This is a genomic window from uncultured Roseovarius sp., from assembly GCF_947259555.1.
Lineage (GTDB): Bacteria > Pseudomonadota > Alphaproteobacteria > Rhodobacterales > Rhodobacteraceae > Roseovarius.
This window is the reverse complement of sequence record NZ_CAMYMD010000109.1, coordinates 1-56,350: the sequence shown is the minus strand read 5'-3', so window position 1 is coordinate 56,350 and position 56,350 is coordinate 1. Positions and strand designations below refer to the sequence as shown.

The 56,350-nt window shown below is 63.4% G+C and carries 56 protein-coding genes (1 of these 56 cut by a window edge); 18 read left to right on the top strand and 38 right to left on the bottom strand.

From position 1 onward, the window contains the following. The 12 genes from Q0X85_RS19550 to Q0X85_RS19495 form a co-directional block, all read right to left on the bottom strand. Positions 1–684, bottom strand: partial view of a hypothetical protein gene (locus Q0X85_RS19550; RefSeq protein ID WP_297774786.1) — the 5' portion only. The gene continues 111 nt to the left of window position 1, outside the view; only the first 684 of its 795 coding nucleotides appear in the window; its start codon is at positions 682–684; its stop codon lies beyond the left edge, outside the window. Further along, positions 684–1,901: an NADH-quinone oxidoreductase subunit D gene (locus Q0X85_RS19545; protein WP_297774785.1), complete on the bottom strand. Its 1,218-nt coding sequence runs from the start codon at positions 1,899–1,901 to the stop codon at positions 684–686. Before Q0X85_RS19545 ends, Q0X85_RS19550 begins: the two co-directional genes overlap by 1 nt. Continuing rightward, positions 1,901–2,107, bottom strand: coding sequence for a hypothetical protein (locus Q0X85_RS19540; protein ID WP_297774784.1), 207 nt, complete (start codon positions 2,105–2,107; stop codon positions 1,901–1,903). The genes Q0X85_RS19545 and Q0X85_RS19540 overlap by 1 nt, the downstream gene beginning before the upstream one ends. After that, positions 2,104–2,709, bottom strand: coding sequence for an NADH-quinone oxidoreductase subunit C (locus Q0X85_RS19535; protein WP_297774783.1), 606 nt, complete (start codon positions 2,707–2,709; stop codon positions 2,104–2,106). Before Q0X85_RS19535 ends, Q0X85_RS19540 begins: the two co-directional genes overlap by 4 nt. Beyond that, positions 2,706–3,188 carry an NADH-quinone oxidoreductase subunit B gene (locus Q0X85_RS19530; RefSeq protein WP_297774822.1) on the bottom strand — a complete coding sequence of 161 codons (483 nt, stop codon included), beginning with the start codon at positions 3,186–3,188 and terminating at the stop codon, positions 2,706–2,708. The genes Q0X85_RS19535 and Q0X85_RS19530 overlap by 4 nt, the downstream gene beginning before the upstream one ends. A gap of 134 nt (positions 3,189–3,322) precedes the next feature. Continuing rightward, the gene (locus Q0X85_RS19525; protein ID WP_297774782.1) at positions 3,323–3,688 is read right to left on the bottom strand and encodes an NADH-quinone oxidoreductase subunit A; all 366 of its coding nucleotides are present in this window, start codon (positions 3,686–3,688) and stop codon (positions 3,323–3,325) included. A 220-nt stretch (positions 3,689–3,908) separates the two neighbouring features. Then, entirely contained in the window at positions 3,909–4,691 is a 783-nt protein-coding gene (locus Q0X85_RS19520) for a crotonase/enoyl-CoA hydratase family protein (protein WP_297774781.1), read from the bottom strand. Between the two features lie 53 nt (positions 4,692–4,744). After that, positions 4,745–5,611, bottom strand: a complete 867-nt coding sequence (locus Q0X85_RS19515; RefSeq protein WP_297774780.1) for a hydroxymethylglutaryl-CoA lyase — start codon at positions 5,609–5,611, stop codon at positions 4,745–4,747. 2 nt (positions 5,612–5,613) lie between these two features. Then, positions 5,614–6,270, bottom strand: coding sequence for a glutathione S-transferase family protein (locus Q0X85_RS19510; RefSeq protein WP_297774779.1), 657 nt, complete (start codon positions 6,268–6,270; stop codon positions 5,614–5,616). Continuing rightward, complete coding sequence (locus Q0X85_RS19505; protein ID WP_297774778.1) at positions 6,267–8,204, bottom strand: acetyl/propionyl/methylcrotonyl-CoA carboxylase subunit alpha; 1,938 nt, start codon at positions 8,202–8,204, stop codon at positions 6,267–6,269. The genes Q0X85_RS19510 and Q0X85_RS19505 overlap by 4 nt, the downstream gene beginning before the upstream one ends. Before the next feature lie 42 nt (positions 8,205–8,246). Continuing rightward, positions 8,247–8,765, bottom strand: a complete 519-nt coding sequence (locus tag Q0X85_RS19500) for a thermonuclease family protein (protein ID WP_297774777.1) — start codon at positions 8,763–8,765, stop codon at positions 8,247–8,249. A gap of 72 nt (positions 8,766–8,837) precedes the next feature. Further along, positions 8,838–10,442, bottom strand: a complete 1,605-nt coding sequence (locus Q0X85_RS19495; protein ID WP_297774776.1) for a carboxyl transferase domain-containing protein — start codon at positions 10,440–10,442, stop codon at positions 8,838–8,840. A 149-nt stretch (positions 10,443–10,591) separates the two neighbouring features. Here Q0X85_RS19495 and Q0X85_RS19490 point away from each other — a divergent pair, with 149 nt between their 5' ends. Then, a complete protein-coding gene (locus tag Q0X85_RS19490) occupies positions 10,592–11,200 on the top strand; it encodes an OmpW family outer membrane protein (RefSeq protein WP_297774775.1) in 609 nt (202 codons plus the stop codon). A 68-nt stretch (positions 11,201–11,268) separates the two neighbouring features. Here the strand turns inward: Q0X85_RS19490 and Q0X85_RS19485 are convergent, their stop codons facing one another. The 5 genes from Q0X85_RS19485 to Q0X85_RS19465 form a co-directional block, all read right to left on the bottom strand. Continuing rightward, positions 11,269–12,846, bottom strand: coding sequence for an AMP-binding protein (locus tag Q0X85_RS19485; RefSeq protein ID WP_297774774.1), 1,578 nt, complete (start codon positions 12,844–12,846; stop codon positions 11,269–11,271). After that, complete coding sequence (locus Q0X85_RS19480) at positions 12,843–13,133, bottom strand: hypothetical protein (RefSeq protein WP_297774772.1); 291 nt, start codon at positions 13,131–13,133, stop codon at positions 12,843–12,845. Before Q0X85_RS19480 ends, Q0X85_RS19485 begins: the two co-directional genes overlap by 4 nt. Before the next feature lie 4 nt (positions 13,134–13,137). After that, positions 13,138–13,629: a lysozyme inhibitor LprI family protein gene (locus tag Q0X85_RS19475; protein ID WP_297774771.1), complete on the bottom strand. Its 492-nt coding sequence runs from the start codon at positions 13,627–13,629 to the stop codon at positions 13,138–13,140. Beyond that, positions 13,629–13,964, bottom strand: a complete 336-nt coding sequence (locus Q0X85_RS19470) for a lysozyme inhibitor LprI family protein (protein ID WP_297774769.1) — start codon at positions 13,962–13,964, stop codon at positions 13,629–13,631. The genes Q0X85_RS19475 and Q0X85_RS19470 overlap by 1 nt, the downstream gene beginning before the upstream one ends. A 125-nt stretch (positions 13,965–14,089) precedes the next feature. Beyond that, complete coding sequence (locus Q0X85_RS19465; protein WP_297774768.1) at positions 14,090–15,253, bottom strand: isovaleryl-CoA dehydrogenase; 1,164 nt, start codon at positions 15,251–15,253, stop codon at positions 14,090–14,092. 332 nt (positions 15,254–15,585) lie between these two features. Here Q0X85_RS19465 and Q0X85_RS19460 point away from each other — a divergent pair, with 332 nt between their 5' ends. Together Q0X85_RS19460 and Q0X85_RS19455 are read left to right on the top strand one after the other, a co-directional pair. Beyond that, entirely contained in the window at positions 15,586–16,269 is a 684-nt protein-coding gene (locus Q0X85_RS19460; RefSeq protein ID WP_366130436.1) for a helix-turn-helix transcriptional regulator, read from the top strand. A 189-nt stretch (positions 16,270–16,458) separates the two neighbouring features. Then, positions 16,459–18,048, top strand: a complete 1,590-nt coding sequence (locus Q0X85_RS19455) for an ABC transporter substrate-binding protein (RefSeq protein ID WP_297774765.1) — start codon at positions 16,459–16,461, stop codon at positions 18,046–18,048. 13 nt (positions 18,049–18,061) lie between these two features. On the opposite strand, the gene Q0X85_RS19450 is transcribed toward Q0X85_RS19455, so the two are convergent. Next, positions 18,062–18,652 (bottom strand): lytic transglycosylase domain-containing protein, encoded by a 591-nt coding sequence (locus Q0X85_RS19450; RefSeq protein ID WP_297774764.1) that lies wholly within the window; start codon positions 18,650–18,652, stop codon positions 18,062–18,064. Positions 18,653–18,846: 194 nt separating this feature from the next. On the opposite strand from Q0X85_RS19450, the gene ssb reads away from it, so the two are divergent. The 6 genes from ssb to grxD all read left to right on the top strand — a co-directional run bounded on the left by ssb (position 18,847) and on the right by grxD (position 23,951). Beyond that, entirely contained in the window at positions 18,847–19,341 is a 495-nt protein-coding gene (gene ssb / locus Q0X85_RS19445) for a single-stranded DNA-binding protein (protein WP_297774762.1), read from the top strand. A gap of 102 nt (positions 19,342–19,443) precedes the next feature. Further along, positions 19,444–20,373 (top strand): GNAT family N-acetyltransferase, encoded by a 930-nt coding sequence (locus Q0X85_RS19440; RefSeq protein WP_297774760.1) that lies wholly within the window; start codon positions 19,444–19,446, stop codon positions 20,371–20,373. 84 nt (positions 20,374–20,457) lie between these two features. Further along, a complete protein-coding gene (typA, locus tag Q0X85_RS19435; protein ID WP_297774759.1) occupies positions 20,458–22,278 on the top strand; it encodes a translational GTPase TypA in 1,821 nt (606 codons plus the stop codon). Positions 22,279–22,405: 127 nt separating this feature from the next. Continuing rightward, on the top strand, positions 22,406–22,972 hold the full coding sequence (locus Q0X85_RS19430; RefSeq protein ID WP_297774757.1) for a hypothetical protein: 567 nt from the start codon (positions 22,406–22,408) through the stop codon (positions 22,970–22,972). A 136-nt stretch (positions 22,973–23,108) separates the two neighbouring features. Then, positions 23,109–23,345, top strand: a complete 237-nt coding sequence (locus Q0X85_RS19425) for a BolA/IbaG family iron-sulfur metabolism protein (RefSeq protein WP_297774755.1) — start codon at positions 23,109–23,111, stop codon at positions 23,343–23,345. Positions 23,346–23,588: 243 nt separating this feature from the next. After that, entirely contained in the window at positions 23,589–23,951 is a 363-nt protein-coding gene (gene grxD / locus Q0X85_RS19420; protein WP_297774820.1) for a Grx4 family monothiol glutaredoxin, read from the top strand. A 136-nt stretch (positions 23,952–24,087) separates the two neighbouring features. Here the strand turns inward: grxD and speB are convergent, their stop codons facing one another. Both speB and Q0X85_RS19410 read right to left on the bottom strand, forming a co-directional pair. Next, a complete protein-coding gene (gene speB, locus Q0X85_RS19415; RefSeq protein WP_297774754.1) occupies positions 24,088–25,050 on the bottom strand; it encodes an agmatinase in 963 nt (320 codons plus the stop codon). 10 nt (positions 25,051–25,060) lie between these two features. Beyond that, positions 25,061–26,224 carry a M20 aminoacylase family protein gene (locus tag Q0X85_RS19410; protein WP_297774752.1) on the bottom strand — a complete coding sequence of 388 codons (1,164 nt, stop codon included), beginning with the start codon at positions 26,222–26,224 and terminating at the stop codon, positions 25,061–25,063. A gap of 62 nt (positions 26,225–26,286) precedes the next feature. Between Q0X85_RS19410 and mazG the strand changes: the two genes are divergently transcribed. Beyond that, positions 26,287–27,102 (top strand): nucleoside triphosphate pyrophosphohydrolase, encoded by an 816-nt coding sequence (gene mazG / locus Q0X85_RS19405; protein WP_297774751.1) that lies wholly within the window; start codon positions 26,287–26,289, stop codon positions 27,100–27,102. Positions 27,103–27,167: 65 nt separating this feature from the next. Further along, on the top strand, positions 27,168–27,539 hold the full coding sequence (locus Q0X85_RS19400; protein WP_297774750.1) for a DUF2237 domain-containing protein: 372 nt from the start codon (positions 27,168–27,170) through the stop codon (positions 27,537–27,539). 223 nt (positions 27,540–27,762) lie between these two features. Here the strand turns inward: Q0X85_RS19400 and Q0X85_RS19395 are convergent, their stop codons facing one another. The 5 genes from Q0X85_RS19395 to hemA form a co-directional block, all read right to left on the bottom strand. Beyond that, a complete protein-coding gene (locus Q0X85_RS19395) occupies positions 27,763–29,022 on the bottom strand; it encodes a terminase family protein (protein ID WP_297774818.1) in 1,260 nt (419 codons plus the stop codon). 10 nt (positions 29,023–29,032) lie between these two features. Next, positions 29,033–29,383 carry a hypothetical protein gene (locus tag Q0X85_RS19390; protein ID WP_297774749.1) on the bottom strand — a complete coding sequence of 117 codons (351 nt, stop codon included), beginning with the start codon at positions 29,381–29,383 and terminating at the stop codon, positions 29,033–29,035. A 233-nt stretch (positions 29,384–29,616) separates the two neighbouring features. Then, positions 29,617–30,744: a flavodoxin-dependent (E)-4-hydroxy-3-methylbut-2-enyl-diphosphate synthase gene (gene ispG, locus Q0X85_RS19385; protein ID WP_297774747.1), complete on the bottom strand. Its 1,128-nt coding sequence runs from the start codon at positions 30,742–30,744 to the stop codon at positions 29,617–29,619. 79 nt (positions 30,745–30,823) lie between these two features. Beyond that, a complete protein-coding gene (locus Q0X85_RS19380; RefSeq protein ID WP_297774746.1) occupies positions 30,824–32,059 on the bottom strand; it encodes a helix-turn-helix domain-containing protein in 1,236 nt (411 codons plus the stop codon). Between the two features lie 115 nt (positions 32,060–32,174). Further along, complete coding sequence (hemA, locus tag Q0X85_RS19375) at positions 32,175–33,404, bottom strand: 5-aminolevulinate synthase (RefSeq protein ID WP_297774816.1); 1,230 nt, start codon at positions 33,402–33,404, stop codon at positions 32,175–32,177. A gap of 232 nt (positions 33,405–33,636) precedes the next feature. Here hemA and Q0X85_RS19370 point away from each other — a divergent pair, with 232 nt between their 5' ends. Beyond that, the gene (locus tag Q0X85_RS19370) at positions 33,637–35,034 is read left to right on the top strand and encodes a M20/M25/M40 family metallo-hydrolase (protein ID WP_297774744.1); all 1,398 of its coding nucleotides are present in this window, start codon (positions 33,637–33,639) and stop codon (positions 35,032–35,034) included. A gap of 296 nt (positions 35,035–35,330) precedes the next feature. Here Q0X85_RS19370 and Q0X85_RS19365 read toward each other — a convergent pair whose 3' ends face one another. After that, on the bottom strand, positions 35,331–36,527 hold the full coding sequence (locus tag Q0X85_RS19365) for a DegT/DnrJ/EryC1/StrS family aminotransferase (protein ID WP_297774743.1): 1,197 nt from the start codon (positions 36,525–36,527) through the stop codon (positions 35,331–35,333). A gap of 90 nt (positions 36,528–36,617) precedes the next feature. After that, positions 36,618–37,280, bottom strand: a complete 663-nt coding sequence (locus Q0X85_RS19360) for an HAD-IIIA family hydrolase (RefSeq protein ID WP_297774741.1) — start codon at positions 37,278–37,280, stop codon at positions 36,618–36,620. A gap of 151 nt (positions 37,281–37,431) precedes the next feature. On the opposite strand from Q0X85_RS19360, the gene glmU reads away from it, so the two are divergent. Next, positions 37,432–38,787 (top strand): bifunctional UDP-N-acetylglucosamine diphosphorylase/glucosamine-1-phosphate N-acetyltransferase GlmU, encoded by a 1,356-nt coding sequence (gene glmU / locus Q0X85_RS19355; RefSeq protein WP_297774739.1) that lies wholly within the window; start codon positions 37,432–37,434, stop codon positions 38,785–38,787. Next, the gene (gene glmS, locus Q0X85_RS19350; protein ID WP_297774737.1) at positions 38,787–40,610 is read left to right on the top strand and encodes a glutamine--fructose-6-phosphate transaminase (isomerizing); all 1,824 of its coding nucleotides are present in this window, start codon (positions 38,787–38,789) and stop codon (positions 40,608–40,610) included. The genes glmU and glmS overlap by 1 nt, the downstream gene beginning before the upstream one ends. A gap of 14 nt (positions 40,611–40,624) precedes the next feature. Here the strand turns inward: glmS and hflX are convergent, their stop codons facing one another. The 11 genes from hflX to Q0X85_RS19295 all read right to left on the bottom strand — a co-directional run bounded on the left by hflX (position 40,625) and on the right by Q0X85_RS19295 (position 52,756). Next, positions 40,625–41,899, bottom strand: coding sequence for a GTPase HflX (gene hflX, locus Q0X85_RS19345; protein ID WP_297774736.1), 1,275 nt, complete (start codon positions 41,897–41,899; stop codon positions 40,625–40,627). Then, complete coding sequence (hfq, locus tag Q0X85_RS19340) at positions 41,899–42,138, bottom strand: RNA chaperone Hfq (protein WP_008283145.1); 240 nt, start codon at positions 42,136–42,138, stop codon at positions 41,899–41,901. The genes hflX and hfq overlap by 1 nt, the downstream gene beginning before the upstream one ends. Positions 42,139–42,283: 145 nt before the next feature. Continuing rightward, positions 42,284–43,804, bottom strand: coding sequence for a potassium transporter TrkG (locus Q0X85_RS19335; protein WP_297774734.1), 1,521 nt, complete (start codon positions 43,802–43,804; stop codon positions 42,284–42,286). Between the two features lie 4 nt (positions 43,805–43,808). Then, positions 43,809–45,188 carry a Trk system potassium transporter TrkA gene (trkA, locus tag Q0X85_RS19330; protein ID WP_297774733.1) on the bottom strand — a complete coding sequence of 460 codons (1,380 nt, stop codon included), beginning with the start codon at positions 45,186–45,188 and terminating at the stop codon, positions 43,809–43,811. A gap of 77 nt (positions 45,189–45,265) precedes the next feature. Further along, on the bottom strand, positions 45,266–45,775 hold the full coding sequence (locus Q0X85_RS19325; protein WP_297774731.1) for a DUF2478 domain-containing protein: 510 nt from the start codon (positions 45,773–45,775) through the stop codon (positions 45,266–45,268). 17 nt (positions 45,776–45,792) lie between these two features. Further along, positions 45,793–47,460 (bottom strand): ribonuclease J, encoded by a 1,668-nt coding sequence (locus tag Q0X85_RS19320; protein WP_297774730.1) that lies wholly within the window; start codon positions 47,458–47,460, stop codon positions 45,793–45,795. A gap of 6 nt (positions 47,461–47,466) precedes the next feature. Further along, positions 47,467–48,237: a type III pantothenate kinase gene (locus tag Q0X85_RS19315; RefSeq protein WP_297774728.1), complete on the bottom strand. Its 771-nt coding sequence runs from the start codon at positions 48,235–48,237 to the stop codon at positions 47,467–47,469. Positions 48,238–48,252: 15 nt separating this feature from the next. Continuing rightward, positions 48,253–49,011, bottom strand: a complete 759-nt coding sequence (locus tag Q0X85_RS19310) for a biotin--[acetyl-CoA-carboxylase] ligase (protein ID WP_297774727.1) — start codon at positions 49,009–49,011, stop codon at positions 48,253–48,255. A gap of 39 nt (positions 49,012–49,050) precedes the next feature. Next, positions 49,051–50,451 carry an NADP-dependent phosphogluconate dehydrogenase gene (gene gndA, locus Q0X85_RS19305; protein ID WP_297774726.1) on the bottom strand — a complete coding sequence of 467 codons (1,401 nt, stop codon included), beginning with the start codon at positions 50,449–50,451 and terminating at the stop codon, positions 49,051–49,053. Positions 50,452–50,575: 124 nt separating this feature from the next. Next, positions 50,576–51,502 carry an ornithine carbamoyltransferase gene (gene argF / locus Q0X85_RS19300; RefSeq protein ID WP_297774725.1) on the bottom strand — a complete coding sequence of 309 codons (927 nt, stop codon included), beginning with the start codon at positions 51,500–51,502 and terminating at the stop codon, positions 50,576–50,578. A gap of 78 nt (positions 51,503–51,580) precedes the next feature. Beyond that, positions 51,581–52,756 (bottom strand): aspartate aminotransferase family protein, encoded by a 1,176-nt coding sequence (locus Q0X85_RS19295; protein WP_297774723.1) that lies wholly within the window; start codon positions 52,754–52,756, stop codon positions 51,581–51,583. Positions 52,757–53,072: 316 nt separating this feature from the next. Between Q0X85_RS19295 and Q0X85_RS19290 the strand changes: the two genes are divergently transcribed. The 4 genes from Q0X85_RS19290 to Q0X85_RS19275 all read left to right on the top strand — a co-directional run bounded on the left by Q0X85_RS19290 (position 53,073) and on the right by Q0X85_RS19275 (position 56,184). Continuing rightward, entirely contained in the window at positions 53,073–53,963 is an 891-nt protein-coding gene (locus Q0X85_RS19290; protein WP_297774721.1) for a DMT family transporter, read from the top strand. Positions 53,964–54,022: 59 nt separating this feature from the next. After that, positions 54,023–54,415: a hypothetical protein gene (locus Q0X85_RS19285; protein ID WP_297774719.1), complete on the top strand. Its 393-nt coding sequence runs from the start codon at positions 54,023–54,025 to the stop codon at positions 54,413–54,415. Further along, positions 54,412–55,362: a sterol desaturase family protein gene (locus Q0X85_RS19280; protein WP_297774718.1), complete on the top strand. Its 951-nt coding sequence runs from the start codon at positions 54,412–54,414 to the stop codon at positions 55,360–55,362. Before Q0X85_RS19285 ends, Q0X85_RS19280 begins: the two co-directional genes overlap by 4 nt. A 294-nt stretch (positions 55,363–55,656) precedes the next feature. Beyond that, the gene (locus Q0X85_RS19275) at positions 55,657–56,184 is read left to right on the top strand and encodes a TetR/AcrR family transcriptional regulator (protein WP_297774717.1); all 528 of its coding nucleotides are present in this window, start codon (positions 55,657–55,659) and stop codon (positions 56,182–56,184) included. The last annotated feature ends 166 nt before the right edge of the window (positions 56,185–56,350 follow it).

The window sequence follows — 56,350 nt, the reverse complement described above, 5'->3', positions numbered from 1 at the left end:
GAACCCCGCAGCAGGCAGTTGAACATCAGCCTCGGCCCGGCTCAGACGGCAGCCCGCCCCGGCCATGTAGGCAATGAAGTCGATACGCAATTGAGCAGGGGTCCGCGATGCTTGCAAGACCTCGGGCGCGCTGTTCATCATGCTCGCGGACAATCCCTTGAAACGCTCGCACAGGCTTTCTTCCAGAAACACGGCCTTTTCATCCGAAGACAGGCGAATTTCAGACATGCGCAGCATCTTGTCCATCAAGAGTTGCACCTCGGTCATCTCGACACCGACGCGGGGCAAAAGCAACTTGGCCTCTTCAATGGTCATCACACAGTTGTTGTCGGCAATCGCCGCAAAGAACCGCTCGCGCCCGGAATAATCGAGCCTGCCACCGCAGGCCCCGCCAAAGACCACGAGTTGCCCGTCAAGAATGCGCGCGCGCTCCTCGGTTATCAACTGTTCGGTGATCGCCTTGGTCTCAGCCTTGTCGACGAAACCCGCCTCCGGCATCACGCGGTCGGCCTCAAACGGCGACATCCGGCAGCCATGCTCGGCCATTACGCCGACAAAGGTCTCGATCCGCTCTGACGGAACGGGTTCGGCCTGCGCGGCACCGGCCAAAAAGACGGATGACAGGACACCAGCCAGCCAGCCTCCTGCTCGCGAGAGCGTAATACCGGACCAATCCGCGTTCATTACCGGTCGATCTCCCCAAAGACGACATCCATCGTGCCGATGATCGCCGCGATATCGGCCAGTTGGTGCCCCTTGGAGATATGGTCCATCGCCTGCAAATGCAGAAAGCCCGGCGCGCGCAGCTTGGCACGGTAGGGCCGGTTGGTGCCATCGGCCACCAGATACACACCGAATTCGCCCTTGGGGGCCTCAACCGCGCAATAGACCTCGCCCTCGGGCACGTGGAACCCTTCGGTATACAGCTTGAAGTGATGAATGAGCGCCTCCATCGAGCGCTTCATCTCGCCCCGTTTGGGCGGCGTCACCTTGCCCCGTGAGAGGATATCGCCTTGCCCCTCGGGGGCACGCAGCTTTTCGATGGCCTGATGCACGATCCGAAGGCTCTGGCGCATCTCCTCCATCCGCACGAGGTAGCGGTCATAACAGTCGCCATTCTTGCCCACCGGCACGAGGAAGTCGAACTCGTCATAGCATTCATAAGGCTGCGCGCGGCGCAGATCCCACGCCATGCCAGAGCCGCGCACCATCACGCCGCTAAAGCCCCAGTCAAGCGCCTCTTGCTGGCTGACCACACCGATATCGGCATTGCGCTGCTTGAAGATCCGGTTCTCTGTCAGCATGCCGTCGATATCGTCGAGAACACGTGGAAAGTCCTTGGCCCACTCCTCGATATCGTCGAGCAATTCCGGCGGCAGATCCTGATGCACGCCGCCGGGCCGGAAATACGCCGCATGGAGCCGCGCGCCACAGGCCCGCTCGTAGAACACCATCAGCTTTTCGCGCTCTTCAAACCCCCAGAGCGGCGGCGTGAGCGCGCCGACATCCATCGCCTGCGTGGTGACGTTCAGCAGGTGGTTCAAAATACGACCGATTTCGGAATAGAGCACCCGGATGAGGCTCGCGCGGCGCGGCACCTCGACGCCGGTCAGCTTTTCGATGGCCAGACACCAGGCATGTTCCTGGTTCATCGGCGCGACGTAATCGAGGCGGTCGAAATAGGGCAGGTTCTGCAGGTAGGTGCGGCTCTCCATCAGCTTTTCGGTGCCGCGATGCAGCAGGCCGATATGCGGGTCGCAACGCTCGACCAACTCGCCGTCCAACTCCAACACCAGACGCAAAACCCCATGCGCCGCAGGGTGTTGCGGGCCGAAGTTGAGGTTGAAATTGCGGATTTTCTGCTCGCCTGTGAGCGCGTCTTCGAATTTGGAGCCGTCCATTATCCACGTCCTCCGTCAAGCTTGTCGCGGAACGCAATGACCCACAGCAGGACAAGCGCCCCAAACGGGATGATCGACACGAGGCTCACCCAATTTGGAATGCCGAACTTGGGTAAGAGCTTCCAGAACGGGATGATGACCAACGCGGCAAAGATCAGCATGAAGATCACGCCACCACCGCCCATGCCATAGCCTCCACCCATCATTTCGTGCCCTCCTTCTCATCACCGGGAAGGATGTATTCAGCCCCTTCCCACGGCGACATGAAATCGAACTGCCGGTATTCCTGAACAAGGCTGATCGGCTCGTAGACGACACGCTTTTGCACCTCGTCATATCGCACCTCGGTATACCCCGTGGTCGGGAAATCCTTGCGCAGCGGATGCCCGCGAAATCCATAATCCGTGAGAATGCGGCGCAGATCCGCATGGCCCGAAAAAAGAATGCCGAACATATCAAAGACTTCGCGCTCAAACCAGTTCGCGGCCGGGAATATTCCGGTGATCGACGGCACCATGTCTTCTTCACGGGCTGCGGCGCGCAAGCGAATGCGGTGGTTCTGATACATGCTCAGCAAATGGTACACCACGTCAAACCGACGCGACCGCTCGGGATAGTCGACGCCGGTGATATCGACGAGTGTGGAAAACGCACAGTTCTGATCGGTTTTCAGAAATTCAATCAGACCGGCGATATTCGGCAGCGCCACATCGACATTGAGCTCGTCATGCGTGACATCCCAGCCCAGCACGCAATCGCCGCGCTTCAGCTCGATATATGCGCCCAGTTCCTTGAGTGCCTTGCTCATCTCACAATCGTCCCTGTCCGGCGGATTTTGCGCTGCAATTGCAGGATACCATAGACCAGCGCCTCGGCGGTCGGCGGGCAGCCTGGCACGTAGATGTCGACCGGGATGATCCGGTCACAGCCGCGCACCACGGAATAGCTGTAGTGATAATATCCCCCGCCATTGGCGCAGGACCCCATCGAGATCACGTAGCGCGGCTCCGGCATCTGGTCATAGACCTTGCGCAGCGCCGGGGCCATCTTGTTGGTCAGTGTTCCCGCCACGATCATCACATCGGACTGACGCGGGCTGGCGCGCGGCGCAAATCCGAACCGCTCCACGTCATAGCGCGGCATCGCGGTGTGCATCATCTCGACCGCGCAGCAGGCCAGACCAAAGGTCATCCAGTGCAGGCTGCCGGTGCGCGCCCAGTTGATGATATCCTCGGTGGATGTGACCAGAAAGCCCTTGTCCTGCAATTCGGCATTCAGCGCCTGCATCGCGGGCTCACGCGTCTCGCCCGGCTCGTAGGCTTCAACCGGGGCGAGGCTCGACGGCGAGGATTTCACGCGCGGGCTCTGCATACCCTGGCCCTGCCCCTGTGTTTCGGTCACGACCGCGTCGTCTTGATCGTTCACTCCCATTCCATCGCTCCCTTGCGCCATTCATAGGCGAATCCGGCAGTCAGGACGGCCAGAAACACCATCATCGACCAAAATGCCGCCATGCTCAGATCCTGAAAGGCGACTGCCCATGGAAATAGCATGGCAATCTCAAGGTCAAAGATGATGAAGAGGATCGACACCAGATAAAAGCGCACGTCGAACTTCATGCGTGCGTCGTCAAAGGCATTGAAGCCGCATTCATACGCACTGACTTTTTCCGGGTCCGGGCTGCGAACGGCCAGAACCACGGCCGCAAGGATCAGGACGAGGCCCAGCCCGATGGCGATTGCCAGCAAAATAAGGATGGGGAGATATTCCCTCAGCATCTCTTCCACGAGGTGGCTCCTTTCATGCGCGGGCGCGGGCGCATCAAGATGGCTGCATGTCTATGCCGGGTTTAAACCCGCCCCTTGGTGGGGTCAACCAAGAGCGCACGGGTTTGATGCGTAGCGAGGACGGAATCTGCCATTTAGTATGCGATAGTATGCTAAATGGTATCAAAATTGGACCGAAATTCTTACCACACATCCCCGCATTCCGGCATCCCAAGCCGACTCAGGCCCGCCAATGCGGCATCCGCTTGTCGAAAAACGCGGCAATCCCCTCTTGCGCCTCTTCTCCGGCCCAACATGCCGAGAGCGCCGCGATGGTGTGCCCGATCACTTCGTCATCTATTTTCGGTCCCAGGTCACGCAGGAGCGACTTTGCCTGCGCGACCGCACGAGGGGCGCAGTCCATATATGGGACAACCTCTTGCTCGATGGCTGTATCCAGCTCGCCCTCGGGCACCGCCTGCGCCAGCAGACCCAGCTCCTTTGCCTCCGTCGCATCAAACCGCCGTCCTGACATGAAGACGCGCCGCGCCCGTGCCTCGCCCATTCGAGCGGCCACGTAAGGCCCGATGGTCGCGGGGATCAGACCCAGCCGTGTCTCGGTCAGCGCGAATTGCGCGGCCTCCGTGCCAATCACCACATCACAGACGCTCATCAACCCGACACCGCCACCAAAGGCATTGCCCTGCACCCGGCCAATAAGCGGCTTCGGCAGGGTGTTGAGCGCCTGAAGCATATGCGCCAGCTTGGCCGCCTCGCGGCCTCTTACCTCCGGGTCCGCCTCGAACTGATCGCGCATCCATCCCAGATCGCCCCCGGCGCAGAATGTCTTGCCCCGTGCCGCCAGCACCACGACCCGAACGGAATCGTCAGCCCCCAGGTCCGTGGCCGCCTGATGCAACTCGGCGATCATCTGCGCCGACATCGCGTTGTGCTTCTCTGCCCGGTCCAGCCACAGTGTGGCCACGCCGCGCGCGTCCCTCTCGATGCTGATCGTCTCGGTCATGCCCTCTCCTTCTCGCACCAAATTTCTTCAAAAGAAATTTGCCAAAAATCTTTTCAAGATTTTTGCGCCGCACCCCGCATCGCCCGCGCCATATCCACCGCCTCGGACAATATATCGGGGTCGAGCCCGGTCTCGCATCCAAGCACCGTCAGACGCTCATGCACCTTCTCCGTCGCCACATTGCCCGCAGCACCAGGCGCATAGGGACAGCCTCCAAGACCACCGACCGCGGCATCAAACACCCGCAGGCCACGCGCCAACGCCACCTCGATATTGTCAAGCGCGCGCCCGGCCGTGTCGTGGAAATGCCCGGCCAGCCGCTCCGCCGGCAGCGCATCACAGACCGCCGCCAGCATCGCATCGACCGCCTCGGGCCTGCCCTGCCCGATGGTGTCGCCAAGGCTGATCTCGTAACATCCCATCTGCCACAGCGCCTCGGCCACGCGCACCACCGCCGCCGGGTCCACCGGCCCGTCATAGGGGCACTCGACCACGCAGGATACATAGCCGCGCACCCGCAGCCCCTCGGCCCCCGCAGCCTCCAGCACCGGGGCAAAGCGCGCAAGGCTCTCGTCGATCGTGGCGTTGATATTGGCCTTCGAGAACCCCTCCGACGCCGAGCCGAAAATTGCCACCTCATCGGCCCCGGCCTCGAGCGCATCCGACAGCCCCCGCATGTTCGGCGTCAGCGCGGCATAGCGCACGCCCTTCGCCCGGGTGATCCCGCGCAACACCTCGCCCGAGTCGGCCATCTGCGGGACCCACTTGGGGCTGACGAAACTCGCCACCTCGATGCGCGAGAACCCCGCTTCGCTCAGCAGGTTCACAAACGCGATCTTGTCGCGGGTGGCGATCCGCGCCGCCTCGTTCTGCAACCCGTCGCGGGGCCCGACCTCGAAGATTTCAACGCGCTCTGCCATGCTCATTCCTCCGGCACAGGATAAAACGCCTGCGCATAGATATCCTGCGCGCCGTCCCGCGCCTTGGCCCGTCCGTAGCCGGGCCGTGCGCGCAGCCGGTCCCAATAGGCCATGAGACGCGGATAGGCGTTCAGATCAACATAATAGCGCGCCAGCTCGAACCCGTAGGCAAACATGATATCCGCCGCCGAAAACCCCGACGGCAATAGATAATCGCCCTCCAGCCGCGCCTCCATCGCCGCCAGCGCCGCGCGCAGCCGGGCATTGAGCAGCTTAACCACCGTGGGCGACGGGCGCGCGGGCGGGCGCAGGAACACCTGATTGAGGTTGAGGTTTTCCAGCAGACAGCCCACCGTCTCCGACAGGCTCAGCATTTCCAGAAACCGCGCGCGCTCCGGATGGCCCGGCTCCGGCATCAGCCGCGCATCCGGGTAGCTCTCGCAGAGCATCTGCACGATCGCCGCGCTTTCCACCCAGACAGCACCGTGATGCTCCAGCACCGGCACGCGGCCCGCGGGCGACAGCGCGAGGAACTCAGGACTGCGCATCGAGCCGTCGCGGATCGAGTAATAGCGCAGCTCATACTCGAGCCCCAACTCCTCCAGCAGCCACAGCACCCGCAGCGAGCGCGCCAGCGGGACATGATGCAGGATAATCATACCTCCTCCTCCAGCCGTACCAGCGCCGCCCCCGCGCTGACCTGATCGCCTGTCGCGACCAGCACCTCGGCCACCACGCCGTCACGTGCAGCCAGTAGGCTGTGCTCCATCTTCATCGCCTCCAGCACGGCCAGCCGGTCGCCCTTGGTCACCGCCTGCCCGGCGCGCGCAAAGACCGCCTTGACCAGCCCCGGCATCGGCGCCTCGATGAGCGCCGCATCGCCGCCCGCCACGCTGTCCCGCGCCAACGGGTCGACCAGATCGAAGGCCAGCCCGTATCGCGCAAAGACAGTGATCCGCGTGCCGTCCACCGCCACCCCGGGCGCGGGCCGACCGTCCAGCCGCCACTGCCCGTCGACGCGCCGCGCCGCGACCCATGTCTCGCCCACCCGCAGATCGTGGGCGGTGCCCGACAGCGTGCGCAGCCGCACCGTCACCTCGTCCCCGTCCTGCACCAGCACCACGTTACGCTCCAACGGCTGCCAGAGGACAAAGCCCGCCGCCTCCGACGCCTCCTCCAACAGCCCCAACCCGGCCAAGGCCGCCAGCGCCGCCTCGCCCGGCCCGGCCAACGGGGCCACCACCAGCGTCTCGATATCCCGCGCGATCAGCCCGGTATCCACATCGCCGCGCGCAAACCCCTCATGCCGCGCGAGCGCACCGAGAAAGCCGAGATTGGTGACCGTCCCGGCCACCTCCGTGCCCTCCAGCGCCCGCACCAGCCGCCGCAGCGCCACGCCGCGGGTCGGGCCATGGGTGATCACCTTGGCGATCATCGGGTCATAGAACGGGCTGATCTCGTCGCCCGCCCGCACCCCGCTATCGGCGCGGCAACCTGCCGGAAAGGCCAGATGCGACAGCCGCCCGGTCGCAGGCAGGAACCCCTTGGGCACATCCTCGGCATAGAGCCGCGCCTCAAAGGCATGGCCGGTGATCTTCAGGTCCTCCTGACGCGCGGGCAGCGCCTCTCCAGCGGCCACGCGCAACTGCCATTCCACCAGATCGACACCTGTAATCGCCTCGGTCACCGGATGCTCGACCTGCAACCGCGTGTTCATCTCCATGAACCAGAACCGATCAGGGCGCAGCCCGTCCGAGCCATCGACGATGAACTCCACCGTGCCCGCCCCGCTATAGCCGATCGCCTCGGCAGCCCGTACCGCAGCCTGCCCCATCGCGGCGCGCATCTCAGGCGTCATGCCCGGTGCCGGGGCCTCCTCGATCACCTTCTGATGACGGCGCTGCAAGGAGCAGTCGCGCTCGAAAAGATGCACCGCGCGGGTGCCGTCGCCGAACACCTGCACCTCGATATGGCGCGGCTTCTCGACGAATTTCTCGATCAGCACGTCCGAATTGCCAAAGGCCGTGCGCGCCTCGCCGCGCGCACTCTCCAGCGCATCGGCAAAATCCTGTGGCCGCTCCACCAGCCGCATCCCCTTGCCGCCGCCGCCCGCCACGGCCTTGATCAGGACCGGATAGCCGATGGTGTCGGCCGCGCCTGCCAGATGCTCGGGGTCCTGATTGCTGCCGTGATAGCCCGGCACCACCGGCACGCCCGCCTCTTCCATCAGCGCCTTGGCGGCATCCTTGAGGCCCATTGCGCGAATGGCCTTGGCCGACGGCCCAATAAACACCAGCCCCGCCGCCTCCACCGCCTCGACGAAATCGGGGTTCTCGCTCAGAAACCCATAGCCGGGATGAATCGCCTCGGCCGCCGTCTCCAGCGCCGCCGTGATGATCGCCTCGCCCTTGAGATAGCTTTCGGCAGGGGCCGACCCGCCGATATGCACCGCGACATCCGCCATCGCCACATGCGCCGCGCCCCGGTCGGCGTCGGAATAGACCGCCACCACCTCGACCCCCATCGCCTGCGCACTCCGCATCACGCGACACGCGATCTCGCCCCGGTTGGCGATCAGGATACGTTCAAACATCGCTTGCGCCTCTCGCTTCTTCTTGGTTTCCATCAACACCCGTCACGCCGCGTTCCCCTGCAACGCATCACACCACCCTTTTCGACGGTCGCCATCGTAGGCGCGCGCATGTCCACGTTCGATCATCGTGCGTGCCACGGGCACGCCATCAGCCGCCAGAAAGATCAATGCGCGGTCATACCTGTCAGTGCCTTCACGCACCACGGTGATGTCCTCGGTCGTCAGGAGGAGCCACCGCAAGGCCCACTTTGCCCGCAACGCCATAGCAAACTCTGTAAAACACCTCGGGCTAAAGAGCTCGGGCGTGTCAAATCCGGTCAAGCGCCCGGAAAGAAATCCACGACCGGAACAATAGAGCCGGACCGTGTCGCCATCTGTCACATGAACAACACGGCAGCCAGTGACGGTGTTCTGCGTCTTGCTCGTGACGAACACATCCGACGTCAAAGGTAGCGCGATCAAGGCCATAGCGCACACAACGATAACGGCGCGAAGGTAAAAACGGGGATCGGCAATCTTGTCACGTACCGCACGCTTGCGTTGGTCCGGCGGCGTTCCCAAATCCCATTTCGGGTGCCGACGCGCACCTTTGTAAAAGCGAGTGACCTTTTTCCTCGACACGAAACCAAACCCTCACATCCGGAAGACGCCAAAGCGCGTCTCCTCCACCGGCGCATTCAGCGCCGCGCGCAAGGAGAGCGCCAGCACATCCCGGCTCTTGCGCGGGTCGATGCAGCCATCGTCCCACAGCCGGGCGCTGGCATAAAGCGGATGCGCCTGCCGCTCGAACATCTCCACCGTGGGCCGCTTGAACGCCTCTTCTTCTTCCGCTGACCACGTCTCACCGCGTTTCTCCATCGCGTCGCGCTTGACAGTGGCCAGAACCCCCGCCGCCTGCGCGCCGCCCATCACGGAAATCCGTGAATTGGGCCAGGTCCACAGGAATCGCGGTTGATAGGCGCGCCCCGCCATGCCGTAATTGCCCGCCCCAAACGAGCCGCCGACCAGCATGGTGATCTTCGGCACGCTTGTCGTCGCCACCGCCGTCACCATCTTGGCGCCGTGCCGCGCGATGCCTTCATTCTCGTATTTGCGCCCCACCATGAAGCCGGTGATATTCTGCAAGAACACCAGCGGGATACGGCGCTGACTGCACAGTTCGATGAAATGCGCGCCTTTCGAGGCGGCTTCGGAAAAGAGCACGCCGTTATTGGCCACAATCCCCACCGGGCAGCCCTTCACATGGGCGAACCCGCAGACCAGCGTCTCGCCGAACCGCGCCTTGAACTCGTCAAAGCGGCTGCCATCCACCAGCCGCGCGATCACCTCGCGGATGTCATAGGGCGTGCGCAGATCGGCAGGCACCACGCCGAGCAATTCCGCCGGATCATAGGCGGGCTCTTCGGGTGTCTGCCAGCCCCGGACGGGGGCAAGCCCATCGCCCAGATTGCCCACCGCCCGCCGGGCCAGCGCCAGCGCGTGCGCGTCATCCTCGGCCAGATAATCCGCCACGCCCGAGAGGCGCGTGTGCACATCGCCGCCGCCCAAATCCTCGGCGCTGACCACCTCGCCGGTCGCGGCCTTGACCAGTGGCGGCCCGGCGAGAAAGATCGTGCCCTGATCGCGCACGATGATGGTGACATCCGACATGGCGGGCACATAGGCCCCACCGGCGGTGCAGCTGCCCATCACCACGGCGATCTGCGCGATACCCTTGGCGCTCATCCGCGCCTGATTGTAGAAGATCCGCCCGAAATGATCGCGATCCGGGAACACCTCGTCCTGATTGGGCAGGTTCGCGCCGCCGCTATCCACCAGATAAATACACGGCAGATGGCATTCCTCGGCGATCTCCTGCGCGCGCAAATGCTTCTTGACGGTCATCGGGTAATAGGTGCCGCCCTTTACCGTCGCGTCGTTGCACACCACCATGCAGTCACGCCCCTGCACCCGTCCGACCCCGGCGATCACCCCTGCCCCCGGTGCCGCCCCGTCATAGAGACCATGCGCCGCCGTCGCCCCTACCTCAAGGAACGGGCTTCCCGGATCAAGCAGCGCGGCCACCCGGTCGCGCGGCAGCATCTTGCCGCGCGACAGATGTCGCTCGCGGGCGCGCTCACCGCCGCCCGCCGCCGCCTGTAAGGCCGCCTCCTCGACCAGACGCAGCGCCTCAAGATGGCCCGCCTCATTGGCCTTGAACGCCTCGGAGCCGGGCAGAATTGCCGATTTCAGTTGCATGACGCAAATCCTCGCATGACGGCGGGGCTAGGCCCGCCTGTTGCAATATCACCACAGCACGGGGCCGGCCGCACAACTTGACCCACATCAAGGTCGGACAGGCGATTCAGGCGCATACCCGCCGCTGTACGAACAAGAGTGGAAAGACCATGAAAAAGATTACAGCCCTCACCCTCGCTGCCTTGATGGCCTCGACCGCCGCTCCGGCGCTCGCACAGGAACAAGGCGACATGCTGCTTGGCCTCGGCCTTGGCTGGGTCGAGCCCGGCGATGGCAGCAACACGGCTGCCGGCCAGGTCGATGCCGACGGCGCCCTGAGCCCAACCGTCACCTTTGAATACTTCGTTGCCGACAACCTCGGGATCGAGTTGCTGGCCGCGTGGCCTTTCAAGCATGACATCAACCTCAACGGCACGAACGCGGGCGAGACCAAGCACCTGCCGCCCACCCTGTCGCTGCAATATTACTTCACCAATTCCAGCAGCATCACGCCCTTCGTCGGCGCGGGTATCAACTATACCTACTTCTTCGACGAAGAGGGCCAGGGGCCGCTCAACGGTGTCTCTGTCCAGCTTGACGACTCGTGGGGTCTTGCCCTGCATGCCGGTGCGGATTTCGCGATCAATGAAAAATCGGCCTTCCGCGCAGACGTGCGCTATATCGACATCGAAACCGAAGCCACGGTCGGCGGCGTCAATATCGGCAACGTCGATATCGACCCTTGGGTGTTCAACGTGGCCTACGTGATGAAGTTCTGAACCTCGCCAGAGGTCACGCATCAAAGGGCCGGGCATCGCACCGGCCCTTTTCATTGCGTGCACCGCATTCATTGCACCCCCTCCGCAGCCGCGCGCGCCTTGAGATCCTTACGGATCACCTTGCCCGTCACTGTCATCGGCAACGAATCCAGAAACTCTATTTCTCTTGGGTATGAATAACTTGCGAGGCGTTCCTTGACATGCGCCTGCAAGGTTTCAGCCAAGGACGCGGACGCCTCCCAGCCCTCGCGCACGACCACATAGGCCTTGACGAGCTCGGTGCGCAGGCTGTCGGGCTTGCCGACCACGCCCACGGTGGCCACCGCGTCATGCGTCAACAGACAATCCTCGATTTCGGCCGGGCCGATGCGGTAGCCTGCGGAGGTGATCACGTCATCCTCGCGTCCGACAAAGCGGATGAACCCGTCCTCGATCACGCCCCGGTCACCGGTCAGCAGCCAATCGCCCCGGAACTTCTCCGCCGTCTCGCGCGGTTTTCCGAAATATTCCAACATCATCGAGGCCGAACCTCTCCTGATCGCGATATCGCCCTCACCGGCTGTTGCACGACCCTCGCCGTCGATCACCGCCACCTCGTGCCCCGGCACGGCGCGCCCCAGGGCACCCGGGCGCGGATCGAAGAGCGCACCACAGGACGATCCCACCATGTTGCACTCGGTCTGCCCGTAGAACTCGTTGATCGTCAGCCCAAAGGCGCGCCGCCCCCAGTCGAGCATCTCGGCCCCGAGCGGCTCACCGCCGCTTGCCACACTACGCAAGCCGTCAATGCGCGCATCCTCAGATTTCAGCATCCGAAGGGCCGTAGGCGGGAAAAACACATTACGAACAGCGCCATCAGAGACAATCCTCATGCATTCCCCGACACTGAACTTGCTCATCCGCGCCGCCACAACCGGCACACCAATAGCCAGCCCCGGCATCAGCACATCGAACAGCCCGCCGATCCACGCCCAATCGGCGGGCGTCCAGAGGCAATCACCGGGTTGGCCGAGGAAATCGTGGCTCATCTCGACCCCCGGCAAATGCCCGGTCAGCACCCGGTGGCCGTGCAACGCGCCCTTGGGGCTGCCTGTGGTGCCGCTGGTGTAAATCAGCACGGCAGGCGTCTCCGGTGTCGTGTCGACCGTCTCGAATCGTCCCTCGGGCAGCGCTTGCCGCTCGGGGATGAGCGCCGCGACCCCGGGCAAATGCGACAGCAGATCGACACTTTCTGCATCGGTGACCACCACCCGAGCCCCGGCATCACCCACCCGACTCAGCAGCGCATCCCGCTTGAAGAGTTTGAACAAAGGGATTGAAACCGCGCCGATTTTCCAGATCGCGATATGGGCTGCGGCGCACCATGCGCCCTGCGACCGCAACACACCCACGCGGTCGCCCTGCATCACGCCCCGCGCAAGCAATGCCTGCGCCAACCCATCGGCCATGCGCCGCAGCGTGCCATAGCTTATCTCGCGCGGGCCATCGCCCGACAGGTCGATGATCGCCACGCGCTCCGGCTCAGCCTCGGCCCAATCGTCGCAGACCTGCGCGGCCATGTTCAGCCGCGCGGGAATGTCCCACCGGAATGCGTCGCGCAGCACCTCGTAGGGCGCGCGCCGCAACACGGGGCGCATGCCGCTCATGACGCCACCTTGGGCGCGTTGCGATGCACCAGCCGCCCATAGGCATCAACGAAATACTCATAGTCTCCGCAGGCCACGACCAGCCAGAGATCATCGCTCACCGCTGGACGCGCCGCGCAATCACTGCGCGCGGCCCCGGCACCCGCCTCCTCCAGATAGCGCGCCGCCATACGCTCGATCACCTCTGTCTCGGTCGTCAGCACGGCGCGCCCCCCGAGCAAGAGGCCAATGCCCCCGGCAAGCGCGACAAGCGCCAGAATAGGGGCAAAGATGACACGCCGCGGCATCAGCTCACTCTCCCAACTGGCTCGATTGCAGGTAGAGCATCTGCCGCGCGGTCTCGTGCAAAAGACAGCTCACGGTGGCCGGGCCGCTGCCTGTACCACCGCCCCATTGCGATGCCTCATAACCGCATTTGGCATCGCGAAACCCGATCCAGGCGCGCTGCATCCCGCGCAGCGCCTCGGCCTGTTGCGGGGCATAGGACGGGGCCTGCGCATCCTGCGCGGCCAGTTTCGCGTAAAGCTGCTGATAGACGGTGTTGAGCCAGCCATCCCAAGCCGCGCGCTCACGATCCGTGCAACCGCTCATGCCAATCGTCGTATAGCCACCGGGTGTGGCCTCGATACAGTGCTCGGCGGCCTTGCCCGCACAGCTCTCGCCGCCACCGGCACGAATGCAGGCCGCGACCGGCGCGATGTCGAACACCAGCTCTTGCGCCGCAAGCGGCAGCGGGGCGCAGCAGACGACCAACGCCAGGATATGACGGGCGCAAAAGCTCATCAATCCAGCTCCCCCAGCCCGCTGAGTTCATGCGCGCGCGCGGCGGTTTTCCGCAAATGACAGTTGCCGGCGATGATCACCCTGATCGAGCCCTGAAGCCAGATCTGGTACTGCAATCCGCAGGCAGCGTCTCGATAGGCGGCCCACGCCTCCTGCGACTGGCGCAACGCCTCGGGCAGGCTCTGATCCGTTTCGCGCAGGGTGTCGAGTTTCTGGTCATACGCCTCTTGCATCAACGCGGCCCAGACCCCGGTTTCCGCCATCAGACATTCACTGATGCCAAGTGTCGTGTCGCCGCCGGGCCGCTCCTGACAGCGCGCCGCCGCATCCCCCACGCAAGACGGAAGCGCAACCCTCTCGGACTGGGCCGTCTCAAAACAGGCCTCGACGGCTTCCCGATCAACGGGAACCTCCTGCGCACTTGCCGCTGACGCCAGACATATCACACAAGCAACCGCCCTCACGCCATCGCCCCCATCAACTCACGGCCCACCAGCATGCGCCGGATCTCCGACGTGCCCGCGCCGATCTCCATCAGCTTGGCATCACGGAACAGCCGCGCGACGGGCGCATCGGTGAGGAAGCCCGCCCCGCCCATCGCCTGCACCGCCTGATGCGCCTGCACCATCGCCTGCTCGCTCGCATAAAGGCAGCAGGCCGCCGCATCCTGCCGGGTCACGTCGCCCCGGTCACAGGCCTTGGCCACCTCGTAGACATAGGCGCGCGCTGAGTTCATCGCGGTATACATATCCGCGATCTTGCCCTGCATCAGCTGGAACGAGCCAATCGGCTGACCGAACTGCTTGCGCTCGGCCAGGTATGGCATGATCTCGTCAAGACAGGCGGCCATGATCCCTGTGCCGATGCCCGCCAGCACGACGCGCTCGTAATCGAGGCCCGACATGAGCACGCGCACGCCCTTGCCCTCTTCGCCCAACACGTTCTCGAACGGCACCTCGACATCGTCAAAGATCAACTCGGCGGTGTTACTGCCCCGCATCCCCAGCTTGTCGAAATGCGGGGACGTGCTGAACCCCGCCATGGCCTTCTCGATCAGAAACGCCGTGATCCCCTTCGCGCCCGCCTCGGGGTCGGTCTTGGCATAAACCACCAGCGTGTCGGCATCCGGCCCGTTGGTGATCCAGTACTTGTTGCCATTGAGCTTGTAATGATCGTTGCGCTTCTCGGCGCGCAGCTTCATGGCGACCACGTCGCTGCCCGCCCCCGCCTCGGACATGGCAAGCGCGCCGACCTGTGCGCCGCTGACCAGCCCGGGCAGGTATTTCGCCCGCTGTTCGTCCGTCCCGTTCAGCTTGATCTGATTGACACACAGATTGGAATGCGCGCCATAGCTGAGCGACACGCTCGCCGAGGCGCGCGCGATCTCTTCCACCGCGATCACATGGGCGAGGTAATTCATGCCAGAGCCGCCGTATTCCTCCGGCACGGTGATCCCCAGCAGGCCCAGATCGCCCATCTCGCGCCACAGCTCATTCGGAAAGACGTTGTCGCGGTCCACGTCCGCCGCCATCGGCTTGACGCGGTCCTGCGCCCACCGATGTACCATCTCGCGCAGGGCGTTCACATCCTCGCCAAGGTCAAACTGCATCACGGCATTGAACATCGCGCCTCTCCTCCTCGGCTCGCATTTATTGAACGCTTGTTCATTTTATAAACCGAGCGTCCCCCAATCGTCAATCGTCGGATCAAGAGCGTGTAAGCGGCGTGTCGCCTAGAATCGGTAAAGTTTTAGATTTCTCAGATTATCTCCCCTGACTCACCATGTTTTCCATGTAATACTTGCCGAAACGCAACTTTTTGGGAATCCCATCCATGGCGCATGCCGAAATAAAGACCGTGGCACAGTGGGCTCGGGGGACAGATTGGCGCCTGTCATTGCAACACAGCTGCGCCAATCACGCCCTGGTCTGGATCACAAGAGGCCAGGGAATCGCCGTGATAGACGGGGTGCGGCGCGGCATGGGCGTGCACAACGCCCTCGCGATCCCGGCCGGCAGCATGTTCTCGCTCGATCTGGGGAAAACCGGGTTTGGCATGGTGTGTCTCGTACCTGCCGGCGGTCCCATCCTGATGCCGGATACGGCCAACCACCTTCGAATCCGGGATGTCGCAAACCAGAACGAATTGACCGCGATTTTCGAGGCGATGCAGCGCGAACAATCCAACCAGCGTGACTTTATGGACGAGGCGCTGAACGCGCAGGCGCAGTTGATGTCGGTTTGGCTGCGCCGCGCCATGATCGCCTATGGCACGCCGGAGCGCCCTAGCGCCAGCACGCGCCTGATGCGGGCCTACGCGGCGCTCATCGCGCGTGACTTTGCCAATGGTCGATCAATGGCCGTCTACGCACGCGCGCTCGGCGTTACACCGACCCATCTCACGCGGGTTTGCAAGCAGGCGTCTGGTCTGACCGCAGCCGATATGCTGACCGAACGCAGCCTGCACGCCGCGCGGGACATGCTCGAGGCGGGCGAGCAACCGATCGGACAGATCGCGGCCTGCCTCGGATTTGGCAGCGCAGCCTATTTTTCACGCTTCGTGTTACAGCACACGGGTCAAACCCCATCGGCGCTGCGCACGGCTGCGGCGGCGCGTCCGGTGCCCGCGCATACCGGCTGAACCACAGGCGCTCACGGGCCGCACCGGAACGGGTTGCGCTCTGACCCTGTGCATTATCTAATGGGCACAAGACCGAACGCCGCGACAGGGCCCTGCCCTCCTTTGTGAAAGCCACCAATGACGCGCCAGATGCTTCCCCCGCCGCACGCCGCAGTTCTTGACGATGCGCGCGCCCTCCAACGGGGACAAATGACGCGACGCGAATTTTTGGGCCGCGCCACCACGCTTGGCCTGAGTGTGGCAGCCGCCTACCAGATGGGCGGTCTCGGCAGCCCGGCCCGCGCGGATCCCGCGATCGCGGATGGCGGCACATTGCGCATTCAGCAAAACGTCAAGCCCCTCAAGGACCCGCGCAGCTATGACTGGAGCGAGCTCGCCAATCAGACACGCGGTTTTCTGGAATATCTTGTCGAGTATCAGGCGGATGGCACATTTCGCGGCATGCTGCTGGACCGGTGGCAGGTCAACGAGGATGCGACGAGCTACCTTTTGCATGTCCGACCCGGCGTAGAGTGGAACACCGGCGAGCCGTTCACCGCGCAGGATGTCGCCCACAACATCGCGCGGTGGTGCGATACGGGCGCTGTGGGCAATTCGATGGCGGGCCGGTTTGCCGGGCTCATAGACCCAGAGACCGGACAGGCCCGCGCAGGCGCGATCACGGTGATTGACGATCACACGGTTACCCTGTCGCTCTCGCAGCCCGACATCGCCATCATCGCCAACATGTCCGATTATCCGGCTGCAATCATGCACGAAAGCTATGACGGGGGCGATCCGTTTGCGCATGGTATCGGCACGGGCCCCTTCCGCCCGGTCAGCCTGAACGTCGGGCAAAGCTGTATCCTGGAACGCAACCCCGATCACCGGTGGTGGGGGAGCGCGGTCTTTGGCGGGCCGTGGCTGGACCGGGTCGAATTCATAGACCTTGGCACGAACCCGTCGGGCTGGCTGGCCGCCGCAGAGGGGGGCAAGATCGACTTGCTCTATGAAACCGTGGGCGATTTCATTGACGCAATGGACGCCATCGGCTGGACCAGAACGCGCACCGAGACCGCCGCAACGATGGTCATCCGCGCCTCGCAGGCGGCGCGGATGGTGGGAACCAACCCCTATACACAGGTCGCCGTGCGCCGCGCACTGGCGCTCGCCGTGGATAATGCGATCTGTCTGGAATTGGGCTATTCCGGGCGCGGCACGCTGGCCGCAAATCACCATGTCAGCCCGATCCACCCCGCCTATGCCGATATCGGCCCCGCACCTCACGACCCGGCCGCCGCGCGCGCGCAGATCGAGGCCGCAGGCCTGCTCGGATTTGAGCATGAGCTGGTCACGCTGGATGACGAATGGCAGCGCAATACCGGCGACGCGGTCGCCGTCCAACTGCGCGACGCGGGGCTGAACGTGCGCCGCAACATCTTGCCCGGTTCAGCGTTTTGGGACAGTTGGCGCGATTTCCCGTTTTCCGCCACGCAATGGAATCACCGTCCGCTCGACGTGCAGGTGCTCAGTCTCGCGTACCGTTCCGGCGCGGCGTGGAACGAGACAGGGTTTGCCAATGCCGAATTCGACCGGCTGCTTGACGAGGCCAATCGCCTCGCCGATCCGGACAGGCGGCGCGGTGTGATGGCACGGCTTGAAACCATATTGCGTGAAGAAGGCGTGATCATTCAGCCCTATTGGCGTGCGCTGTTCAACCACCACAACGGCCGCCTTGTGAACGCCGAGAAACATCCCTCGAATGAGATCCATCTCTACAAGATCGGGTTTTCGGCCTGATCTCAGGGCGGGTTCAGATGCCCATGATGACCTTCACGTAATTGCGTGTTTCCTTGTAGGGCGGCACGCCGCCGTATTTCTGCACCGCGCCCGGCCCGGCATTGTAGGCCGCCAACGCGAGACGCCACGAGCCAAACGTGCGATACTGCGCCGCCAGGTAGCGCGCACCACCTTCTAGATTTTCGCGCGGGTCGTGCGGGTTTACACCCAGCTTGCGGGCCGTCATCGGCATCAACTGAGCCAATCCGATCGCCCCCTTGTGAGAGCGTGCATCGGCCCGCCAACCCGATTCCTGCTGCACCAGACGCAAGAACAGATCCTCCGGCACGCGGTGCCGCCGCGCCGCCTGTTTGGCGAGGGCCAGATAGGGCCCGCTATATGTACCACGGAACGCGGGCGCGAGATCATCCCACATGGTCGGGGTCTTTACCCGCTCGGGCTGCAATCTCACCGAATTGTTGTATTGTTCGCGCGCTCGCGTATCCAAAACCTTGGTTTGCGATTGAAACAGGCTGACCCTGCTCTTGCTCGACAAAACGTCAGCGGATGTCACGCCCGGCCCGATCAGCCCCAACGCCAAAACCGCGCTTGCGATCTTTTGCATGCTTGTTCTGCCCTCATTCCCCAGCTTGGCGCGTATTATATGGATTTCATGGGCGAAATCGACCCTTTGTTTGCCCCACGCACCGAGGTTGGCGGGATCTGGCGCATTTATCCAAAATTTTAACCTTTCCTTCACGGCGATGCGGTGGTGTAACCGACACAACGCAAGGCACAGCATGACAAAGGGAGAGCGCGATGGCCGGCTCTGTGAACAAGGTAATAATTATTGGCAATCTGGGTCGCGACCCCGAAGTGCGAACGTTCCAGAATGGCGGCAAGGTCTGCAACCTGCGCATTGCCACCTCCGAGAACTGGAAGGACCGCAACACCGGCGAACGGCGCGAGCGCACCGAATGGCACACGGTGGCGATCTTCAACGAGGCGCTTGTGCGACTGGCCGAGCAATATCTGAAGAAAGGCTCGAAGGTCTATATCGAGGGCAAGCTGGAAACCCGCAAATGGCAGGATCAAAGCGGTCAGGATCGCTATTCGACCGAGGTTGTCCTGCGCCCCTATGCCGGAGAAATGACATTTCTCGACGGCCGCAGTGATGGCGGCGGCGGTGGTGGCGGCAGCTATGGCGGCGGTCAGGATCAGGGCTATGGCGGTGGCGATTATGGCGGCGGTCAGAGCAGTGGACCCGGCAGCAGCCGGCCCCCAAGCGACATGGACGACGAGATCCCGTTCTGAGCCAACAGCACGGCGCAGGCATGAGGCCGCATTCCGCAGGGTGCGGCCTTTTTCATGCGCGTCTTAACCTCAGCGCAACGCGAATCGCCTTCAATTTGGCGCATGCGCCTCACGCTCGATCCTGAATTGCACCCGCCGCCTGCCCCGGCCTTGATGCAACAATGCCCCGAATATGGCCGCGCCCTGCGGGCGATTGGGGTCAAGGTGCACACCGCGCGGATCGTCTCTGGCGCCGATGTGATGGCGCAGGCGCTCGTGGTCGAACGGCGCTTCGGGCCGCTCCGCGTGTCGTGGATACCAAGGGGGCCGGTCTGCGCACCCACGCTTGGCCCTGAAACCGGCATCGCGATCTACCGTGCCTTGCGCAGGGCACGCCCGCATGATCTCTGGCTCATCGGGGGAACACCCGCAGAGCGCGCGCAGCTGGCATCGGCGGGTTGCCGCCAACTGGCCCGCGCGCAACATCACGCCCTGCTCGATCTGCGCGCCCCGTCCGCAGACCGGTTCGCCAGCCTGCATGGCAAATGGCGCAACCGGCTGCGCGCAGCACGGCGCACCGGCCTCGTGATCCGGGAGCGCGCGTTCGATCCGCTGCTCGACGCCGGTATGCTCGCCCGTGAACGCGTGCAGCGCCGTGCGCTGGGCTATCGGGGCCTGCCCGCGGCATTCACCACGGCCTACGCCAGCCAGACCCCCGGCGCGGCGCGTCTGTGGTCGGCGTGGGAGGCGAGCCACTGCATCGCGACAATGCTGATCCTGACACATGATCGCACCGCCACCTACCATATCGGCTGGAGTGGCGGGCGCGGGCGGGCGCTGTCGGCGCATCATCTGCTCTTGTGGCAGATATCAGAGCATCTCGCGAGGCGCGGATTTGCCTGGCTCGATCTTGGCCTCATCGACGCCCAACACCTTCCCGGCCTTACCCGTTTCAAGCAGCGGAGCGGCGCAACCGTGGCACCCGGAGATGCGACATATGTCGGCCTGCCACGCTTCGCGCTGTTTCACCGCCGACACACATGCGCCGCATGAAGCAGAGCTATGCACGCTTTGCCTCTGGTGTTTCGGCGCTGCGGCGTATAGGGCGCGGACCATCAAGGAACAGGACACCTCCAAATGGATCTGCGCAACATCGCTATCATCGCCCACGTCGACCACGGCAAGACCACACTCGTGGACGAGTTGCTGAAACAGTCGGGCGCTTTTCGCGCCAATCAGGCGGTCGATGAACGCGCCATGGACAGCAACGATCTCGAACGCGAGCGTGGCATCACGATCTTTGCCAAGCCGACAAGCCTGATGTGGAAATCGACCCGCATCAACATCGTCGACACCCCCGGCCACGCCGATTTCGGCGGCGAGGTGGAGCGTATCCTGTCCATGGTCGACGGGGTTGTCCTACTCGTCGATGCTGCCGAAGGCCCGATGCCACAGACCAAGTTCGTCACCTCCAAGGCGCTCGCCCTCGGGCTGCGGCCCATCGTGGTGCTCAACAAGGTCGACAAGCCCGATGCCGAGCCCGACCGCGCGCTCGACGAATGTTTCGATCTCTTTGCCTCGCTCGACGCCAGCGAGGATCAGCTCGATTTTCCGCATATGTACGCCTCTGGCCGCTCCGGCTGGGCCGATCACGAGCTTGACGGCCCGCGCAAGGACCTCTCGGCGCTCTTCGAGCTGATCATCAACCACGTCCCGGCCCCCAAGCAGATCGCGCAGGCCGACGATGATTTCCGCATGCTCGCCACCACGCTCGGCGCCGACCCCTTCGTTGGCCGCCTGCTGACGGGCCGGGTGGAATCGGGCCGGCTCAAGGTCGGGCAAACGGTGCAGGCCCTCAGCCGCATCGGCCAAAAGATCGAACAGTTCCGCGTCACCCGCATTCAGGCCTTCCGCGGCCTTGCCAGCCAGGACATCGACGAGGCCGTGGCAGGCGATATCGTCAGCCTCGCGGGCATGTCCAAGGCCACTGTCGCCGACACGATCTGCGCCCTTGCCGTCGAGGATGCAATCGCGGCCCAGCCAATTGATCCGCCCACCATCACCGTCACCTTCGGCATCAATGACAGCCCGCTCGCGGGCCGTGACGGCAAGAAGGTCCAGAGCCGGGTGATCCGCGAACGCCTGATGAAAGAGGCCGAATCGAATGTCGCCATCCGCATCACCGACACGCCGGGGGGCGAGGCATTCGAAGTCGCCGGGCGCGGCGAATTGCAGATGGGCGTGTTGATCGAGAACATGCGCCGCGAAGGCTTCGAGCTCAGCATTTCACGGCCACAGGTCCTGATGCGCGAGGGCGAGAACGGTGAGCGGCTGGAGCCCATCGAAGAGGTCACCATCGACGTCGATGACGAATATTCCGGCGCAGTGATCGAAAAGATCACCGGCCCGCGCAAGGGGGAGCTGGCCGAGATGAAACCGGCGGGCGCAGGCAAGACGCGGATCATCGCGCATGTCCCGTCGCGCGGTCTGATCGGCTATCACGGCGAGTTTCTGACCGACACACGCGGCACCGGCGTGCTCAACCGTGTGTTCCATGGCTGGTCCCCGCACAAGGGCCCGATCCCCGGCCGCCGCGCGGGCGTGCTGATCTCGATGGAAAACGGCGAAGCGGTGGCCTTTGCCCTGTGGAACCTCGAAGACCGCGGCCGCATGTTCATCGGCGCGCAGGCCAAGGTCTATACCGGCATGATCATCGGCGAGCACAGCCGCGAGAATGACCTCGAAGTGAACCCGCTCAAGGGCAAGAAACTCACCAACGTGCGGGCCTCGGGCACCGACGAGGCCGTGCGCCTGACAACACCGGTCACGCTCAGCCTCGAAGAGGCGATCGCCTATGTCGACGATGACGAACTTGTCGAGGTGACGCCCAACGCCATCCGCCTGCGCAAGCGCCATCTCGACCCGCATGAGCGCAAGCGCATGTCCAAAAAGGCATAACAGTGTCGGCCTGACCTGTCCCATGGGTCAGGCCACCGGCACACGCGAGGATCACGTTTTGCTGAGCGCCGTGGCGCCGGTCCGTGGTCTGTGGCAGGCTTGCAAGATGTCTTGGAAGGATGTCTTGATGTCTCGCCACGTTTCGCTCGCTGCGTTTCTCTGCCTGTTGCCAATCGGGCTGAGCGCGCAGGAGACCGCCCCCGAAACCGGACCGGCGCCCGCCCCGGAGATACACTCCGACGCGGCGATGACGCTTGAGCGTCTTGACAACATCCTGCGCGCCCTCGACCCGGAGATGCAAAGCAACGGGTCGATGTGGCAGCTCACCGTTAACGAAGTTCAGGTGCTTATCGTCACGGACGTTCAGGCCGACCGCATGCGTGCCATCACCCCGGTACGCCAAACCGACGGGATGACACCCGAAGAGATCAAACGCGTCATGCAGGCCAATTTCGATACCGCGCTCGATGCGCGCTATGCCATCGCCAAGGACATCCTGTGGTCAGCGTTCATTCATCCTCTCGCGCCGCTGGAAAAGGATCAACTGATCTCGGGGATTGGGCAGGTTGTCAATCTCGCCGAGAGTTACGGCACGCTCTACTCTGGTGGCGCGCTCCAATACGGCGGCGGCGACAGCGGCGCGCTGCAACGCGCGCTGATCGACGACCTGCTCAGGAGAGGCGAGGAGATCTGATCCCGATGAGGTTGCCCGTCAGACAACGATTTCTGACCGGAATGGCAAGGATCACGGCGCTGGCTGACGGCGCTCCCTTGCACTCGCGCGACGCGCGCTCTACATCTCGGGCATGACATGACAAGGAGATGTCGCAATGGCCATGCTCGCCTCTGACCTCGAAGCCCTGATCCGCGAGGCCCTTCCCAATGCCACGATAACCGTCGAAGGCGATGACGGCGTGCATTTCGCAGCCGAAGTCATCGACGAGAGTTTTCGCGGGATGAATCGCGTGCAACAGCAACGCGCCGTGTACGCGGCTCTCAAGGGCCGGATGGACGGGCCCAACGGTGCGGTGCACGCTTTGGCCCTCACAACGAAAGCCCCTGCCTGATACATGGAACTCCGCCTGATCGTCATCATTCTACTTCTGCCATTTGCGATTATCTTCGTATATACGATGTGGCATGAATTTCGACGATACCGGCGCGATGGCAGCGCAGAATACGGTCTGAGCTATGATCCCGAGACAAACAGCACGCATGTGACAATTCTGAGCGAGGACGAAACGGGGTACGACCCCGACGACACCGACACCCCGGCCGATGCCGATGCAATGAACGATAGGACACCCACCATGACCGACGCCAAGAGCCGAATTGATGACACCGTAAAATCAGCCGACGTGGTTCTCTACATGAAGGGCACCAAGGATATGCCGCAATGCGGCTTCTCTTCCCGGGTCGCGGGCGTCCTGAACTACATGGGCGTCGAATTTTCCGATGTGAATGTTCTGGCTGACGAGGACATCCGCCAAGGCATCAAGGACTATTCCGACTGGCCGACAATCCCGCAACTCTACGTCAAGGGCGAGTTCGTCGGCGGTTGCGACATCATCACCGAGATGACCCTGTCCGGCGAGCTGGATCAGTTGTTCGAGAAATCCGGCGTGACCTATGACAAGGACGCCGCCGAGAAGATCCGCGAAGCCAACGCCTGAGCAAGTCTCTCGTCATCCACGGACCGCACCACGTCATCCTCGGGCTTGACCCGAGGATCCCGGCGTTCCACAGATCGCCTGGCCAAGCGTGAGCATGAGGCATCGAGGACGGGGTAAAGACCGTCCTCTCAACGCCTTACCGTCGCGTCCAGCCCCAAAGACACAGCATTTCCATCGCCACATGCGCGCCTGCGATTGCCGTCGCTCCGGACGTGTCAAACGGCGGCGAGACCTCGACCACATCGCCGCCCAACAGGTTGATGCCCGCGAGGTCGCGCAGCAGGATCGCGGCCTGCGCCGAGGTCAGACCACCCCAGACCGGTGTGCCGGTTCCGGGGGCAAAGGCCGGGTCCAGCGCGTCGATGTCAAACGTCATGTAAACATTGGCGTCGCCCACGATCTCTCTGATTTTACGGGCAGTTTCGACCGGACCTTGCAAATGAACCTCGCGCGCGTCGATCGTCGCGATCCCCATCGTGTCCGGGTTGACCGTCCGAATCCCAACCTGCACTGAGCGCTCCACATCAATCAGCCCAAGCTTGACCGCCTTGTAAAACATCGTGCCGTGGTCGATCCGGTCCATGTCGTCATCGGCCCAGGTATCGGAATGCGCATCGAACTGAATCAACGCCACCGGCCCGAACTTTTCTGCGTAAGCTTTTAAAATCGGAAGAGAAATATAATGATCGCCGCCGAGCGCGATGGTCGCGGCACCGGCATGCAGAATTCCCCGGATATGCGCTGTCAACGCATCAGGAAAGTCCGCTATCTTGGCGTAATCAAACGCTAAATCTCCATAATCCACGATATTGAGCGCCGCAAGCGGATCATAGCCATCCCAGCCATAGGGCGGGTCGAAGACCTGCAACGCGCTTGCCTCGCGAATGGCCCTCGGCCCCAGCCTCGTGCCGGGGCGGTTCGTCACCGACTGATCGAATGGCACACCGGTCATCGCCACATCGACGCCCGTCAAATCCTTGGTATACCGCCTGCGCCCGAAAGAGAGCGCGCCGCCAAACGTGTTTTCAAAACTCGGACCACGCAAAGAGTCGCGTGTAAAAGCTTGATCTATGTGTACTTTCGCGTCTTCAAGCGCCATAAAGCATCCCTCAGCCGACAGGTTGTGCACGCTCGACGAGCCGTGCGAAAAACGAGGCACCCACAGGGGCCACCGCATCGTTGAAATTGAACCCCGGATGATGCAGGCCCGGCCCCTCACCCTGTCCCAGAAACAGGTAAGAGCCAGGTCGCTCTTGCAGCATGTAGGAAAAGTCCTCCGCCCCCATCTCGCGTGGCCGGTCCGCGATCACCGCGCTGTCGCCTGCCACGTCCCGGGCGATGGCAGCGGCAAACTCGGTCTTGTCGGCATCGTTGAGGGTGGCCGGATAGCCCAATTCAATCCGGACATCGGCCCGCACACCATGCGCGGCCGCGGTGCCCTCGGCCACCTCGCGCAGACGGCGATGCACCATCTTCTGGACTTCGGGGGTGAATGAGCGGATCGTCGCATTGATATAGGCGGTCTCGGGTATCACGTTATCGACGGTGCCTGTATGGATCTGCGTCACCGAAATGACGAGATCATCCAAGGGGTTGCGATTTCGGCTCACGATCGTCTGAATGGCCTGCACAATAGCCACCGTGGCCACGACCGGATCACGCGTCTCATGCGGCATGGCCGCATGGCCGCCTTGTCCGATCACGTCGATATGGAGCGTATCCACGGCGGCCATGATCGGCCCGGGGGTGGTCTCGAATGTGCCGGCTGCGGCACCGGGCAGGGTATGGAGCGCATAGACCTGATCGACCCCGTAGCGCGAGAGCGCGCCCTCCTCGACCATCACGCGCCCGCCGCCCGGCCCCTCTTCGGCCGGTTGAAAGAGCAGCACCACGCGCCCCGCAAAATTCCGCGTCTCCGCCAGGTACCTGGCCGCACCGAGCAGCATCGTCGTATGCCCGTCATGGCCGCAGGCATGCATCTTGCCCGGGGTCTTGCTGGCATAGTCGAGCCCCGTCACCTCGGTCATCGGCAGCGCATCCATATCCGCCCGCAAGCCGATGCACGGGCCATCGCCCTGCCCCTCGATGACCGCGATGACTCCGCTGGTCGCGACCCCGGTTTCGATCTGCGAGATACCGAACATGCGCAGCTTGTCCACGACAAAGGCGGCCGTCTCGTGGCAATCAAACCCGATTTCAGGATGCGCATGAAGATGCCTGCGCCATTCCGTCATTTCATCTGCAAATCCCGCTATGCGGTTGATCACGGCCATCTCTGGACATCCTTTTCATCTCGCGTCAGGGTCCACTCAACCCCAAAGACGAGGCCGCTGCAATGCCCGAAGATAAGCTTATTCACGATCCCAAAGGTGGCATGCGTCGCCTCGTTGCCATCATGGCCCGGCTGCGCGACCCCGAGACGGGATGCCCTTGGGACATCGAGCAGGATTTTGCGAGCATCGCGCCCTATACCATTGAAGAAGCTTATGAAGTTGCCGATGCCATCGAACAGCAGGATTGGCCGGAATTGCGCGGAGAGCTTGGCGATCTGCTGTTGCAGGTGGTCTTTCATTCGCAGATCGCGCAGGACCGGGGGCTGTTCGACATTGAGGACGTGGCCAACGCGATTTCCGACAAGATGGTGGCACGGCACCCGCATGTGTTTGGCAGCGAAACCCGAGACAAGACCGCCGAACAGCAGACCCGCGATTGGGAGGCGGTCAAGGCGGCAGAGCGCGCTGCGCAAGACAGGTCCGGCACGCTTGAGGGGGTCGCGATGGGTTTGCCAGCACTTCTGCGTGCCGTCAAACTCCAGAAGCGGGCCGCGCGTGTCGGGTTCGATTGGCCAGAGACCTCCCATGTTCTCAACAAGATACAGGAAGAAGCTGAAGAACTTCATGACGCTCTGGAGCACCTGAGCCATGACAAGGTCGAGGAGGAATTCGGAGACTTGCTCTTTGTCATGGCCAATCTGGCGCGTCACATGAAGCTATGCCCCGAAACGGCGCTGCGCCGGGCCAATGCCAAGTTCACGCGCAGATTCGAGCGCATAGAGGCGCTGCTCGCAGCCGACGGGCGCAAACCGGAAGATTCGGATCTCGCCGAGATGGACGGCCTGTGGGATCAGGCTAAATCAGAAGAGCGCGCCTGATCGCGTCTTGCGAGACGCGGCGTAACAGGAGAGACTCGGTAAGGCATCAAGAGAGGGATAGGCCAATGACGATCATGGACGAAGCGCGCAACGTTATGGGTGACGTGCTGGAGCCCTGCTCCAACGCGCCGCTCACCGGTTTTTTCAGGGACGGTCATTGCAACACCTGCGCCGAGGATCATGGCAGCCATACAGTCTGTGCCCTGATGACGGCAGAATTTCTGGCCTATTCGAAATATGTCGGCAATGACCTGAGCACCCCACGCCCGGAATTCGGCTTTGCCGGTCTCAAACCGGGCGATCAATGGTGTCTATGCGCGGCGCGGTTCCTGCAGGCGCATGACGAAGGATGCGCGCCCCAAGTGAATTTGGCTGCAACGCACGTGCGCGCTCTGGATATCGTCCCGTTTGACGTGCTGCGCGTGAACGCCGGCTGATCCGCCGCGCTGCCGTGCCTCTGGAAACCGCGCCCAAGAACATCATGTACGGCGCATAAATTACTGTTTTTAATCAGTTAAATCCGTTCTGACCTGTGGTTCAGCACGACACGACATGATGGGTCGCGCGGACAATCAATGAGGTGCCTGTGCACGTGCGCCACCGTCCTGGCCTATCATGAAACGCCCCTTTCAGGCTTTGACAGTCGCCCTTGGCCATACCCTATACACCGCGCACTCGGGGCCTTTTCCACTTTGCCGCCGGTTCGACAATCAACTCGCTCAGCGCCCAGACCAGTGCATCGACCCGGTCGGGGCTTCCCTTGCCTTCAAACCCGCGCGTGGTCATCGCGCACATCTGATCCTCCAGCGCCGAAAGCCCCCGCAGGTGATGCACGCGCCCCTGCTCGTAGAGGGCCGCCACAGGCTCCGCCCGCGCGACCTTGCCCCGGCTGGCATGCACCGACCGGAACGGCACCAGCGGGTCGACCTGCCGGATCACCTGTTCCACCAGATCACCGCCCTGGTTGACCTCGGCCACCAGCCGTTCGGCCCCCCAGTGCTCCATCGCGCGAATCGCGGCCTTGGCCCAGCTTGCGGGGCTGGCCGCGCGCACGCTGGCATCGGCCAGCACATAGGCCCGCCAGTCCTGTACCGGGCCCCGCGTGACCGCGCCCACCACCACGATGCCGCATGCGTCCGAGCCCGCATGCCCGGTCACCGGCGGATCGACCGCCACCACGATCCGGTCGAGATCGGGCGCAGCCTGCACCCGGCCCGCCTCGAGCATCGCAGGCGTCCAGAGCGCATCTTCGGCAGTATCGACCAGCACGCCATCCAGTTCCTGCCGCCCCAGCCGGGTGCCCGCATAGCGCGCGCGCACCTCTTCCAGAAATCCCTCGGCCAGATAGGCGGCATTGGCCTCGGTCGCAGCACTTGTCACCACCGTGCTGGAGGCCGCCAGAATATCCTTGAGCACGCCCACATTGCGCGGCGTCGTGGTCACGCAGACGCGCGGATCATCCCCCAGCCGCAGGCCGAATTGCAGCATGTCCCAGGTCTCGCGCGCCTTCTTCCACTTGGCCAGCTCATCCACCCAGGCCCCGTCGAATTGCGGCCCGCGCAGCCCCTCGGGATCATGCGACGAAAACGCCTGCGCGATCGCCCCGTTGGGCCAGACCAGCCGCTTGCGCGTCGCCTGCCATTCCGGCCGCCGGTCGGACGGCGAACAGGCCATGATTCCGCTTTCGCCGAAAATCATCACCTCGCGCACCTGATCTATGGTCTCGCCCACCAGCGCCAGCCGCGTGCAGCGCCCCTCGTCCAATGGCCGCGCGCCCTCGACCTGCGCGCGCACCCATTCCGCCCCGGCCCGTGTCTTGCCCGCGCCGCGCCCGCCCATGATGACCCAGGTCCGCCAGTCGCCCTCGGGCGGCATTTGATGCTCCAGCGCCCAGAACTCGAACAGGTAGGGCAGCGCCAGCAATTCCCCTTCACTTAGGGCATCCAGGAACTGGTCCTGAACATCTTGCCCTCCTGAGACGATCCATGCGGCACCCGATCGCGTCCCGTGCGGCGTCGAAATCAATGGCATATCCATGGACAATGCCACGCTCTTGTCGTTTGCGTTTATCAAGTTGTGCCTCCGCTTCTATCGCAATCTTCAGCCATTGCCGGATCTCGGCGGTGGCCTTGGTCGCGTTCCTCAATTCATCGACATCCCCGGCCTTAATCCGGTGATACAGGTCTTCCAATTCCTGACGCATATCCGCCAATTGGCCCTCCAGCGCGTTGATGGAGGTGGTCAGGCCCGTAGGCCCCTCGTCGGGGGTGATCAAAACCATGCGTGCTCTTGCCTCATGCGATTGTCTGATGGTGGGTATTGCGCGCCTCCGCCGTGTCGACATGAAAAAGCGGCCTCCGGGGGTCCCCGGGGCCGCTCGCCCATTTCGTCGATCATGGCACAACCTATACGCGACACCGCGCGCAAAGTCAATCAAGAGCGCCTGATAAGCGCCCGTACTAATTACATTTTGTTAACATTCACCACAGGCGCAGAGCACGATTGTGAACCGGCCTACTCCGCCGCCTGCGCTGCATTCTCCGCTTCGATCTCAGCGGCGCGCTTCTCGACCTGTTCGACGATGTGATCGATCATCTGCGCGTTATCCATGCGGTGGCTCTGCTTGCCCGCCAGATAGACCATGCCGTTGCCGGCCCCGCCACCGGTAAAGCCGACATCGGTCATCAGCGCCTCGCCGGGGCCATTCACCACGCAGCCAATGATGCTGAGGCTCATCGGCGTCTTGATATGTTCCAGCCGCTCTTCCAGCGCCTCGACAGTCTTGATCACGTCAAACCCCTGCCGCGCACAGGACGGGCAAGAGATGATGTTAACGCCGCGATGCCGCAGCCCGAGAGATTTCAGGATCTCGTAGCCGACCTTGACCTCCTCGACCGGGTCGGCGGACAGGCTCACGCGAACCGTATCGCCGATGCCCATCCAAAGCAGATTGCCCAGACCAATCGCGCTCTTGATCGTGCCCGAGGTCAGCCCTCCCGCCTCGGTGATCCCGAGATGGATCGGCGCATCCGTGGCCTCGGCCAGTTGGCTGTAGGCGGCGGCGGCCATGAACACGTCGGACGCCTTCACGCTGATCTTGAACTCGTGGAAATCGTTATCCTGCAGGATGCGGATATGTTCCAGCCCGCTCTCGACCATCGCATCGGGGCACGGCTCACCATACTTGTCCAGCAGATGCTTTTCCAACGACCCGGCATTCACCCCGATCCGCATCGAGCAGCCATGATCCCGCGCCGCCGAGATCACCTCGCGCACGCGGCGTTCATCACCGATATTGCCGGGGTTGATCCGCAGACAGGCGGCCCCGGCCTCAGCGGCCTCGATCCCGCGCTTGTAGTGAAAATGAATGTCGGCGACGATCGGCACCGGGCTTTCGCGTACGATTTCCTTCAGCGCCTTGGCAGATGGCTCATCCGGCACCGACACCCGCACGATATCTGCGCCCGCCTCGGCGGCGGCCTGCACCTGTGCCACCGTGCCCGCCACATCGGTGGTGAGCGTATTGGTCATGGTCTGCACGGAAATCGGCGCATCGCCGCCGACGGGGACATTCCCCACCATGATCTGACGACTTTTGCGGCGATAGATATTGCGCCACGGGCGGATATGATTGAGCGACATGGCGTTGCCCCCGTTCGGTCTGAGAGTGGCTTTCGCCTCTAGATAATACGACCAGCGCTCCGGGGCAATCGTGCGTCAGTCACTCTTGTGCGTCAGCAGGCACCTGGAGCTCGGCCACATAACGCATCAGATCCTGATCTGCTTCGATATCAGCCAGCGCATACCGCTCGGTCAGATCCGCAGCCGTCAGCGCCAGACCGGATGTCACCGAACCACGCTCGCCTGCCGGACCGTAATGCGACCCGTTCACTGCGAAATAGACCGCCCCCGATTCGCCGACCCGAAGGGTTGGCGGCTCTTCGGTCGCCGGAACGTCGTAGCTGTCGCCGGCATTCATGATCCCTTCAAAGATCACACTGCCATCCCCTGATCGCACCCTGACCCAAGCCGGACGCACCGCCACCAGTCGCAGCCCGTCCCGCGTATCGGCGACCACCTGAGGTGGCACCGACGCCTCAGGCGCATCGGCACCTTGTGCCTCACGCAGGGCAAGGGCGATGCTGCTGTCGCGATCCGCCTCCGGTGTGTTGGGGCTAAGCGTCCCCACTTCACGCGGGTCCAGCGTGGAGATCGGCGCGTCGCGCGCAACCATGACCGGAACATCCAACGCTTTCGGGCGATAAAGCCTGCTCAACCGCTCGTCGCGCGGGGGCTGAAACACACCGGCCGCATTGTCGACACCCTGATCTTCGACCGTGCCACTCAGTGCTGCACCATTCAACGGATCAAGATCGGCGAGAACGACCGGAGTGTTCTCAACAGGTGCCAATTGCACCTGCTGCACCTGCCTCAGGACGCTCCAGCCTCCATAGCCAATCGCACCGATCAGGGCCACAAGCACCAATGCCGACCCGATCGCGCCCGGTTCAATCCGCGCAAGAAAACTTTCAGAGGCCGGCAGAAAAGGCGTGTTCGGGGCCATAAGAGGGTCTTGCGACACGGCCTTGCGGCTCTTGGTCGGCCCGGACTTTCGGATAGATGACGCCTCTGCGGACATCCCATGTGCAATGGAAAAACCGGATTCGACGCAAAACGCCTTGAATGCGTGATCCGGGTCCATGCCAAGATAACGCGCATAGGATCTTACATAGCCGGGAATGAAACCGGGCGTGTCAAATGCCGAAGGATCACAATTCTCGATCGCCGCGACATATGTGGCTTTGATCCGCAGTTCGCGTTCGACATCGAGCAGGGATTTACCAAGGGTCGCGCGCTCTCCGCGCATAAGATCGCCAAGGCGTAACTCGAAAGCGTCAAAGCCGCGGGCCTCAACGTCCTCCTCTTCGGCCTTCCGCGAAAATCGCCGCCCAATCATGCGATCCCTGCCTCTTGCAAGTGCTGCCCTGTTGCTCGACCTGTTTGATTCGAGCTCTCGACGTTTCTTTCCTACACGTTAGCACAAGGCAAGTTCTATTGCACGCGCGTCGAGGTCAGCCCGCCAATTCGGCGCGATTCAGCGCGCAATGGCTCCAGAGTTCGTCCATGGCATGCACCACCGCATCCATCTCGTCGGGACCATGCACCGGCGAGGGGGTGAAGCGCAGCCGTTCCGTGCCGCGCGGCACGGTGGGAAAGTTGATCGGCTGCACGTAAATGCCATACCCCTCAAGCAGCATGTCCGACAGTTTCTTGGTATGCACCGGGTCGCCCACGATCACCGGCACAATGTGGGACCCGTGATCAATCAGCGGTAATCCCATGCCCTTCAGCCGGGTCTTGAGGATTTTTGCCTGCGTCTGATGCTGCTCGCGCAGCTTGCGCCCCTCCGAGGTCTTCAGAAACGCGACCGAGGCCGTTGCACCCGCCGCCAGCGCCGGCGCCAGCGAGGTCGAAAAGATGAAGCCCGGCGCATAACTGCGTACCGCGTCACACATTTTCGCGCTCGCGGCGATATAGCCGCCCATCACGCCATAGGCTTTGGCCAGCGTGCCGTTGATGATGTCCAGACGGTGCATCAGCCGGTCGCGCTCGCAGATCCCCGCGCCGCGCGGGCCGTACATGCCCACCGCGTGAACCTCGTCGATATAGGTCAGCGCGCCGAACTCGTCCGCCAGATCGCAGATCGCCTCGATGGGGCCAAAATCGCCATCCATCGAATAGACGCTCTCGAACGCGATCAGCTTGGGCGCGTCCGGATCGTCGGCCGCCATCAGCTCGCGCAGGTGCGCGACATCATTGTGCCGAAAGATCCGCTTGGCCCCGCCATTGCGGCGCACGCCCTCGATCATGCTCGCGTGGTTGAGCGCGTCGGAATAGATGATCAGCCCGGGAAACAGCTTGGGCAGCGTGCTCAGCGTCGCATCATTGGCGATATATGCCGAGGTAAAGAGCAGCGCCGCTTCCTTGCCATGCAGATCGGCAAGCTCCGCCTCCAGCCGCTTGTGATAGACCGTGGTGCCGGAAATGTTGCGCGTGCCGCCAGATCCGGCCCCGGTGGCGTCAATCGCCTCGTGCATCGCCGCCAGCACGACCGGATGCTGCCCCATGCCCAGATAATCATTGCCGCACCACACCGTGATCGGCTGCTCATTGCCATCCGGTTTGCGCCAGGTCGCATGCGGGAAATTGCCGTTGCGGCGCTCGATATCAATAAAGGTGCGATAGCGCCCCTCGTCGTGCAGGCGTTCGATCGCTTGATCCAGCTTGGCCGCGTAATCCACTGGCATGTCCTTCCCTTCGGCACCTTCAGGTGGCGGTCGGCCACCCTTGGGGTCTTTGATGGCACATCGCGCCACTTATTCAATATTTGGAATGCATATAATATACATCCCTTTCGCACAACAGGTTACAAATTGCCGCCCCTGCCCTCCTTGACCTGTGTCAACTCGCTGGACAGTGCTGCGCGGCCTGTTACCCTCGCCAGAATACATAGACCAGACCCAAAGGCCACCCATGTCCCTTTCCGCCGTTCTCACCCGCATCGACGACCAATTGCCCACAGCCCTCGACCGGTTGTCGGGGCTGCTCCGCATCCCCTCCATCTCCACCGATCCAGCCTATGACGCAGACTGCGAGGCGGCGGCGAACTGGCTGGTAGAAGACCTCCAAAGCCTTGGTGTCAAAGCAGAAAAGCGCGCCACACCGGGCCGCCCGATGGTCGTGGGCCATGTCGACGGGAAAAACGGGCCAGAGGGCACCACCGGCCCGCACCTGCTCTTTTACGGCCATTACGACGTGCAGCCGGTCGACCCATTGGACCTGTGGCATACTGACCCGTTCACCCCCGAGATCGAGGACACGCCGCACGGAAAAGTGATCCGCGCGCGCGGCGCCTCGGATGACAAGGGCCAGCTGATGACCTTCGTCGAGGCCTGCCGCGCCTACCGCGATGTTCACGGTCACCTGCCCTGCCGCATCACCTTCTTCTTCGAGGGCGAGGAAGAATCAGGCTCGCCCTCGCTCATCCCTTTCATGCGCGAGCATGCCGCCGAACTGTCCGCCGATCTCGCGCTGATCTGCGATACCTCGATGGTCGCCCCCGGCGTGCCGTCCATCGCCTCGCAACTGCGCGGCATGCTCAAGGACGAATTCACCATAACCGGCCCGCGCATCGACCTGCATTCCGGCCATTACGGCGGCCCGGCTCTCAACCCGTTGCGCGAAATCTCCCGCCTGATCACCTCGTTTCACGATGTCACAGGACGCGTCACCGTAGAGGGATTTTACGACGGGGTTCGGGAGGTGCCCGAAGATCTTATGCGCCAATGGGACACCTGCGGGTTCGATGAGCAGGAGTACCTGTCGTCCGTCGGCATGACCCGCCCGCATGGCGAGCAGGGCTACTCCACGCTGGTTCAGCAATGGGCCCGCCCGACGCTCGAAATCAATGGCCTGTGGGGCGGCTATCAGGGGGCCGGCACCAAGACCGTCATCCCGTCTCAGGCACATTGCAAATTCACCTGCCGCCTTGTCGGGGACATGGACCCGGACGCGCTGCGTCAGAAGATCCGCAAACATGTCGAGGACCGGCTCTCACCGGATGCCAAGATCACGTGGGATCAAAGCCTCGACGGCTCGCCCGCCGCCGTGATGAACACCGACCGCCCCGAGTTCGAGGCCGCGCGTCAGGCCCTTACGGCGGAATGGGACCGCGAGGCAGTGCTGACCGGCATGGGCGGCTCGATCCCCATCGCAGGGTTTTTCAAGGACATCCTCGGCCTCGATGCGATGCTGATCGGTTTCGCCCAAGAGGATGACGCCATCCACTCGCCCAACGAGAAATACAACGTCGAAAGCTTTCACAAGGGCATCAGATCATGGGCACGGGTGCTGGACGCGCTGGCCAAATAAGAGTGGAGCAAATGATCCCCGCCTTCGCCGACCACACCACCGGCGCCCTCGGCATGGCCGATGACAGCGCCGACCTGGCAGCCAAGACACCCTGTCGGCACTCATCGGCGCATTGGACGCGCGGCGCCCTTCATCTGGCTGACAATACCTCGGGGGAGTCGCCGCTCGCGGCGACGGGGGCCGCGCCCCCTGCCACGTTTTAAACCTCGATGACATTCGAGTCGAATGTGCGACGGATCAAGTTGCAGCATCGTCGCGCCCGGGGCACTGCAAATAGCGGCAAAGCTGGGCCCCCTTTATCCCCGCGCCTGAAAGACGGCACTCACTTCGGCGCGTATGATACGCGCGATCTGCGCGCAATCGTCGAGGCTGAAGGTCAGTGGCAACCGCATGTCCACCACCCCGCGCAAGATCCTGTCGCTGGCCGGCATCGGCTCTGACGGGGCATAGCGCCAACTGTCATAGCGGCTGGTGAACCCCGCAGGCTCAGAGGCCCCGAACCACTTGAGCTCGACGCCCCGCGCCAGACAGCGCCGCAAAACCTCGGAGATCCCGTCCCCCTCCCAGTCCAGCAGCAGAAACTGGATCGACGAGCCGACATAGCTCTCCTGCGCGGCGCGCTCCACCAGTGTCAGACCAGGCGTGGCGCGCAGCCCGTCCTCGACCACGCGATAGCGCGCATTCCACGCCTCGCATTGCGCATCCAGCCTGCGCAACTGGGGTCGCAGAATGGCGGCGCGCAGATGGTCCATCCGGCCCGACACATTGGGGGTGTCGTATTTGATCTCGTCAAACACCGCATCCGGCGGCACGGTGCCATGCCGCGTATATAGCATGTAGGACCCCGACAGCAGGATCGCGCGCGCCATCACCTCGTCGTCGTCGGTGACGAGCAGGCCACCCTCCCCGGAATTCATATGCTTGTAGGTCTGGGTCGAATAGCATCCGACCCGGCCCCACCGGCCCGAGGGGATATCACGCCAGGCCGCACCCATCGTATGCGCGCAATCCTCGATCACCGACACACCCGCCGCATCGCATATCTCCATCAGCCGGTCCATATCCGCGAGATGGCCCCGCATGTGGCTGAGCATCAGCACCTTCGCCCGGCCCGCCTTGGCCGCGAGATCGTCAAGATCAATCGTCAGCGCCTCGGTGACGCCGACAAAGACCGGCACGGCCCCCACGCTCGCAATCGACCCGGGCACCGGCGCCAGCGTGAACGCATTGGTCAGCACCCTGTCGCCCGGCGCCACGCCCAACGCGCGCAGCGCGGTTGCCATGGCATAGCCGCCCGAGGCAACGGCAAGCGCATATGTCGCGCCGGTATACGCCGCAAACTCTCGCTCCAGAAGCGCCACCTCGCCGGGCTCGTCCCCCACCAGATTATAGCGATGCAGCCGACCGCTGCGAAGCACCTCCATCGCCGCGGCGATGCCCTCGTCCGGGATCGGGTCCTGCTGGGTGAAATTGCCGGTGAAAATCTCTGTCATAGGAGTGTTCTGAGCGGCGGCCCGGGTTTCGTCAATGGTTTTGAGCCGGGTCGCGTCTCACATTCAGATAATCCGAAACACCCCTCCGGCTCAACTGATGAGACGGCGCACCACGTCCGGCAACTCGTCATAATGACCGAGCACCGCCTCGGGCCGCAGATCGGCCACCATGGCACCGCCGGGACCGAACCCCACCAGCACCGACGGCACCCCCGCCGCGCGCGCCGTATCGTGGTCGGTGACGGTATCCCCGACCATCAAGGCGCGCGCCGGATCGCCGCCCGCGCGGCGCACTGTCTCACGCAAATGCTCGGGGTCGGGCTTGCGCACTGCGAGGGTATCGGCCCCGGTGAGCGCCTGAAACACATCCAGCACACCCAATCGCTCCAACAGCAGCCGGGCCAGGCGCTCGGGCTTGTTGGTACAGATCGCCACGCGGTAACCCTCGTCGCTCAGGCGTTCGACCGCCGCCATCGCACCGGGATAGAGCACCGTGTGCACATCAATGGCCCCGGCATATGCCTCCAGCAAAACCGGGTAATACCGGTCGATCACAGCCTCGTCGCCGGCACGGTCCAGGCGGTCCATCCCAAGGCGAAGCATCGCCCGCCCGCCGCGCAGCGCGACACCGGCATCCGCCGCGTTCAGCAAATCCCCCACGCCCATGTCGCGAAAGCAGGCATTGGCCGCAGCGAGCAGATCGCCGCTGGTATCGGCCAGGGTCCCGTCCAGATCAAAAACAACCGTGCGCATCGCCCCGCCTTTTTCCTGTGCCGCCGCATGGCAACTTTTTGCTCAAGCCGTTGTCGAAACGGCAATCAAGTTTGACGCGCGGTGCCCTATGCCCTTGCACCTTTGGTGCAACCCGATAAAACGGACGCCGATGGAATACAAAGGAAATCAGATGGCGACGGCACTGATCGTTCTTGCCGCAGGACGCGGGACACGCATGAAATCGGACCTCCCCAAGGTGCTGCACCCGATTGCCGGCGCCCCGATGCTCGCGCATGCGATGGCCGCTGGTGCCACCCTTGATCCCGATCACGTGATCGTCGTGGCCGGTCACGGCGCCGAGGCGGTTCGCAAGGCCGCGCTCGAATGCGACGCGCGCGCCCGCGTGGTGATCCAGAACGAACAACTGGGCACTGCAAATGCCGTCGACCAGGCGGCACCGCTGCTTGCCGATTACGACGGCGACGCGCTTGTGCTTTACGGTGACACGCCCTTCATCCAACCCGAAACGCTTGAGCGAATGCAATCGGCGCGCGCGGATCATGACATCGTGGTGCTTGGCTTCGAGGCGGCCGATCCGGGCCGCTACGGGCGGCTCGTCACCGAGGGCGATACCCTTGACCGCATCGTCGAGTTCAAGGATGCGACGCCGGCCGAGAGCGCGATCTCGCTGTGCAACAGCGGCGTGATCCTTGCGCCTGCGCGGCTGCTGTTCGAGCTCATCTCGCAGGTGACCAATGACAACGCGTCCGGCGAGTACTACCTGACCGACATCGTCGCACTCGCCCGCGCGCGCGGCTTCTCGGCGACGGCGGCGACCTGTGACGAGACCGAGACGATGGGCATCAATTCCCGCGCCGAGCTGGCCATCGCCGAATCGGCCTTTCAGGCCCGCAAGCGCGCCGAGGCGCTGGAAAACGGGGTCACGCTCACCGCCCCCGATACGGTGCAATTCGGGCATGACACATACCTCGGGCGCGACTGTCTGGTAGAGCCCTACGTGGTGTTCGGCCCCGGTGTCACCGTCGAGACCGGCGCGCATATCCGGGCGTTCTCCCATCTCGAAGGCTGCCACGTCGCGCGCGGCGCCGTGGTCGGCCCCTATGCGCGGCTGCGCCCGGGCACAGAGCTGTCCGAGGACGCCCGCATCGGCAATTTCGTCGAGGTCAAGAATGCGCTCATCGGCGAGGCGGCCAAGGTCAATCACCTCAGCTACATCGGCGATGCGCAGGTCGGCGAGGCGAGCAATATCGGCGCGGGCACCATCACCTGCAATTACGATGGCGTCGGCAAGCATGAAACCATCATCGGCGCGCGGGTGTTTGTCGGCTCCAACACCATGCTCGTGGCTCCGGTTACACTCGGTGACGAGGCGATGACAGGGTCCGGCTCCGTGATCACCCGCGACGTAGCCGCCGGTGCACTCGCGATTGCGCGCGCCGAGCAGGTCGAAAAACCGGGCATGGCGCGCAAACTTTTTGAAACATTGAGATCCAAAGCGTCGAGACGCAGTAAGGTTGCAGAATAATGTGCGGGATCGTCGGAGTACTTGGCAATCATGAGGCGGCCCCCCTGCTGGCAGAGGCTCTCAAGCGTCTGGAATACAGGGGCTATGACAGCGCTGGTATCGCCACACTCCAGGAGGGGCACCTTGAAAGGCGCCGGGCGGTCGGCAAGCTCGACAATCTCTCGGATTTGCTTGTGCATCAGCCTCTGGCCGGCAAGGCCGGGATCGGCCATACTAGGTGGGCGACCCATGGCGCCCCGACCGAGGCCAACGCCCATCCGCACAGATCCGGCCCCGTCGCCGTTGTCCATAACGGGATCATCGAGAATTTCCGCAACCTGCGCGCCGATCTGGCCGCCGCAGGCATGGGCCACGAGACCGACACCGATACAGAAACTGTGGCGCTGCTGACGCATTTCCACATGTCGCAGGGCATGGGCCCGGAAGACGCGGCACGCGCCACCATCGCCAAACTCGAAGGCGCCTATGCGCTTTTGTTTCTGTTCGACGGCTTTCCGGATCTGCTGATCGCCGCACGCAAGGGCAGTCCGCTGGCCATCGGACACGGCGATGACGAGATGTTCGTGGGCTCCGACGCCATTGCGCTCGGGTCCATGACCGACCGCATCACCTATCTCGAAGAAGGCGACGTGGCCGTCATCACGCGCCAGAACCTCCTGATAACGGATATCAATGGAAACCCGGCAATGCGCCCGGTGAAAACCATCGAGATCGACAGCGCCCGCGTCGACAAGGCCGGTCATCGGCATTTCATGGCCAAGGAAATCGCCGAACAGCCCTCTGTCATCGGGGATGCGCTCGGGCATTACCTTGGGCAAGACGGGCGCGACATCGTCCTGCCCGACACCTCGCCGGATTTTGCGCAGATCGAGCGTTTGACGATGGTCGCCTGCGGCACCGCGTATTATGCCTGCCTCACGGCCAAATATTGGTTCGAGCAATTGGCGGGGCTGCCCGTCGACGTCGACATCGCCTCGGAATTCCGCTATCGCGAGCCGCCGATCAGTCCCGGCACGGTCGCCCTGTTCGTAAGCCAGTCCGGCGAAACCGCCGATACGCTCGCCGCGTTGCGATACTGCACCGGCCGCGCGTCGCGCATCATTTCGGTGATCAATGTTCCCGAAAGCTCGATTGCACGCGAGAGCGATCTCGCCTTGCCGATTCATGCCGGCGTCGAGATCGGTGTCGCCTCGACCAAGGCGTTCACATGCCAGTTGACCGTGCTCTTGCTCCTGGCCCTCAAGGCCGCACATCAGCGCGGCCGAATCGACGATGAGCGGCTGGAAGATCTCCTGTCGTCCTTGCGCGCCCTGCCCGCCACGCTGATCACCGCGATGGAGCGTGACAACCACCTCAAGGCGATTGCACGACAACTCTCGACCTCGCAGAACGCACTGTTTCTGGGGCGCGGGCTTATGTTTCCCCTGGCCCTCGAAGGCGCATTAAAACTAAAGGAAATCAGCTATATACACGCCGAAGCTTATGCATCCGGCGAGCTGAAGCACGGCCCCATCGCACTTATTGACGACACCATGCCGGTGATCGTCATGGCCCCCTGCGACGCCCTGTTCGACAAGACCGTGTCCAACATGCAAGAGGTCATGGCCCGAGGCGGGCGCATCCTGCTCGTCTCTGACGCGCAAGGTGTTGCAGCCGCTGGGGGCGAGGTCTGGCAAAGCGTTACAATGCCGGGAATCGACCCGATCCTCACGCCCTTGCTCTATGCCGTGCCTGCCCAGCTCCTTGCCTATCACACCGCTGTCGCAAAAGGCACAGACGTCGATCAACCGCGAAATCTGGCGAAATCCGTCACCGTCGAATAGCACGCAACCGGCGGTCACATATCGTTGAATTGGGCTTCCTGCCGGGCAGACCAGCGCACCCTCAGCGCGAACCCGTCTTCTGTCTGACGCTCGTCCTCGACCAGGTCCTTCTCAAAGAGCCAGGCCCGCTTGCGCCCCTCGTCGAACCGCAGGTGCAGTTCGCTTTCATGCGTCACATCAGATAGCGCCTGCGTGACGGCCGAGACCAGATCGTCGATGCCCTGCCCGGTGATCGCGGACAGCGCCAACACCCCGTCTTGCCGCGCCGCCTGCGTCATGGCGGCCGCGCGCGCATCGTCCGCAAGGCGGTCGATCTTGTTCCACACCTCGATCTGAGGGGTGGTGTCGCGCACCCCGAGGCTTTCAAGGATCGTCGCCACATCCCGTGCCTGCGCGGCCGTCTCGGGGTGCGAAATGTCGCGCACGTGACAGATCAGATCAGCCTCCAGCACCTCCTCCAGCGTCGCCCGAAACGCCGCGACCAATTCGGTCGGCAGGTCGCTGATAAAGCCCACGGTGTCCGACAGGATCACCTCGGGACCACCACCCGGCAGCTGTATGCGCCGCATGGTCGGGTCGAGCGTGGCAAAGAGCATGTCCTTGACCATCACCTCGGCCCCGGTCAGCCGGTTGAACAGCGTGGACTTGCCCGCATTGGTATAGCCCACCAGCGCCACGATCGGAAACGGCACCTTGGCCCGCGCGGCGCGATGCAGCGTCCGGGTCTTGACGACTTTTTCCAACTGTCGGCGCAATCGCACGAGCTGCTCGTCAATTGCACGCCGGTCCGCCTCGATCTGCGTCTCGCCGGGCCCCCCGACAAAGCCAAGCCCGCCACGCTGCCGCTCAAGGTGTGTCCAGGCCCGCACCAACCGCGTGCGCTGATAGCTGAGCGCCGCCATCTCGACCTGCAATACACCCTCGCGCGTGGCCGCACGGTCGCTGAAAATCTCCAGGATCAACCCGGTGCGATCCAGCAGCTTGACGCCCAACGCCTTCTCAAGATTGCGTTGCTGCACGGGTGTGACCGGACCATCGACCAAAACGAGATCCGCCTCCGCCGCGCCGATGGTCTGATGTAACTCTTCAAGCTTGCCCTTGCCAAAGAGCCGCCCGGCATCGGGCTTGCGCAACCGCACCACATCCGCGCCCACGACCTCGATATCGGGCAGCGCATGCGCCAAAGAGACCGCCTCTTCCAGAGCGAGTGCAGGGTCACGGGTGCGATCGGCACCGGCAATATCAGGGTGGATGACCCATGCCCGGGTAATCGGGCGCGCGTGGTCCATCAATTGGCGTCGTCACCATCATAGAGGTTTACAGGCTGCGACGGCATGATTGTTGACACCGCATGCTTGTAGACCAGTTGCGATTGACCATCCCGGCGCAAAAGGATGCAGAAATTGTCGAACCAGGTGATCACGCCCTGCAGCTTTACCCCGTTGATCAGAAAAACCGTCACCGGGATCTTGGTCTTGCGCACCTGATTGAGAAACGCATCCTGCAGATTTTGTCGATCAGAAGCCATTCGCCTTCCTGCCTTTTTTCTTGCAAGCGCCGCGTACCGGCGCGTGTGATCTGTCATTCAGACCCGAGTATGTCGTGCCAGCGTCTGACTTTCCAGCCCAAAAAGTAAAATCATTCCAGACTGCGCGACTGTGTGGTCACACTCGCTAATCGCGCCAGATCGAGGGGTTGAGCAACGCGATGAGCGCCAGTGTTTCCAACCGCCCCAGCACCATCGCCCCGGCATAGGCCAGCTTCGCCCCCGCACTCAGTTCCAACAGGCGGATCGGCGCCTCACTCGCCATCAGAACGAGCGGGCCCGTGGTCGACAGGCCCGAAATGGCGAGAATGAGTCCCGATTCGAAATCTTGCCCGAACACCGCCAAAAGCGCAGTGACAAAAGTCACCGACATGGCGAACAACATGAAGAAGATCCATGCGATATACGCGCCCTGCCGTCTGATGCGCCGTCCGGCTCCCGTCGCGCGCCCGACAGAGGATGGATGAATGAGCCGCTCTGTTTCCCGCCTTGCATGCAGATAGAGCGCATAGACCCGCAGCAGCTTGACGCCTCCCGCCGTGGTCGCCACGCCACCGCCAATCAGCGACAGTCCCAGCAAGATCAGGCCCGGCGTGCCCAATCCCGACCAGTCGCGCGCCGCCTGCCAGTCGGCACTCTCAAAGCCGGTGGTCGACAGAAACGACAGCACCGTAAAGACCGCCCCCCAAAGCGCCTGAAGGGCCAAGCTCCAATTTTCTGTATCGTCAATCCCGAGCGTCGCAAGCCAGTGGCGCAGAAACAGGATCGACGGCACGCCAATCAAGAGCACGATGCCAAGGCGAAACTCGGGGTCGTTCAGAACGCCCGGACGCGCCGCCGTGACCGTGTCAGAGGAAAACGTCAGCCGCGACAGCGCAAAGAATAGAAACAGAAAAATCGCGAATTCTCCGGCAAAGCCCGCCGCACCGTTCTGCACCCCGCCGATCGAAGAGATGCCGCTTGTCGCCATGGTCGACATGGCATGCACCGCCGCGACAAAGGCGCGCTCACCGCCCATCATCAGGATCATCCACAAGGCGCCGGTCAGTCCGACATAGACCGGGGCCAGAACCGCGGTGGATTGCGCCAGCCGCTTGGCAGGGCTCGCCCGCTCGAACCGGCCAAGCACCGTCTCGTCCTGCCCCGGCTCTCCGCGCGCGGTGACTTCGAAACCGCCTAGGCTGAGCGGCGCGAGCACCGCCGAGGCCGACACCCAAATCAACAGTCCGCCACCCCATCCCACCAAGGCGCGCCAGAGATGCAGACTGTCAACAAGCCGCCCCGAGGCCCCAAACAGCGTGGCCCCCGTCGTCGTCAAACTCGAGACCATCTCAAAATACGCATTGAGATATGTGGTGTTCTCGACGCCCTCGTAGAACGGCAAGGCCAGAAAAAGCGGCAAGGCCAGATAGGCGAGCAACAACGACATCAGGTTCTGGGTATCGTTCATCTTGCGATCGAAACGCCCCGACAGCGCCAGCCCGACGACCGCCACCAAGGACAATCCGAGAATCCCGGAAAAGCCAAACGCACGCGCCACGCTGGTGTCGTCGCGCATCAGGGCATCAATCGCCGGCAGGAACATCATCAGCGCAGAAACGCCGGCGAGAATGAGGATCAATGGAAAGGTGAGCAGCCGCGCAATCATCGGATCAGAAGTAGTCGATCGAGACCTGCAACAGCTTTTCAACCGCTGCCACATCCGCCGCGAGAGCAAAGATCACGATCACATCCCCGGCCTCGATCCGCAATCCGCCCGAGGGTTTGTGCAGCTTTTCACCCTTTTTGACACCGCCCAGAAGAACCCCTTCAGGAAAGTCGATATCGCGCAACGCGGCCCCCGCGATGGAAGAGGTCGACATCACCTCTGCCTCGATCACCTCGCCCTCGGCATCGCCGACGGAATAGACCCCGCGCACCTTGCCGTGCCGGATGTGCCGCAGGATCGAACTGACCGTTGTGGCCCGCGGGTTGATATAGGCGTCGACGCCCAGCGGTTCGAGCAGCGGCACCATGGTCGGATCATTGATCAGCGCCACCGCAAACGGGCACCCTTCGGTCTTGGCGCGGACCGCCGCAAGCATGTTGGTCTTGTCGTCATCCGTGACCACGAGCACCGCATCCGCGCGCGCGATCCCCGCCTCGGCCAGAAGCGCGGCGTTGAGCCCGTCCCCGTTCAGAACGATCGTGCGCTCAAGCGCATCGGCGGCGCGTTCGGCCTGCGCGCGGTTTTTTTCGATCACCTTGGCCCGAATCCGCCCGCCGCTGCGCTTCTCCAGCGCCTGCGCCACGGCCAACCCGATATTGCCACCGCCGATAACGACCACGCGCTCCTGCTTTTTTTGCGACTTGCCAAAGACGTCGAGCGTACGAGGCACGTCCTCGGTCGGCACGAACAGATAGCATTCGTCACCGGCAAACAGCTGATCGCCCGATTCCGGCGCAAAGAGCCGCCCGTCGCGGCGCACCGCCAGAACGACCACGCGCAATGTCGAAAACAGGTCACTCAACTGCCGGAGCGGCGTGTTGAGCACGGGGCAATCCTCTGCAAGGCGGATGCCCATCAGCTGCGCCGCCCCGCCCATGAACCGCTCGGTATCAAACGCCGCAGGCGCGGCCAATCTTTGCAGCGCCGCCTGAGCCACCTCGCGTTCGGGGCTGATGACCACGTCAATCGGCATATGATCGCGACGGTAGAGATCGGAATAGATCGCATCGAGGTAGGATTGGCTGCGCAGCCGCGCGACCTTGCGGCTGATGCCGAAAACCGAATGCGCCACCTGACAGGTCACCATGTTGACCTCGTCGGAATAGGTGGCGGCAATGATCATGTCGGCATCCCGCGCGCCCGCCCGGTCCAGAACGTCCGGATAAGAGGCAAAGCCGGTGATCCCCTGAACATCGAGCGTATCGGTCGCCCGGCGCACGAGATCGGGATTGTTGTCCACCACTGTCACATCGTTGCGCTCGCCCGAGAGGTGCCGCGCGATTTGCCAGCCCACCTGACCGGCCCCGCAGATGATGACCTTCATCGCCCTTGCCTCATACTGACTGAACTTGCTGCATGACAGATGGCCCGTGCCCGGTCAATTCCCTTATCGGGCCCGGCTCAGGCCGGCGAGTGCACGCCATCCAACCATTCCAGAAGATCCGGCAGCACAGGTTGGCGAAGGTCGGCGCCTGCCCCAATGAAATCCAGGAAATGCGGGATATTCAGACGGTTGACCCCGACAAGAACCGGCACATCGCGCGCCAGAGCCTCCCCAATCAGCCCGCGAAAGCCACGTCCCTCGGCCTCATGCTTGCCAAACTTGTTGACGATCACCAGATCGCACCCGGCCGCAAGCCGCGCCTCGGCGGCGGCGACCGCAAGCTCCAACTGCGACGGATCGAGCCTGCAGCCCTTCGCGCCCGGCCCAAGGCTCTGCGATATCCGGATCACCGGACCATCCGGCAGCACCTCGACATCCATGTCGCAGGGGCGATCATCGCCGCAGTTGCTGTTGACCTGCACCGTCCCCGCAAGGCTCAGCCCACGCGCCCTTGCCGCGCGGGCCAGGTCATATAACAAAAGATCCGTCTCTCCCCGGCCCTCTGCCATGACATAGGCGATATGCATCGCTCATCCCTCTCCCGTCAGGCCGTCAGGCGGCTTATGACCACCGTCACCTCGGGCCGCTTGCCGATCTCGGTCTGGCTGCTCTGCCGCGCGACACGGCGCAAGCCCTCCTCCAGCTTGGCATCGTCGGTCATCGTCTTGGCCCCGGCCCGGCCCAGAAACTGCGCCAGATCTTCTTCCAGCACATCGACAAGCGGCGCGCGCGACCGACCGGTTTCAGCCAGCCCCATGATCTCGACCCACGGTTCGCCCAACGGCTCGTCGTCCTCATCCAGAATGACATTCACCATGACATGGCCGTTCAAGGCCATGCGGATACGGTCCCGCACGATCCCGTCGAGCGCGCCCACCTGCACAGAGCCATCCAGATACGTGCGCCCGGTTTCGACATATTCGGCCACCTTGGGCGCATTGCCGCTCAGGTCGATCATCATGCCGTTCACCGCCAGAACACCCTTCAGGCGATTGCTGTTGGCCAGCTTTACGTGCTCGCGCAGATGCCGGTGCTCACCATGCATGGGAATGACCATCTGCGGCTTGACCAGCTTGTGCATCTCATCAAGATCGGGGCGATTGGCATGGCCCGAGACGTGATAGCGATCATCGCCCTCGACAACATCGACACCCTTCTCGGAAAACTGGTTGATGATACGGATGACACCGCGCTCATTGCCCGGAATGGTCTTGGAGGAAAACAGGAACGTGTCCCCATCCTTGAGCACCATGCCGTTGTATTTGCCATTGGCGAGTTGCGCACTCGCGGCGCGCCGCTCCCCCTGACTGCCGGTCACGATGAGCATCAGGCTCTCGCGCGGGATACCGCCCGCCTCTTCCGGGCTCACGGTCTTGGGAAAGCCTTTCAGCACACCAGTCTCGACCGCCGCCTCGATCATCCGTCGCATCGCCCGCCCCATCAGGCAGACAGAGCGCCCCGCCCGCTCACCGGCCTCGGCCAGCGTCTTGACGCGCGCCACGTTGCTGGCAAACGTGGTACAGACGAACATCCCCTTGGAGCGCTGCACCAGCTCGGTGATCGGATCGCCGACACTGCTTTCAGAGCGGCCTTCGTGATGACTGAAGACATTGGTCGAATCACACACCAGCGCCTTCACACCCGGCTCGGCCAGGCTCGCCCAGAGATCTCGGTCAAACGGCTCGCCCACAACCGGGTTATCGTCGATCTTGAAATCGCCGGTATGCACGATGCGCCCGCCGGGGCTGTCGATCACGAGACCCGAGCTTTCGGGGATGGAGTGAGAGATCGGCACGAACCCCACGGTGAACGGCCCCGCCGTGACAGTCTCCGGCCAGGGCGAGACGGTCTTGACCGCCTTTTCAGGATGGCCGTGCTCTTCCATCTTGCGCCGCGCGATATTGGCGGTGAACGCGCGCGCATGGATCGGGGCACCCAGGCGCTCATAGTAATGCGCCACGGCACCGACGTGGTCCTCATGGGCATGGGTGATGAACACCGCCTCAAGGTCAGTCTTGCGCGCTTCCAGCCAGGTGATGTCCGGCAGGATCAGGTCGACGCCGGGCGTGCCATCCATGTCCGGAAAGGTCACCCCGAGATCGACCAGTATCAACTTCTCCTTGCCCGGCTTTCCATAGCCGTAGACATAGGCATTCATACCGATTTCACCCGCCCCGCCGAGGGGCAGATAGATCAGACGTTCACTGCTCATGGGGCGTCAGCCCTCCTTGTTGGTCTCGAATATCACGGTCAGCCCGTGCATCGTCAGATTGTCCTCGAACATGTCGAACATGTCCGTCCCTTGCTGGAATAACGGTGCCAGCCCACCTGTTGCGATCACCGTCATGGCGCGGCCATGTTCGGCCTTTACGCGGTGACATATCCCATCAATCAAACCGACATAACCCCAGAACACACCCGATTTCATGCAATCGACCGTATTGGTGCCGATCACGCGGTCCGGCTTGGTCACATCGATATGCGGCAGCGCCGCCGCCGCCTCATGGAGCGCCTGAAGCGACAGGTTCACGCCCGGCGCGATCACCCCGCCGATATAGGCGCCGTCGCTGTCGACCACGTCAAACGTCGTGGCGGTGCCAAAATCCACGATGATGAGATCACCGCCATATAGATCATAGCCCGCGACCGTATTCACCAAACGGTCCGGCCCCACCTGCGTGCCCGCATCCACCCGCACATCGACCGGCAGGCGGCATTCAGGCTTGCCCACCACCAGCGGGCGGCAATTGAAATAGCGGTCGGAAAAGACCCGGAGGTTGAACACCACGCGCGGCACGGTCGAGCTGATGATGACACCAGAGATATCGGGCCTCAGCCCATAATGCTCCAGCAGGGTCGAGAACCAGACGAAATACTGATCCGCCGTGCGCTGATGCTCGGTCGAGGTGCGAAGCGTACATAGAAACGTCTCACCGTCCCAGATCGAGAAAACCGTGTTTGTGTTGCCGCAGTCAATCGCGAGGAGCATCCGCCACGCCTTTCGTCAAAAGAATACTTCGGCGGCAGGGATCGCCTGCCGCCCGCGCGCGGTCATTAAAACGAGATTACCCGCCTCGTCCACCGTCTCGAACGTTCCCTCGTGGCTGTCGCGCGAGGTCCGCGCCGTGATGACCTCGCCCAATCGCGCCGCCCGCGCCAGCCAGGCATTGCGGATCGGCGTAAACCCGTAGGCCACGAATTGCGCTTCCAGCCGGGCGTAGGCCGGGGCCAGGAGGTCAAGAAAATCCTCGGGCCCGATGGCAATCCCGGTCTCCGACATGAGCGACACCGGGCGCACCGCGCCCGTCTCGATCTCTGCCACGTCCGGGGCGGCGCGCAGGTTTACCCCGATACCGATCGCGAAATGGCTCAGCCCGCCTGCCGAGCCCGCACTCTCGAGCAAAATCCCCGCCAGCTTGCCGCCGTTCAAAAGGACGTCATTGGGCCATTTGAGCGCGAACGCCTCGGCGCGCCCGGTTGCCGCCACAAGCGCCTCATCCAGCGCAAGCGCCGCCACGAACGACCGAAGCGCCACACGGTCCGGGCTCTCGGTCGGACGCATGACAAGGGTGGCCGCAAAATTGCCTTCCGGGTTCACCCAAGGCCGGCCCCGTCGCCCGCGTGCCGCAGTCTGCGACCGCGCCATGATCCATTCTGGCCCGGCCAGATGCGACGCGATGCGCGCGGCTTCTGCATTGGTACTGTCGGTCACGTCCAGGATCCGACGTCCATACCCCACAGGCCAGCTCGTTGCGTGATCCATCTTCACTGTTCTCCAAATACTCAAATACGCCGCGTGCCGTCAGTCCCACCACGGCCCGTGATGCAGCCCCGCCTGCCCCAGCCGCTCGAACCCGTGATGCCCGAACATGTCGCGCTGCGCCTGGATCATGTTGGCGCTGCCATGGCCCAATCGCATGCTGTCATACCACGCCAGCCCGGCGCTCAGCGCGGGCACAGGATGCCCGCCATGCACAGCGCTGCCCACGACCTGCCGCAGCGCCGGCACACAGCGCGCAAGGGTCTGCGCCAGACCAGGATCGAGGATCAGCTGACCCTCCGGCAGATCGCCCTCAAAGGCGATGGCGATCTCGTCCAGAAGCGCCGAGCGGATGATACACCCCGCCCGCCAGATCCGCGCGATACTGCCGAAATCCAGCGACCAGTCGTACTCCTCCGACGCCGACGCCAGCACCCGAAACCCCTGCGCATGGGCTAGGATGCGCGCCGCCAGAAACGCCTCGGCCAGAACATCAGGGCTGGCCTCGATCGCGCCAACCGCGCCGCCAAGAACCGCCTCCGCCGCTTGCCGCGTCTCCTTCTCCGAGGACCAGCTGCGCGCGCCCACGGCAGCCTCGAGCATGCTCGCGGATTGCCCCATTCGCAGCGCCTCGATCACGCTCCAGCGCCCGGTGCCCTTTTGACCGGCGGCATCCTTGATCACGTCGACCATCGGATGGCCGGTCTCGGGATCGGCATAGGTCAACAGCTTGGCGGTGATCTCCACCAGATACGACCGCAGCGGCCCGGCATTCCATGCCTCGAACAGCGCGCCGATCTCGGCAGGCGGCAGCGCCAGCCCGTTGCGCAGCAGGCTGTAGATTTCGGCGATCACCTGCATGTCGGCATACTCGATGCCGTTATGCACGGTCTTGACGAAATGCCCGGCCCCGTCGGGGCCAAGATGCGCTACGCAGGGGCTGTCCTCGTAGCGCGCCGCGATGGCTGTGAGGATGGGGTGCACCTGCCGCCAGCTATGCGCGCTGCCGCCGACCATCATCGACGGGCCATGCCGCGCCCCCGCCTCGCCGCCCGAAACGCCCATGCCGACGAAATGCAGATCCTGCTTGGCCAGCGCGGCGGCCCGGCGACGGGTCGCATGAAAATCGGCATTGCCGCCGTCGATCACCGTGTCGCCGGGGGCCAGCAGCGGCATGATCTGCTCCAGCATCGCGTCCATAGGCGCCCCCGAGGGGATCATGAACAATATGACACGCGGGGTGGCGAGGGCCGCGACGAACGCGGCCAGTTCCTCATGCGGATGCAGACGCGCCGCCAGATCGCCCGCCTCAGTCATGAAGGGCGCGATCCAGTCGGCCTCGCGGTTGGTCACGGCCACGTCAACGCCGTGCTCTGCCATGTTGAGCGCCAGCGCGCTGCCCATGGTGCCAAGCCCGTAGACCCCGATCTGCGCCTTGCCCATGCCACCCCCTGCTATCGCCATCGTCCGTGGCTCAGGCTACGCCCGAGGGCGACGACAGCACAAGGCCAACGTCATCCTCCGGCTCGACCGGAGGATCTCGCGTCACGCCCCGTCACGCCCCGCCTCACACCCCGAGCGTCCAGCGCATGATCGCCTTTTGCGCATGCAGGCGGTTCTCGGCCTCGTCAAAAATCACCGAGGACGGGCCGTCCATCACATCCGACGTCACCTCCTCGCCGCGATGCGCGGGCAGGCAATGCATGAACAGCGCATCGGGTTTCGCCTGCGCCATCAGCCTGTCATTGACCTGATAGGGCCGCAGCATGTTGTGGCGGCGCTCCTTGGTGGATTGGCTGTCATGCATGCTGACCCATGTGTCTGTCACAATCAGATCGGCGCCCTCGACCGCCTTGGCAGGGTCGCGCTCGATGGTGATCGTGCTGCCCGCCTTGCGCGCGACACCGATGAATTCCGGCTCCGGATCGAGCTGCATCGGCCCGGTAAAGGTCAAGTCAAACCCGAACTGCCCGGCGGCATGCAGAAAGGACGCGCAGACATTGTTGCCGTCGCCCGACCAGACCACCTTCTTGCCGGTGATCGGCCCGCGATGCTCCTCATAGGTCAGGATATCGGCCATGATCTGGCACGGATGGGTGCGATCGGTCAGCCCATTGATCACCGGCACATCGGAGTATTCGGCCATCTCCAGCAGCACCGACTCGTCGAAGGTGCGGATCATGATCATATCGACATAGCGCGACAGCACCCGCGCGGTGTCGGCAATCGTCTCGCCATGGCCCAACTGCATGTCAGTGCCCGACAGAACCATCGTCTGCCCGCCCATCTGCCGCACCCCCACGTCGAACGACACCCGCGTGCGCGTCGAGGGCTTCTCGAAAATGAGCGCCACCATCCGCCCTGCCAGCGGCTGTTCGGCATCGGGCGTGCCGCGCGGGTGACCATTGCGCGCGTCTTTCATCTGGCGCGCCTGATCTATGATCGCCCGCAACTCGGCCGGATCGGTTTTGTGGATGTCGAGGAAATGGGTCATGTCAGTGTTCGCTTTTGCAATCGGGTCCATGTGGGGGCCAGCCCCCACACCCCCGGGATATTTCGGGCCAGAAGAAGATCAGGCGGTTTTCAAGGCGGTGGCGGCGGCGTCGAGACGGGTGACCGCCTCGGCGATTTCATCGTCAGTGATGGTGAGCGGCGGCAGCAGGCGGATCACGTTATCGGCAGCAGGCACCGTGGCGACCAGCGCGTCATAGCCTGCCTTGACCACATCGGTGTTGACGGCCTTGCATTCCAGCCCCAGCATCAGCCCCAGCCCCCGAACGCCGGTAAAGACATCAGGATGCGCCGCGACCAGCCCCTCCAGACGCTGCCGCATCAGCCCGGCCTTGCGGTTGACCTCGCCGAGGAATTCGGGCGTGGCGACATGCGCCATCACAGCACAACCCACGGCACAGCCCAGCGGATTGCCGCCATAGGTCGAGCCATGGGTACCCGCGCCCATCCCCGCAGCGGCGCGTTCCGTGGCCAGAACCGCGCCCAGGGGAAAACCGCCGCCGATGCCCTTGGCGACCATCATGATATCGGGCGCAACACCCGCCCACTCATGCGCGAAGAGCCGCCCCGTGCGCCCCACCCCGCACTGCACCTCATCGAGGATCAGCAGGATGCCGCGCTCGTCACAAAGGTCGCGCAGCCCCTTGAGGCATTGATCGGGCAGCGGGCGAATGCCGCCCTCACCCTGCACAGGCTCGATCAGGATCGCGGCGGTCGTGTCGTCGATGGCCGCCTTGAATGCGTCGTGGTCGCCCCAGGGCACATGTTTGAAGCCGGGCAAAAGCGGCCCGAAGCCCTTGGTCATCTTCTCCGATCCCGCAGCGGCGATGCCCGCCGAGGAGCGGCCATGAAACGCGCCCTCGAAGGCGATGATATCGGTCCGCTCCGGCTGGCCTGCATCGTAGAAGAACTTGCGCGCCATCTTGACCGCCAGCTCGCAGGCCTCGGTGCCGGAATTGGTGAAGAACACCGTATCGGCAAACGTCGCCTCGACCAGACGGTCGGCCAGCTCCTGCTGCGCAGGGATCTGGTAGAGGTTCGAGGTATGCCACAGCTTGCCCGCCTGTTCGGTCAGCGCCGCCACCAGCGCAGGATGCGCGTGGCCCATGGCATTGACCGCGATCCCGGCGCCGAGATCGAGAAAGCGGCGCCCATCGGCCTCGATCAGCCAGGCGCCCTCGCCTTTGACGAACGAGAGCGGCGCGCGGTTATAAGTCGGCAGGATCGACGGGATCATGGCAGGTTCCTTGTCAACAAGAGGCCCTTTGAGTGCCGCAAGGGCGGGGCCAAGTCAATCGTTTGGGTATTTGGGCATTTGGGAGAACTGGCGCACACTGCGCCGGGATCACGAGGGGACGGGACGTCAGACGCGGGTGCGTCGGCGTCGGGTCTGGGTATATGTCGCGCTGGTGATCATGGCATGCGGTTAGCCGGTTTCGCGACTGAAAGAAAGCGAAATCATGCGGCAACCACGCCAGCGGATTGGGTGCCGGCGCGCGTGGCGGAGCCATTCCGGCTTGCAGCGCCTTGCGCAGCGGGTCAAAGCTGCGCGCATGTTCATCCCCCGCGCCCCCAATCCCGGCCTTGCCGCCCTGCTGACGCTTCTGGCCGCCGCCTTGCTGGCAGGCACGACACTGCTCGCCAAGGCATTGGGGACCGACACGCTCGGGCCCCCGCTGCATGCGCTACAGGTCAGCCACGGGCGCTTTCTCTTCGCCTTTCTGGCCATCGCGGTCACGGTCGGCCTTGTGCGGCCGGTGTTCACCCGGCCCGACCTGATCACCCATGTGAAACGCTCGGGTCTCGGTTGGGGCGGGGTCACGCTGATGTTCGCCGCCGCAGCCTTCATTCCACTGTCGGATGCCACCGCGATCAGCTTTCTCAGCCCGGTTTTCGCGATGATGCTCGCCATCCCGCTTTTGGGCGAAAAGGTCGGGCGTCTGCGCTGGGGTGCCGCCGTCATTGCCCTTGCCGGGGCAGCGATCCTGACCCGCCCCGGCGGCGGCGTGATCGAGACCGGCGCATTGCTCGCACTTGGTGCCGCAGTCTGTATGGGGGCCGAACTCATCTATATCAAGCGCCTCTCGGGGCGCGAAGGACCGTGGCAGATCCTGCTGATCAACAACGCCATCGGCCTGGGGCTAGCGACCTTCGCAGTGATCTGGGTCTGGGCCGCGCCCACAGCCGCACAATGGGCCGCCCTGGTCGGTATCGGGCTGTTGATGGCCCTTGCGCAAGCCTGTTTCGTCAACGCCATGGCGCGCGGCGATGCAAGTTATGTGGCGCCGTTCTTTTACACCGCGCTGGTCTTTGCGGCGCTCTATGACGGGGTGATCTTCGGGGTCTGGCCGGATTGGGTCTCGGTCACCGGCGCGACCGTCGTGCTCTGCGGCGCGGGCCTTCTGGTCTGGCGCGAGGGGCGCCGCCGCGCACCGGTGACGTAACGCCACCTTTGACAAACGCGCCCGGCCTTTGGCTAAATCCAGCAAGAAGGGAGGGGACCATGCCACTGAGCATCCTGTTGCCAATGGTCGTTCTGGGTATCGCGTGCATCGCGGTGCTGCTGCATATGCTTGGCCTCTCGCGCCGCGCGACACTGCCGGACCAGGTGGCGGCAAGGGCGGCATGGCTGCGCGAGTTTCCGGGCGATGCTCCCCGGTATGTGACGCTCTGCCAAGACCACTCCGCCGCCCTGATCGAGACCGAGACCGGGCGCGGCGTGGTCTGGCCGATGGGCGCGGATACCACCGCGCGCTACCTCACCGGCGCGCGGACACGCCGGACCAAGACCGGGCTGCGGCTCGACCTGCCCGACTATACCGCGCCGCGCATTCACCTCAGTCTTGATCCAGACGAGGCCGCCGCGTGGCAAGACGCGCTGAAGGAGACCGCATGACCGATATGACCGCCTTTCCCGACGTGGTGAACTGGGCGGTGCCGCTCTTCATCGCCGCCATCCTCGCCGAACTGCTGTGGATCGTCATCAAGGGCCGTGGCGGGCGCTACGAGACGCGCGACGCGCTCACCTCGCTCATGATGGGGGCGGGCAACGTGGCCTCCGGCATCTTGCTGGGCTTCGTCGCCTATGGCTTTTTCGTGCTGCTGTGGGAGATTACACCGATTGATCTCGGCACCTCCTTCGGTGTCATCGCGCTCTGCTTCGTGCTGGACGATCTGCGCTATTACTGGGTGCACCGGTTTGGCCACCGCATCCGCTGGGTCTGGGCCTCCCATGTCAATCACCATTCCTCGCAGCACTACAACCTGACCACGGCGCTGCGCCAGACATGGACCGGCACCTTCACCTTCATGATGGTGGTGCGCACGCCGCTGATCTTGCTGGGCTTTCACCCCGCCATGGTGCTGTTCGTCGGCGGGCTCAACCTGATCTACCAGTTCTGGATCCATACCGAGGCCATCGGCAAGATGCCCCGCTGGTTCGAGGCCGTGATGAACACACCCTCGCATCACCGCGTCCATCACGGGCGCAACCCGCGCTATCTCGATTGCAACTATGCGGGGGTGTTCATCGTCTGGGACAAGCTGTTCGGCACTTTTGTGCCAGAGATGGACGAGGAGAAGGTCGATTACGGGCTCGTTCACAACTTAGGCACATTCAACCCGATCCGCGTTGCCTTTCACGAATGGGTCGGCATTTACCATGATGCCACGCAGCCGGGGCTGACTTGGCGCGAGCGGCTCAACTATTGCGTCATGCCCCCGGGCTGGAGCCATGACGGCAGCCGCGAGACCTCGACTGCGATCAAGGCGCGCCACGTGTACCAGAACCCCGATGTCGCAGGCACGCCCGGATTGCCGCCGTCACCCGAACACCACCCATAGTTGGTTCACGCAACTTCCACGGTTTTGTTATTTGACCGATCGTTCCAAACGCGCCTACAACAAGAAGCGCTCTCGCGCCATCACTTGCGTTAAGATCCGGGACGGTCGGACTGCTCCAGCAGATGACGGCCCTTGTCTTACCCGACACCTTGTGCAAGGCCCATTACTCAGTCTTGTTCAGGGTGTCGGGGGTGACGTGAGCCCTGATTGCGGGTCCGCCGCGGTCACCGGCCAAGGACCTGCAGCGCAGTCGGAGCGATCATGCCTTGGGAAAAGACATATGACGAAGCCAAGGTGCTCGAGGCGGCGATGATCGCCTTTTGGACGCATGGCTACCAGGGCACGTCGATGGCCAACCTCACCGCCGCGACCGGCCTCAACCGTGGCAGCCTCTATGCGGGCTTCGGCAACAAGCGTGCCCTCTTCCTGCGCGCGCTGCGGCATTACGACGACACCTACCGCACCGGTTTTCTTGAGCAGCTCCTCCATGAGCGCAGCCCAACAGATGCGATCCTCGCGGCATTCGATGTCGCGGCAGAGGGCAATTCGCAGATGCCAGGCGGTTGTCTGATGATCAATTCCGCCATGGAACTCGCCCCACATGACCCAGAAGTTGCGGCAATGGTCGATGCCAGCATGGGCAAGGTCGAGGCATTCTTCGCCGTATGCCTCGCGCAAAGCGAGACCCCGCCGACCGACACGATCGGAACCGCCAAGGTGTTACAGGGACTGCTGATCGGCCTGATGGTGGTGCGGCGCGCCAATAAAGACAGCCCGTCGATTCCCGCGATCCTTGCGCAGGTGCGCAGCCTCGTCGGCTGAGTGCCCTACCACCGTCCCGACATCGCCCGAAGCATCAGCATCAGCCTGCTGCGCGCCGGGGCCGGGTCGAGCGTGCCTTCGGTGACCGATGCCGGGTGCCGCGTCGCCGCGCGCAGGACAGGCCCGGCCTCCCACAGAGGCAAGAGCGCCGGCGCCGCCGCACGCG

Coding starts and splice junctions, on each gene's coding strand:
- Q0X85_RS19505 (WP_297774778.1), bottom strand. CDS start 8,204: ATGTTTGAACGTATCCTGATCGCCAACCGGGGCGAGATCGCGTGTCGC.
- Q0X85_RS19325 (WP_297774731.1), bottom strand. CDS start 45,775: ATGCATATCGCCTATGTCATGGCAGAGGGCCGGGGAGAGACGGATCTT.
- mazG (WP_297774751.1), top strand. CDS start 26,287: ATGCCCGAAGATAAGCTTATTCACGATCCCAAAGGTGGCATGCGTCGC.
- Q0X85_RS19535 (WP_297774783.1), bottom strand. CDS start 2,709: ATGAGCAAGGCACTCAAGGAACTGGGCGCATATATCGAGCTGAAGCGC.
- Q0X85_RS19540 (WP_297774784.1), bottom strand. CDS start 2,107: ATGATGGGTGGAGGCTATGGCATGGGCGGTGGTGGCGTGATCTTCATG.
- grxD (WP_297774820.1), top strand. CDS start 23,589: ATGACCGACGCCAAGAGCCGAATTGATGACACCGTAAAATCAGCCGAC.
- Q0X85_RS19515 (WP_297774780.1), bottom strand. CDS start 5,611: ATGGCAGAGCGCGTTGAAATCTTCGAGGTCGGGCCCCGCGACGGGTTG.
- ispG (WP_297774747.1), bottom strand. CDS start 30,744: ATGTCGCTCAATCATATCCGCCCGTGGCGCAATATCTATCGCCGCAAA.
- Q0X85_RS19390 (WP_297774749.1), bottom strand. CDS start 29,383: ATGGTTTTGATCACCCCCGACGAGGGGCCTACGGGCCTGACCACCTCC.
- speB (WP_297774754.1), bottom strand. CDS start 25,050: ATGGCGCTTGAAGACGCGAAAGTACACATAGATCAAGCTTTTACACGC.
- trkA (WP_297774733.1), bottom strand. CDS start 45,188: ATGAAGGTCATCATCTGCGGGGCCGGTCAGGTGGGCTGGCAAATCGCG.
- Q0X85_RS19370 (WP_297774744.1), top strand. CDS start 33,637: ATGTCCCTTTCCGCCGTTCTCACCCGCATCGACGACCAATTGCCCACA.
- Q0X85_RS19310 (WP_297774727.1), bottom strand. CDS start 49,011: ATGGATCACGCAACGAGCTGGCCTGTGGGGTATGGACGTCGGATCCTG.
- Q0X85_RS19360 (WP_297774741.1), bottom strand. CDS start 37,280: ATGCGCACGGTTGTTTTTGATCTGGACGGGACCCTGGCCGATACCAGC.
- Q0X85_RS19380 (WP_297774746.1), bottom strand. CDS start 32,059: ATGATTGGGCGGCGATTTTCGCGGAAGGCCGAAGAGGAGGACGTTGAG.
- Q0X85_RS19430 (WP_297774757.1), top strand. CDS start 22,406: ATGTCTCGCCACGTTTCGCTCGCTGCGTTTCTCTGCCTGTTGCCAATC.
- Q0X85_RS19365 (WP_297774743.1), bottom strand. CDS start 36,527: ATGACAGAGATTTTCACCGGCAATTTCACCCAGCAGGACCCGATCCCG.
- argF (WP_297774725.1), bottom strand. CDS start 51,502: ATGACCCATTTCCTCGACATCCACAAAACCGATCCGGCCGAGTTGCGG.
- Q0X85_RS19485 (WP_297774774.1), bottom strand. CDS start 12,846: ATGAGCGGCATGCGCCCCGTGTTGCGGCGCGCGCCCTACGAGGTGCTG.
- Q0X85_RS19285 (WP_297774719.1), top strand. CDS start 54,023: ATGCCACTGAGCATCCTGTTGCCAATGGTCGTTCTGGGTATCGCGTGC.
- glmU (WP_297774739.1), top strand. CDS start 37,432: ATGGCGACGGCACTGATCGTTCTTGCCGCAGGACGCGGGACACGCATG.
- Q0X85_RS19315 (WP_297774728.1), bottom strand. CDS start 48,237: ATGCTCCTCGCGATTGACTGCGGCAACACAAACACGGTTTTCTCGATC.
- Q0X85_RS19440 (WP_297774760.1), top strand. CDS start 19,444: ATGCGCCTCACGCTCGATCCTGAATTGCACCCGCCGCCTGCCCCGGCC.
- Q0X85_RS19335 (WP_297774734.1), bottom strand. CDS start 43,804: ATGATTGCGCGGCTGCTCACCTTTCCATTGATCCTCATTCTCGCCGGC.
- Q0X85_RS19450 (WP_297774764.1), bottom strand. CDS start 18,652: ATGCAAAAGATCGCAAGCGCGGTTTTGGCGTTGGGGCTGATCGGGCCG.
- Q0X85_RS19410 (WP_297774752.1), bottom strand. CDS start 26,224: ATGGCCGTGATCAACCGCATAGCGGGATTTGCAGATGAAATGACGGAA.
- Q0X85_RS19320 (WP_297774730.1), bottom strand. CDS start 47,460: ATGAGCAGTGAACGTCTGATCTATCTGCCCCTCGGCGGGGCGGGTGAA.
- hflX (WP_297774736.1), bottom strand. CDS start 41,899: ATGGACCACGCGCGCCCGATTACCCGGGCATGGGTCATCCACCCTGAT.
- Q0X85_RS19495 (WP_297774776.1), bottom strand. CDS start 10,442: ATGCAACTGAAATCGGCAATTCTGCCCGGCTCCGAGGCGTTCAAGGCC.
- Q0X85_RS19545 (WP_297774785.1), bottom strand. CDS start 1,901: ATGGACGGCTCCAAATTCGAAGACGCGCTCACAGGCGAGCAGAAAATC.
- Q0X85_RS19480 (WP_297774772.1), bottom strand. CDS start 13,133: ATGCCGCGGCGTGTCATCTTTGCCCCTATTCTGGCGCTTGTCGCGCTT.
- Q0X85_RS19465 (WP_297774768.1), bottom strand. CDS start 15,253: ATGTTCAATGCCGTGATGCAGTTTGACCTTGGCGAGGATGTGAACGCC.
- Q0X85_RS19280 (WP_297774718.1), top strand. CDS start 54,412: ATGACCGATATGACCGCCTTTCCCGACGTGGTGAACTGGGCGGTGCCG.
- Q0X85_RS19290 (WP_297774721.1), top strand. CDS start 53,073: ATGTTCATCCCCCGCGCCCCCAATCCCGGCCTTGCCGCCCTGCTGACG.
- Q0X85_RS19295 (WP_297774723.1), bottom strand. CDS start 52,756: ATGATCCCGTCGATCCTGCCGACTTATAACCGCGCGCCGCTCTCGTTC.
- Q0X85_RS19530 (WP_297774822.1), bottom strand. CDS start 3,188: ATGCAGGCGCTGAATGCCGAATTGCAGGACAAGGGCTTTCTGGTCACA.
- ssb (WP_297774762.1), top strand. CDS start 18,847: ATGGCCGGCTCTGTGAACAAGGTAATAATTATTGGCAATCTGGGTCGC.
- Q0X85_RS19475 (WP_297774771.1), bottom strand. CDS start 13,629: ATGAGCTTTTGCGCCCGTCATATCCTGGCGTTGGTCGTCTGCTGCGCC.
- gndA (WP_297774726.1), bottom strand. CDS start 50,451: ATGGGCAAGGCGCAGATCGGGGTCTACGGGCTTGGCACCATGGGCAGC.
- Q0X85_RS19510 (WP_297774779.1), bottom strand. CDS start 6,270: ATGATTATCCTGCATCATGTCCCGCTGGCGCGCTCGCTGCGGGTGCTG.
- typA (WP_297774759.1), top strand. CDS start 20,458: ATGGATCTGCGCAACATCGCTATCATCGCCCACGTCGACCACGGCAAG.
- hfq (WP_008283145.1), bottom strand. CDS start 42,138: ATGGCTTCTGATCGACAAAATCTGCAGGATGCGTTTCTCAATCAGGTG.
- Q0X85_RS19490 (WP_297774775.1), top strand. CDS start 10,592: ATGAAAAAGATTACAGCCCTCACCCTCGCTGCCTTGATGGCCTCGACC.
- Q0X85_RS19425 (WP_297774755.1), top strand. CDS start 23,109: ATGGCCATGCTCGCCTCTGACCTCGAAGCCCTGATCCGCGAGGCCCTT.
- Q0X85_RS19455 (WP_297774765.1), top strand. CDS start 16,459: ATGACGCGACGCGAATTTTTGGGCCGCGCCACCACGCTTGGCCTGAGT.
- glmS (WP_297774737.1), top strand. CDS start 38,787: ATGTGCGGGATCGTCGGAGTACTTGGCAATCATGAGGCGGCCCCCCTG.
- Q0X85_RS19520 (WP_297774781.1), bottom strand. CDS start 4,691: ATGACCGAGACGATCAGCATCGAGAGGGACGCGCGCGGCGTGGCCACA.
- Q0X85_RS19400 (WP_297774750.1), top strand. CDS start 27,168: ATGACGATCATGGACGAAGCGCGCAACGTTATGGGTGACGTGCTGGAG.